Source organism: Actinoallomurus spadix (genome assembly GCF_024055725.1).
GTDB classification, from domain to species: domain Bacteria; phylum Actinomycetota; class Actinomycetes; order Streptosporangiales; family Streptosporangiaceae; genus Actinoallomurus; species Actinoallomurus spadix.
Genome location: NZ_JAMXMX010000007.1, coordinates 286,135 through 343,805, shown reverse-complemented (window position 1 = coordinate 343,805; position 57,671 = coordinate 286,135). Strand labels below are relative to the sequence as shown.

Sequence of the window (57,671 nt, the reverse complement as noted above, 5' to 3'; positions counted from 1 at the left end):
CGCGGCGGGCGGTGAGGGTGGCGAGGTAGAGGGCGATCAGGACGACCGCGCAGCCGCCGAGCTGCACCGGTGTCGGACGCTCACCGAGGATGATGGCGCCCAGGAGCACCGAGCCCACCGGCTGCAGCAGCAGGAGGGCCGCTCCGACCGAGGCGGGCAGGCGGGGCAGCGCGCTGGCGATGAGCAGGTAGCTCGCGACCTGCCCGGTCAGGGCGATGGCGGCCAGCCAGCCGAACGCGGCCCAGCCCGGCAGCAGGTCCAGCCCGTGCCAGAACGGGCCGACGACCAGCGCCACCACGCCCGAGGCGGCCGCGGACTCGGTGACGGGCACGACGACGTGGTCCTCGTCGCTCGCCTGACGCAGGAGGAAGAGGAAGCCCGCGTAGCAGAGCGCCGCGGCCGCGGCGAAGATCGCGCCCTGTGCCGGGTTCCTCCCGGAGCCGCCACCGACGACCCCGCCGGCGAGGGCGACCCCGGCGAGCATCACGGGCACCACGGCGACGAACGCGGCGCCCGGCCGCTCCCGGAGGAAGATCCATCCGAGGAGGGGCACCAGGACGACCTGGGCGTTCACGATGACGGTCGCGATTCCGGCGCCGCTGTCGGCGATCGCCTGGTTCCACAGCAGGATGTCGCCCGCGAGGAGCACACCCGCCACGTAGGCCGTCCACCGGGAGTGCGGCGGGCGGGCCGGCGTGGCCCGTGCCTCGGAGAGCGCCATCGGGATGAGGAACGGCATCGAGAGGAGGCTGCGGAATAAGGTCACCGTTCCGGTCGAGACGTGTGTGAGCGGGACGAAGACCGACGACAGGGCCACGCACACGGCGCCCGCCAGCATGACCGGCACCGGCATCCGCGCGGTGGCCCTGTTGAAGAGGCCGGAGATCGACGCTCGTGGGCTGTCGACGCGCTGCGGCGTTGTGATGTCATCGCGTCGGTCGAGCATGTCGGTGCTCCTCCCGTGCTCGGGTCCGTCCCTGCACGGGCTTGCCCTACCCCGGTCCGCACGGAGCTACCGAGCGCGCGACGTGTCGGCTGCACCGCTGCCTGGCCGCGTGCCGGCTTCGCCGACGGCCTACGGCCACGCCTCAGGGATCTGTGCCGAGACTTGTGTGGCCTGCTACATCGAGGATCCTCGGCGCCGATGGGCGCCGCCCGCCGCGACGGGGCGAGCCGGATCCGGGGATCGCTCGGGCCGCTCCCGTACCGCGGCCGGGGTACGCGTCAGACGCCGAGGCCGCGGCCGATGATCTCCTTCATGATCTCGGTCGTGCCGCCGAAGATCGTCTGGATGCGTGAGTCGAGGTAGGCCTTGGCGATCGGGTACTCGCTCATGTACCCATAGCCGCCGTGCAGCTGCAGGCAGCGGTCGACGACCCGGTTGCACAGCTCGGTGTTCCACCACTTGAGCATCGAGGCCTCCTCGGCGCCCAGGCGGTCGGCGGTGTGCTCGACGATGCACCGGTCGGTGAAGGCGCGGGCCACCGTCAGCTCGGTCTTCATCTCGGCCAGGGTGAACCGGTTGTGCTGGAACCGCCCGATCGGCCGGCCGAACGCCTCGCGGGTCTTGCAGTACTCCAGGGTCTGCTCGAAGGCGCGTTCCGCGCCCGCCAGCGCGCCGACGCCGATCGACACGCGCTCCCTCGAGAGGTTCTGCATGAGGTAGATGAAGCCCTGCCCCTCCTCGCCGAGGAGGTTCGCCCGCGGCACCCGGACGTCCTCGAAGTACAGCTCGGCCGTGTCCTGCGCGTGCATGCCGATCTTGTCGAGGTTGCGGCCGCGCTCGAACCCCCTCATGCCGCGCTCGACGACGAGGAGGCTGATGCCCTGGTGCCCGGCGTCCGGGTCGGTCCGCGCGACCACGATGACCAGGTCGGACAGGATGCCGTTGGAGATGAAGGTCTTCTGCCCGTTCAGGACGTAGTCGTCGCCGTCCCGTACGGCGGTGGTGCGGATGCCCTGCAGGTCGGAGCCGGCGGCGGGCTCGGTCATGGCGATCGCGGTGATGAGCTCACCGGAGCAGTAGCCGGGAAGCCACCGCTCCTTCTGCTCGTCGGTGGCCAGCCGCCGGAAGTACGCGCCGTTGATGTCGTTGTGCACCGAGAAGCCGGGGCCGTGGATCCCGGCGCGGGCCAGCTCCTCGTTGAGGACGACGTAGTAGCGGTAGTCCGGGTCGCCTCCGCCGCCGTACCGCTCGTCCATGTCGATGCCGAGCAGGCCCTGCCGCCCGGCGGCCAGCCACACGTCCCGGGAGACGACGCCGTCCTTCTCCCACTGCTCGTGGAACGGCTCGATCTCCTTGGCGATGAACGACCGGACCATCTCGCGGAAGGCCTCGTGCTCGTCGGTGAAGATCTCGCGCCGCATTGTCGGCCTCCCTCGGCTCGCATCACATCGACGGTAAGTAATTTATCACTTACCACGGGACGGACAGAATGTGATTCGGTCCACTGCCGCTCAGGCCGGGCCAGCCTCGTTCCGGCGGTCGAGCCAGAGCTGGAGGCCGTCGAGGAGGCGTTCGACCGCGAAGGCGAACCCCTCGTCCTGCAGGTTCTCCGGGTCCATCCCCCTGTTCTCCCGCCACCAGGCGCCGTAGTGCGGGTAACGGGAGGAGACCTCGTCGATGTACGGCCGCAGCTCGTCGACCGCCTCGCTCACACTCGTACCGGGGGTGATCGACCGCTTCCACGCCGCCTCCATCGTCGCCGAGCCGATCACATGGGACATCAGGAGCGAGCTGGCGTACGCGACGTCCATCCCGGAGAAGCCGGCGGCGGTCAGGACCCCCACCGTGCGATCACTCATGCGCATCGCGTTGGGACCCATCATCGGGCGGACGCCGAACAACCCGGTGACCCACGGGTGGCGCAGAATCATCGAGCGGAGACCGTGGGCGAGTGCGGTGGCCGCGGTCCGCCAGTCGGTCGCGCCGACCTCCGGGACCTCGATCTCTCCCATGACCTCGTCCAGGACCAGCTCGAGGAGCTCGTCCTTGGTCGCGACGTACCAGTACGCGGAGGTCGCCCCGGCCGCCAGCCGTTCGCCGAGGCGGCGCATGCTCAGGCCGTCGAGCCCCTTCTCATCGAGCAGCTCGATGGCGGTTCGCACGATCTGCGCGCGGCTCAGCGTCGGCTGGGCGCCCCGCGAGCGCGGCGGCCGCGTCCAGACGGATTGCCCGAGAGGGTCAGCGTTCGACGGCATGCAACGTCCTTCACCAGGGGTGACCTACCGCACCAGCCTACCGGCGCTCGTACGGCGTTCGAGGCAACTCGCACAGCGTACGAGTTTTGAGGTACGGTGTGCGACAAATCGCACACCGTACGAACGGACGATCATGTCGACCTCTCATCCGCGCCGCTGGTGGATCCTCGGCGTGCTGTGCCTGAGCCTGCTGGTCCTGGTCATCGACAACACGGTGCTCAACGTCGCCATCCCGTCGCTCATCCGCGACCTCCACGCGAGCAACTCCGACATCCAGTGGATCATCGACGCCTACATCCTGGTCTTCGCCGGGCTGCTGCTGACCGCCGGCAGCCTGTCCGACCGGCACGGCCGCCGTCGCGGACTGATCATCGGACTGATCCTGTTCGGCAGTGCCTCGCTGGCCGCGTCGTTCGCCGACAGCCCCGGCCAGCTGATCGCGACTCGCGCCGCCATGGGCGTGGGCGGCGCGTTCCTGATGCCCGGCACCCTGTCGATCCTGACGACGGTCTTCGACGACGCGGAGCGCAAGAAGGCCATCGCCATCTGGAGTTCGGTGCTCATGCTCGGCGCGGTCGGCGGTCCGACCCTCGGCGGCCTCCTGCTGCAGCACTTCTGGTGGGGCTCGGTGTTCCTGCTGAACGTGCCGGTCGCCGCGCTCGGCATCCTGGCCGCCCTGCTCATCATCCCCGAGTCACGCGGGCCGGCCGGCCGTCCGGACCTGGCCGGTGCGCTCCTGTCCATGGCCGGGGTGACCGCCCTCGTCTGGGGAGTGATCGCCTCCGCCAAGGACGGCTGGTCGGCGCCGCGGACGCTCGGCGGATTCGCCCTGGCCGTGGTGGCGCTCACCGCCTTCGCGCTGTGGGAGCGGCGCTGCCCGGAGCCGATGCTGCCGCTGGCCCTGTTCCGCGACCGCAACTTCAGCGGCGCCAGCCTGTCGATCGTGCTGCTGTCGTTCTCCGCGGGCGGCTGCCTGCTGGCACTCACCCAGTACCTGCAGTTCGTCCTCGGGTACGGTCCGATGAAGGCCGGCACCGCGCTCATCCCCATGGTCGCGGCCGCGATGGCCTTCAACGGCGTCGGCGTGGTGGTGGACAAGCGGTTCGGCGCAAGGGTGGCACTGGCCGCCGGGCTCATCCTGCTCACGGCGGGGTTCGCGGTGCTCGCCTCGGTCGGGCCCGGCGACGGCTACGTGAAGCTGGCCGTCTCCCTCGTGATCCTCGGCGCGGGCAGCGGAACGGCGGGGCCCGCCGCGTACGGGACGCTGCTGGCCGCCCTGCCGCCCGAGCGCGCAGGTGTCGGCTCCGCCGTCAACGACACCGTCCAGCAGGTCGGCCAGGCGCTGAGCGTCGCGGTCCTGGGCAGCGTGCTCACGGCCGCCTACACCGTCAAGATGCCGGCCGACGCCGCCGGGCCGGCGCGGCACTCGATCGGCGAGGCGCTGGCCATCGCCGCGGCCCGTGGCGACGCGACGCTGGCCCGCACCGCCAAGGACGCCTTCGTCCACGCCATGTCGACCACCTCGATCGTCGGCGTGGCAGGCGGGATCGCCGCCGCCGTCCTGGCGTTCTCGGTGCTGCGCCCTAAGCCGCGCGCCGTACCGGAACCGGCCCCCGAACCCGCTGCCGAGGCCGGCCACTGACCTCACCCCGCGGGCCGGACCGACGAATCCGGCCCGCGGCTCACGTCCGTGTGTCTCGGGTTCAGGTCGGCGGATCCGGCCGCCGTTCAGGCCCGCGGAGCCGAGCCGGGATTCAGGCCCGCGGATTCAGCCCCGTGCTCCAGGCGCGTGCGGAGCCGACTCGCTGTTGAGGCGCGGACCCGATGGTGCCGCGCCGCGCGGCACGGGTGCGCGGCGCGGTGTACGTACGCCGGTCAGGCGGTGAGGCGGGCGACGGCGGCGTCGATGCGCTCGTCGGTGGCGGTGAGGGCGACGCGGACGTGCCGGGTGCCCGCCGTGCCGTAGAAGTCGCCGGGCGCAACGAGGATGCCGAGCTCAGCGAGCGCCTTGACGGTGTCCCAGCACGGCTCGTCGCGGCTCGCCCAGAGGTAGAGCCCGGCCTCGGAGTGGTCGATGCGGAAGCCGTACGCCTCCAGGGCCCTGCGGAGGACGGTGCGCCGGCGGGCGTACCGCTCGCGCTGCTCCTGGACGTGCGCGTCGTCGCGGTAGGCGGCCGTCATGGCGGCCTGGACCGGCGCCGGGACGATCATGCCGGCGTGCTTGCGCACCTCGAGCAGCGCGGTGATCAGGGCGGGGTCCCCGGTGAGGAACCCGGCGCGGTATCCCGCGAGGTTGGAGCGCTTGGACAGCGAGTGCAGCGCGATCAGACCGCGGTGGTCTGCGCCGCACACGTCCGGGCGCAGCACCGACACCGGCTCGGCGTCCCAGCCCAGCTCGATGTAGCACTCGTCGCTGATGACGGTGGCGCCGCGCTCCCGCGCCCACGCGACGACCTTGCGCAGGTGCTCGGCCGGCAGCACCTTGCCGGTGGGGTTGGACGGCGAGTTGATCCAGACGATCTTCGGTGTCTCCGGCCCGAGGGAGAACAGCCCGTCGACGGCCCGCGGTGTCGCGCCGGCCAGCCGCGCGCCGACGTCGTAGGTCGGGTACGCCAGCTCGGGGAAGGCCACCGTGTCGCCCGGTCCCGCGCCCAGCAGCGTCGGCAGCCAGGCGACGGCCTCCTTGGTGCCGATCACGGGCAGGACCGCGGCCGGGTCGGCTTCGACGCCGAGTCTGCGGGTCAGCCAGTCCGCCACCGAGTCGCGCAGCTCGGGGGTGCCGTACGTGGCGGGATAGCCGGGAGCGTCGGCGGCGTCGACCAGCGCCCGCCGGACGATCTCCGGCGTCGGGTCGACGGGCGTGCCGACCGACAGGTCGACGATGCCACCGGCGTGCTGCCGGGCCTGCTCCTTGTACGGGGTGAGCAGGTCCCACGGGAAATCGGGCAGCGTCTTGATCAAATCAGTCCCCCAACGTCCGCGCGCCGCCTGCCGCTCACCGGCAGACGGCGCGCCACGGCCTGTGCTGAACTCTCGCGTCCGGGAACACCGGGTGGCGTGGGCTCAGGCCTCCTCGCCCTGCGGCGGCAGCGCCGCCACGATCGGGTGATCCTTGTCGATCTTGCCGACCTTGGAGGCACCTCCCGGCGAGCCCAGATCGTCGAAGAACTCCACGTTGGCCTTGTAGAAGTCCTTCCACTGATCCGGCGTGTCGTCTTCGTAGAAGATCGCCTCGACCGGGCACACCGGCTCGCAGGCGCCGCAGTCGACGCACTCGTCCGGGTGAATGTAGAGCATGCGCTTGCCCTCGTAGATGCAGTCGACGGGGCACTCCTCGATGCATGCCTTGTCGAGCACGTCCACGCAAGGCTGCGCGATGACGTAGGTCACGTGCTACTCCTCAACGTCTGTGGCCATCGCCACGCTCGCAGCGGTGTCATTGCCTAGTATTGCCGCTGTCAGCCAACGCTTTCACCATGGGGGGCGTCACATCGGCCCGCGATTCTCCGCCCGGTATGTCGTTTCGATAGCTCCGTCCGATATCGGACGTCGCGTCTCGCTGCGACGCCGTCTTCCCAGCGGAGCGTACAGCGACGTGGTCGGCGAGCTGCGCGGGTGGGCGGACGGCCTGCTCACCGTGCGCCGCCGCGACGGCACCGACGTCGAGGTGCCCGAGGCGGACCTGGTGGCGGGCAAGGTGGTCCCGCCCCCGCCGCCGCGCCGCGCGCCCCGCTCCTGACGACCGGCGCGGCCCCGGCGAGGTGTCCCTCCGTGCGGCCCGCACCCCCCAGCCCTCCGTGCGGCCCGCACCCGCCCAGCCCTCGGGTCAGGGCAGCGGCCAGTCGGGGACCTCCGCGGGCAGGTCCCGGCTGACCCGCATCGGGAACTCGGCCGGGCGCTTCTCCAGGAACGACGTCACGCCCTCGGCCGCGTCCGGGGCCGACCCCAGGGTGTACATCAGGCGCGAGTCGGCCCGGTGCGCGTCCCAGGGTGACGAGGCGCCCAGCCCGGACCACATCAGCCGCCGCACGGCCGCGACGGCCACCGCCGAGGTGTTCGCCGCGATCTCCCCGGCCAGTGCGTACGCCGCGTCGAGGAGCTCGCCGGCAGGGTGGACGTAGGACACCAGGCGGCCGCGCAGCGCCTCCTGGGCGTCGAAAACCCGGCCCGTGGCGGCCCACTCCATGGCCTGGGCGATGCCGACGATGCGGGGCAGGAACCAGCTGGACGCCGCCTCCGTGACGATGCCGCGCCGGGTGAAGACGAAGCCGAACCGCGCGCCCTCCGCCGCGAGCCGGATGTCCATCGGCAGGGTCATCGTGACGCCGACGCCGACCGCCGGCCCGTTGATCGCCCCGATCACCGGTTTGAGGGAGCGGGCGATCCGGAGGGCGACGGTGCCACCGCCGTCGCGCGGCGCGCCGTCCTCGAAGGTGTCCTCGCCGCCGAACATGTCCCGCGCGGCCTTGTAGTCGAACGTCGAGCCGCCGCGCTCCAGGTCGGCTCCGGCGCAGAAGGCCCGCCCCCGGCCGGTGACGACGACCACCCGGACGTCGTCGTCCGCGTCGGCGCGGTCGAAGGCGTCGATCAGCTCGCCGCGCATCACGAGGGTGAAGGCGTTGAGCCGGTCGGGGCGGTCGAGCGTGATGGTCGCGATCCCGTCGGCGACGGTGTAGTCGATCTCGGTGTACGTCACTGCTGCTCCTCGCGCCCGCGGACGGTTACAGACGGATACAGAACGGGATTCTAGAGGCGGGTCACGCCCCGCCCCCGGCGGACCGCGCGTGCGCCGTGTCCTCGTCGGCGGGGCAGCCGACGAGCGGCGGCAGGGCGGGGGCCAGCACCTCCCGGCTCCAGTCGGCCACCGTGCCGGCGTAGCCGTCGGGCGGCGCCACCTCCAGGGTCCCGGTGGAGGTGGCCGTCAGCCGGGTGACGACCGGGCCGCCGTCCAGGAACGGGGTGGCGCCCCAGAAGGCCCAGAAGTCGTCCGGCTCGATCCGCGGATGGTCGTCGACGCTGCGGGTGGGCCGGGCCGGGTGCTCCCGGCACCATCGCCACTGGTCGGTGAGCAGCCGGGACGCCACTGCGCGCAGAAGGTTGAGGGGGGGCAGGTCCTGCGCGCAGGCGACCCCGTCGATCGAGAGGTTCGGCAGGCCGAACCGCCGCAGCCCGAGCAGTGTGATGCGCAGGCACGCGCACCCGGCGGCGCCGGCCGCCCCGGCCGGACCGGGGCGGCGGGCCGCCTCGTCGACCTCGTAGCGGGTGCCGAACCACTGGTCGCCCATGCGGAACCAGCCCCGCTCGGCGCGCGCCAGCCCGTCGCGCAGCAGGACCTGCCGGGCCTGCGGGTCGATGAGCACGCCGTTCGTCGCGTCGGCCAGGGCACGGGCCACGGCGCGCGCGACCTGCTCGCGGTGCGGCTGCTCGACGGTCAGCGCCTGGTGCACGAGCAGGATCTGATGGGAGGACTCGCGGATGCGCCGCCGGTCCTCGTCGCAGGCCAGGACGTCGTCGAGGCGCCAGGTCGCCTCGTCGGCGTCGACGGTGAAGAGGCCGAGCCGCGGCGTCTTGAGCGCCTCGATGGCGGATTTCCGGAACGGCTCGGGCACGCGCCACGGCACGACCGCGTAGGGGTCGGCCGGCGGCTCGCTGGTCGCGATCACATAGTGCGACGTGACGACCTCGGGGACGGACAGCACGAACGGGGACATGACCGCTCCTTGACGCTCGGGGAAGGGTAGGGCGCGCCGGCTCAGGCGGCCGCGCGGCGCGGCGCCTCGGGGACGTAGGGCATGGCCAGGTCGACGACGTCGTTCCACCACAGGGCGGCGGGGGCGTCGAAGTCGGCGGGCGGCCCCGCGACGAGGTAGGGCAGGGCGTCGGCGCCCTCGGACGGGGCGGGGCTCAGGCGCACGCGCACGGGCGCGCCGGCGGTGCCGGTCGGCTCGGCCGCCCAGTAGCGCCACACGTCGGCGCCGTCCACCCGCGTCTCGGCCGGGACGCGGCGGAGTGGCGCGCCGGGGTTGCAGGCCAGCCAGGCCCAGTGCTCGTCGAGGAGAGCGACGGCCAGGCAGCGCAGCAGCGTGACCGCCGCGAACAGGTTGCCGCCCGGGACGGCGGCGGCCTCCAGCTCCGGGAACCCGAAGCGGTGCAGCCCGGCGGTCACCAGGTGCAGCTCGCCGTCCTCCTCGCCGGTGACGAAGGTCGCGAGCCAGTCGTCCGCCAGGCAGAACTCCGGGTGCTCGGCGCCCAGCCGGAAGGCGTGCGGCAGCACCTGGTGCGACCACGCGTCGTACACGACCCCGTCACAGGCCGCGGCCATCGCACGGGCGATCTCACGGGCCGCCTGCGCGTGCCCTGGCTGGGAGACCGGCGGGGCATGGCCTGTGATCATGATGTGGTGCCGCGCCTCGTCCAGGAGATGCGCCTCCTCCGGCCGCGTCCGGGCGGCCCCGCGGATGAGATCGGCGTATCCGGACTCGGCGACGGACCGGCCGCGGACGCGCAGCAAGGGCGAGCCGAGCAGCTCGGCCGCTAACGGAAGGCGCACCCGGCCGCGCGCCGCCTCCACCGGGGCGTCGAGGGGGCGGGCGGTGGCCACCACGAACGGGGCGGCGACGGACGCGGGAACGGTCAGGTCGATCATCGGAATGCCTCCGGGATTCGGTCTCCCGGGAAGCCTCGCGCGGCACGCTCCACCGCCGTAAGGCCCGCCTCCCGTTCTGTGGATAACCGCCCCGCGGGCCGACACCGTCTCTGACGGATCGTGACGCGTATCACCCGTGACGATCCAGGATGCGAGACGTTGGGGCAGTTGGCGGCTATGTCCTATATGTTGCGCACATGCAATGGGCCGTGGCGACGTACGACACCGCGTTCGGGTACGTCTCCGCGCACGGGGCGCCGCTGCTCGACCTGCTCGACCCTCAACCCGACGAGCGCGTCATCGACCTGGGCTGCGGAACGGGCGTGATGACCGCCGAGATCGCCGCGCGCGGCGCGGAGGTCATCGGGCTCGACGAGTCCCTCGAAATGGTGAACGCGGCGCGCTCGGAGCACCCGCACCTGTCGTTCGCCGTCGGCGACGCGCACGACTTCACGATCAGCGAGCCCTACGACGCCGTCTTCTCCAACTCGGCGTTGCACTGGATGGCCCGTGACCCCTCCGCGGTCATCTCGCGCGTGCACGCCGCGCTGCGTCCGGGCGGCCGCTTCGTGGCGGAGATGGGCGGCGCGGGCAACTGCGCAGAGCTGATCGCCGCCGTGCAGACGGCCTGGCGCGTCTTCGGCCTGCCCGAACCCGAACTGCCCTGGTACTTCCCCACCCCCGCCGAGTACGCGACCCGGCTGGAGGAGGGCGGCTTCGTCGTACGGCTCATGGAGTACTTCGACCGGCCGACGCGTCTCGCCGAGTGCCCCGACGGCGCCGCCGACTGGGTCCGGCTGTTCGCGCCGGAGCTGATCGCCGAGGTCCCCCCGGAGCTCGCCGGTCCGCTCCTCGACCGGGTGAACCAACTGGCCGCGCCCGCCCTCCGCCGTGAGTCCGGATGGATGGCCGACTACGTACGGCTCAGGTTCGCCGCCGTACGCAGGCCCGGCGGCGACGAACTCGTCCAGCCGCAGGCCCCGCAGGCTCCCGCGGCGCCGCACAGCGCGCCCGGGTCGCACCCCTCCCAGGCTCCGCAGCCGCCGTCGGCGTCCCAGGCTCCCCCGGCTCCGCACCCGCAGTCGGCGCCGCAGGCCTGAGTGTTCCGGACGCGGGCCCGTTCCGCGCGGTGGGTACGTCCGGCTTGTGGGTAGGGTCGTCCGCATGTTGCGCCTGTACGATCCCGGAACAGGGCGTCTCACGGAGATCGTCCCGGCTCGCCCCGGGGTCGTCCGGGTCGCCAGTACCGACGACCTGCGCGCCCAGGTGGTCGGCGACCTGATCCGCCGGCTCGCCTCGCGTCACCGGCTGCGCGCGCTGGGGATCTGGAACACCGTGCCGGGAGCGTCGGACCTGGGCGTGCGCCCGGCCGAGTTGACCTCCGGTCCCGCCGACGTGCACGTGGGCCCGACGGTCGGCCGCTGGGTCCCGGTGCCCTGGGACGGCCTCGATCCGCTCGCCGCGCGCCTGGCACTGCTGGAGACCCACTACCGGGCGGACCTGCCCCACACGCGTACGGACCTGGCCGCGGCGGACTCCTCGCTCACCGCGCTGCGCCGCCGCGTCGCCGGCTGGGCCGAGTCGCCGGGACGGCCTCCCGAGCGCGCGTACGTCGAGGAGGCCGTCGCGTACCTGGACGCCGACCTGGACACGCCCGCGGCGCTGTCCTGCCTGTCCCGGCTGGCGGAGGACGACTCCGTCCCGCCCGGCGCCAAGTTCGAGACGGCGGTCGAGCTGGACATGATTCTGGGCCTCGACCTGGTCCGGCTGGTCGGTCGTCTCTAAACCGGGATAAGGCCGCGACCGATCGGCCCTTTCTTGGGAACCTCTTTTCTTGCCTCTACCGTCTCAGTAAGCTCATGAGGTAATTTGCCCCGATGCCCGGGAATTGACGATGCGATTCCGCATGTGCGTCGGTCCGCTGGTCCTGGCGGGCCTGCTCACGGCCTGTGGCGGCCGTGACGCCGGCGGCTTCCATCCCAGCGGGCGGGCACAAGGGGACGATTCCCCCATGGCGTCGTCATCCTCATCCCCCGGCACGGCACCGCGATCGGACGCCTCGGCGGGCGCCGCGAGCGATCCGACGGGCGGCGGCGGCCCGCTTCCCCGCACTCCGCGGTCGGCCCTCGCCGCCTACCGCGAGTACCAGCGGATGTACGAGCAGGCGTACGAGAGCAATGACGCCGGCCGCCTCGACTCGGTGGCCATGGACCCGCTCCTGTCGATCATCGAGAGAGACATCGGGAAGATCAAGCGGCAGGGCGTGTTCTGGCGATTTCACAATGTCCTGAATCCGCGCGTTCAGGGCAGTTCCAAAGACGCTTCGACCGTCGTGATCCTCGACTGCGTGCGAACCCTCGGCTCGTACCGCTTCTCCGCCAGGACGGGGAGACGGCTCGCCGCCTGGCGCGACGGCAGCCACCTCTACCAGGCGGTCATGCGCTACACCGACGGCACCTACAAGATCTCCGATGCGACGGAGGGCAGGAAATGCTGACCAGACGATCCTCCATCGCCGTCCTGCTGGCCCTCCTTCCCGCCACCGCCGCCGGACTGGCGTCCGGCACGGCGGCCTCCGCCGCTCCGCTGTGCCTGCCGAACGCCTGCGCGCACACCCACATCACCCTCCCCGGCGGGGGCGGCGACTCCGGGGACGGGGGCGGCGGAGGCGACGGCGGCGGTGACGGCGGCGGTCCGGGCCTGGGCTGCCCGACCGTGAACGACCAGGTGGTCTGCCAGCCCGGCGGCGGCGCGCCCGCGCCCGCCCCGCACGTCCCCACCATCGACGTCGCCTACGACGCGCGGGACAACCTGGAGCTCCCCGTGCCGCGGATCGGCACGGCGCCGAGCGGGCGGTCGTACGTCCGGATCAAGACCGGCCTGTGGGTGGACGACGTGGCGAACAAGACGGCGGAGGCCGCGGTGCCGGGCCAGCACGTGGTCGTCACCGCGTCCCAGCCGGTCGTGACCTGGAACACCGGCGACGGGCGGACCATGACGTGCGACGCGGCGACGGCGGGCACGCCCGGCGACACGGACTGCGCCCACGTGTACGACAGGTCCTCGGCGAGCCGGCCGGGCGGCAAGTACACGATCACCGCAACCATCGCCTACAACGTCACCTGGGCCTGTGACGGCCCCGAGTGCGACACGGCCGGCGGCGTGTTCGGGCAGATGACCGGCCCACCCGGCGACCTCCTCCTCGCCGTCGGCGAGGTGCAGACCGAGTCCCGGCCCGGCTGATCCCGCGCCACGAAGAGGAGCGATCGGTGTACCGGACCCGCGCGTTGGTCCCGGCTCTGGTGGCCGTCGGCGTCGTCCTCGCCGGGTGCGGCGGTGGTGACGGCCACAAGACCGCCGGATCCGCGTCACCCACCGCGCGAAGGACGTCGGCGAGCCCGGCGCCGCCGCCGAGTTACGCGCCGGGCCGCGTCAAGACCGCCCTCCTGTCGGCCGGGGACATCGACCCGCACGTCGCGTCGGTGCCGCCGAGCACCCCGGCGCTGCAACGGCGCGCCGTCCCGTCGTGCTCCCTGTCGGCGATCAAGCCGTCGGGCCGGCCCGACGTGGTCGTACGCCAGTTCCGCGCGAGCAGGTACTCCGGCGCCAACTTCGGCCAGATCTCGCTGACCTATCCCGACGCGGCCGCCGCGTCCGCCATGTTCGCGACGATCCAGGCGAAGGTCAGGGCGTGCCCCGGCCGGAAGCACGTCCCGCAGAAGACCCTCCCCGGTGGAGCAATCGCCCTCACCCACGACGACACCTGGCAGACCTCGGATGAGACGACACCGGGGTGGGCGCACGTCCGCGGGACCGAGAAGACGACCATCTCCCCGTCGAGCAGCGTGATCAACGTCTTCTATCGCATCTACGACTACGTCAGCCGCGGCAACGTCGTCCTCGTCTCGATGTACTGGGAGCGCGTGGCACCGAAGGCGTCCGCCGACAAGGTCTCCCGGAAGGCCACGGCCCTGCTGACGAAGCAGCTCGCGCGGCTGCCCTGACCTGGCCGCCGCCGGCCTCGGGAGGGCGTCCGGCCAGGCGGTGGGGTCCTCGGGAGGGAACCCACCGGGCGGCGGCCGTCAGGCGCGGGTCATGCCAGGCGGCGGTCCGCGACGACGATGCCGTCCTCGTCGGCGTACACCCACGATCCCGGCCGGAACCCGGCGCCGCCGAACGCCACCGGCACGTCCACCTCGCCGACGCCCTCCTTCGCGCTCTTACGCGGATTCGAGCCCAGCGCCCGAATGCCCAGGTCGAGGTCGCGCAGCGCCGCGACGTCGCGGACGGCGCCGTTGATCACGACCCCGGTCCAGCCGTTCGCGACCGCCGATCCGGCGATCAGGTCGCCCATGAGCGCGGTGCGCAGCGAGCCGCCGCCGTCGACGACGAGCACGCGGCCCTCTCCCGGCGTGGCGAGCACCTTCTTGACCAGCGCGTTGTCCTCGTGGCAGCGGACGGTCGCCACCGGCCCCGCGAACCGCGCGCGTGCTCCGTACGAGCGGAACTGCGTCTCACAGCTCGCCAGCTCGTAGCCGTACTCATCGAACAGATCAGCCGTCGTGACGTTCACCTACCGAATGGTAACCAGAGGCGGATCAGGCGTCAGGGCCCCCGGTCGGACGGCCGAGCAACCGGGACAGGACGATGGAGGTCTTGGTCTGCACGATGTTCGGTTCGCCCCGCAGGCGTTCCAGGGCCTGTTCGAGGGCCTGGATGTCGTGGGCGCGCAGGTGGACCAGCGCGTTCGCCTCGCCGGTGATCGTGTAGGCCGCCACCACCTCGGGATGCCGGCGGATGCTGGCGGAGATCTCGTCCGGGGACGTACGGCCGGCGCAGAACAGCTCCACGAACGCCTCCGTCGTCCAGCCGAGTGCCGAAGGGTCGACGACCGCGGCATACCCAGTGATCACACCGTCGTGCCGGAGCCGGTCGACCCGGCGCTTGACCGCGGGCGCCGAAAGCCCGACCTCGTCGCCGATCTGCGCGAACGACGCGCGGGCGTTCTCCAGCAGGCACGCAACGATCCGCCGGTCGATGTCATCAAGACGCAATGATGGGACCCTCCGAAGCGCATCTCCGTTATTGGTGTTGCGGACACACCGACCTTACGCTGCGGGTGGTGCCTCACCAACCCACTGGGCGCGACCTCGGGCCCGCATTGCCAGGAGTACGACATCGATGACGATGCAGACCCTTGCCCGCGATGGCGCGGGCATCTCAGCGGGGCAGCCGGCACGGACCTACCTGATGTGCCCGCCGACCTACTTCGATGTCCACTACGCGATCAACGCGTGGATGGACCCGACCGCCCCGGTCGACCGTGACCGGGCCCGCCACGAGTGGGAACGCCTCCGGGCGACCTACGTCTCACTCGGGCACACCGTGCACGTGCTGCCGCCCGTCCCGGGCCTGCCGGACATGGTCTTCGCCGCGAACGGCGCGACCGTCGTCGGCGGCATGGTGCTGGGCGCGAAGTTCCGCCACCCCGAGCGCACGGCCGAGGCCGACGCGCACCGGATGTGGTTCGAGGAGCACGGCTACCGGCGCGTCCGCACGGCCGAGCACGTCAACGAGGGCGAGGGCGACTACGCCTTCGCCTACCGCGCGATCGTCGCGGGCCACGGCTTCCGTACGGACCCGGCCGCGCACAACGAACTGCACGACGCGTTCGGGCTGCCGGTCGTCAGCGTGCGGCTGGTCGACCCGCGCTTCTACCACCTCGACACCGCGCTGTGCGTGATCGACCCGTTCACGGCGGCGTACTATCCGGGCGCCTTCGACGAGGACGGCCTGATCAAGCTGAAGACGCTGTTCCCCGAGCTGATCGAGGCGACCGAGGAGGACGCCCTGGCGTTCGGGCTCAACGCGGTCAGCGACGGCCGGCACGTGATCGTTCCGGATGACGCCGTGACACTGATCGCACGGCTCACCGAGCGTGGCTACCACGTCCTCCCGATCGAGATGACGGAGCTGCGCAAGGCGGGGGGCGGCCCGAAGTGCTGCACCCTCGAACTCCGCCCGTAGCAGGGACAATAGGACTCGGGAGACCCCGCGGGTCCGAGAAGGAGCACCGTTGAACACGCAGGAGCTGCGGGCGCTGTCGGAGGAGCACAGCGCGCACAACTACCATCCGCTGCCGATCGTGATCGCCGAGGCCGAGGGCGCCTGGGTCACGGACGTCGAGGGCAAGCGGTACCTCGACATGCTGTCGGCGTACTCCGCGGTCAACTTCGGGCACCGCCACCCGCGCCTGGTCGAGGCCGCGCGGCGGCAGCTCGAACGCGTCACGCTGGTCAGCCGGGCGTTCGACCACGACCAGTTCGGGCCGTTCGCCGCCGAGCTGGCCGAGCTGGCCGGCAAGGAGATGGTCCTGCCGATGAACAGCGGCGCGGAGGCCGTCGAGACCGCGCTGAAGACCGCCCGCAAGTGGGGGTACGAGGTCAAGGGCGTCCCCGCGGACCAGGCGAACATCGTCACGTTCGAGGGCAACTTCCACGGCCGTACGACGACGATCGTCAGCTTCTCCACCGACCCGGACGCCCGTAACTCCTACGGCCCGTTCACGCCCGGCTTCCGCACCGTGCCGTACGGCGACGCCGAGGCACTGCGCGCCGCCGTCGACGAGAACACGGTCGGCGTGCTGATCGAGCCGATCCAGGGCGAGGCCGGCGTCAACGTCCCGCCGAGCGGCTTCCTGACGGCGGTGCGCGAGATCTGCACCGCCCGCGGCGCCCTGATGATCGCCGACGAGATCCAGTCGGGCCTGGGGCGTACCGGCACGACGTTCGCGGTCGAGCACGAGAACGTCGTCCCGGACGTCTACATCCTCGGCAAGGCGCTCGGCGGCGGCATCCTGCCGGTCTCCGCCGTCGTCGCCGACCACGACGTCCTCGGGGTGTTCAAGCCCGGTCAGCACGGCTCGACGTTCGGCGGTAACCCCCTGGCCTGCGCGGTGGGCCGCGAGGTCATCGCGATGCTGCGGACCGGGGAGTTCCAGGAGCGGTCGCGGACGCTGGGGGCGCACCTGCACGCCCGGCTCGGCGCGCTGCCGCCGGAGAAGGTCCGCGAGGTGCGGGGCCGCGGCCTGTGGGCCGGCGTGGAGCTGAACGGCAAGGCGCGCCCGGTCAGCGAGCGGCTGATGGAGCGCGGGGTGCTGGCGAAGGAGACCCACGAGACGACGCTGCGGCTCGCGCCGCCGCTGGTCGTGAGCCAGCAGGACCTGGACTGGGCGCTCGACCAGTTGGAGGCCGTGCTCACCGAGATGTGAGCGCCGTCTTTCACCGTCTGCGGAGGTCCGGGGCCCTGAGGGCCCCGGGCCTCCGCACATATCACCAGTTATCTACGTAAATACGTTTGCAGACGCTCGGACCAGAACCTTATAGTCCAAGTGGATTATTCGGTACGGACGAGAAAGACGGCCATGTCACGACCGCTCACGCCTCTCGGGCTGGCGGTGCTGAGACTGCTCCACGAGGAGCCCATGCACCCGTACGAGATGCAGCAGCGCATCCGGGACCACGCCATCGACCGGGTGGTCAAGGTGGCGCACGGATCGCTGTACCACACGGTCGAGCGGCTCGCCGGCCAAGGACTGATCGAGCCCGTGGAGACGACCCGGGAGGGACGGCGCCCCGAGCGCACGGTCTACGCGATCACCGAACAAGGACGCGACGAGGCGAATTCCCGGCTCCGCGAGTTCGTGCGCCATCCCGCGCGGGAGTACCCGGTGTTCGCCATGGCGGTCTCCCTCCTGACGATGCTGCCACCGGACGACGCCGCCCTCCTGCTCGACCGCCGCGCGGTCGCCCTGGAGGCCGACCTGGCCGCCCACGGCACCGTCGTGGACGGCCTGATCAAGCAGGGGCTGCACCGGATCCAGCTCATCGAGGTCGAGTACTGCAACGCCCAGCTGCGCTCCGAGCTCGAGTTCGTACGGGCCATCAGCGAGGACATCAAGAGCGGCCGGCTGACCTGGCGGCCTCCCGGCCGCCCCGACGGGGAGAACGAGAACGCATGAAAAAGTGGCACGGCAACCCCTGGGCGATCCTGTTGACGCTCAGTCTCGGGTTCTTCATGACACTGCTGGACCTGACGATCGTGAACATCGCGATGCCCAGCATGATCGACAAACTGCACGCATCACTGGACGAGGTCCTCTGGGTGGTCAACGCCTACGTCCTCGTCCTCGCGGTCCTGCTGATCACCGCCGGCCGCCTGGGCGACCTGCGCGGCCAGCGGAACCTGTTCATCGCGGGGGTGGCCGTCTTCACCCTTGCCAGCCTGGCCTGCGGAATCTCCCAGAACCCCGCCGAGCTGATCGCCGCCCGCGCGGTGCAGGGCCTGGGTTCCGCCCTGCTGATGCCGCAGACGATGGCGATCATCATCGCCACCTTCCCGGCCGAACGCCGGGGCGCCGCACTCGGCATCTGGGGCGCCGTGGCGGGCGTCGCGACGATCGCCGGGCCCACGCTCGGCGGCCTCCTGGTCACCGCCCTCGACTGGCGATGGATCTTCTTCGTCAACCTGCCCATCGGCGTGCTCGTCCTCGTGCTGGCGTTCGCCGTCATCCCCGGCGTCCGGATCGAGCGCACCCACCGTCTGGACCTCGTCGGCGTGCTGATCGCCACGGTCGCGCTGTTCTGCCTCGTCTTCGCCCTGACCGAGGGCCAGCGGTACCACTGGAACGGCGTGATCTGGGCGCTGTTCGCGGCGGCGGCCGTCATCTTCGCCGTCTTCCTCATCCAGCAGCGCGGCCAGCAGAGCCGCGACCCGCTGGTGCCCTTCGTCCTGTTCAAGGACCGCAACTTCACGGTCCTGAACTTCGTCGGCGCGGTCCTGTCCATCGGGATGATCGGCGTGTTCCTGCCGCTCACCATCTACCTGCAGTCCGTGCTGGGCTTCAGCGCCCTCAAGGCGGGCCTGGTCATGGCCCCGTCCTCCGTCATCTCGATGTTCCTCGCGCCGGTCGCCGGCCGGATGGCCGACCGGATCGGCGGCAAGTACATCCTCATGGCCGGGCTCACGCTGTACGCGGTCGGCATGGGCTGGATCGTGCTCATCGCCGGCGTCGACTCGAGCTGGCCGACCTTCCTGCCCGGACTGATCATCTCCGGCATCGGCATCGGCGGCGTCTTCGCGCCGATGGCCACCGAGGCGATGCGCGGCGTCGACCCCCGCATGGCCGGCGCGGCCTCAGGCGTCAACAACACGACCCGCCAGGTCGGCTCGGTCGTGGGCAGCGCAGCCGTGGGCGCCATCCTGCAGAACCAGCTCGCCTCCAACCTGCGGGACGAGGCGCAGAAGCGCGCCGGCGCGCTCCCGGCCGAGGCACGCGGCTCGTTCGTCCAAGGGTTCAAGGACGCCGCCAAGGGCGGCCTCGAGGTGGGCGCCGGCCAGACCGGGGCGGCCCAGCACCTGCCGAAGGGCCTCCCCCAGCAGGTCGTCGAGCAGATCACCCGTACGGCCGCGAGCGTGTTCGGTCACGGCTTCGTCGACGCCATGAAGCCGACGATGCTCCTGCCGATCGCCCTCGTCTTCGTCGGAGCGGCCTCCTGCTTCGCGGTGCGGGGCTACCGGCGCGCCGCGGCGGACCGGTCGCCGGAGAGCGTCGAGGCGACCACCGGCTGACATCCTCGACGGTTCCGGATGAACGGAGCGCGCACGTCCTCCGGGCGTGCGCGCTCGCTCGTTCCCTCCGGCGTGCGCGTCGCCGGTCGTCCGGCGTGCGCGTCGCCCGGTCGTCCGGCGTGCGCGTCGCCCGGTCGTCCGGCGTGCCGCGCCGAGCCGTCAGGCCAGGGCGATGTCGACGGCCCGGAGGCGGTCCGGATCCGCCACGATGTCGATGCCGCTGATCGCGCTGCCGGTGAAGGCGAACCGGATGACCAGCGAGAGCCGGCCGAGCGGGGCCATGATGAGGGCCGGGTCCCCGTCGACCAGGGCCGGCGCGGTGAAGCGGGCGCGAAGATCCGCGGCAAGGGCGCTTCTCGCCACGGCCAGGGCGCCCTGCAGGGTGAGGGGCCGGGTGGCGCCGGTGACCGCCGCGTCGGCGCGTAGCTCGACCTCGGGATCCAGCAGGGTCAGCAGCGCCTCGAAGTCCCCGGTCCGCGTCGCCGCCAGGTACGCCTCGACCGCGTGACGCCGGCGAACCGGATCCACGGACTGCGCGGCGGTGCCCCGGACCTTGGCACGGGCCCGGCCGGCCAGCTGCCGGACGGCGGCCGGACTGCGCTCCATCATGCGCGCGATGTCGTCGAAGGCCACCTGGAACATGTCGTGCAGGACGAACGCGACCCGCTCCGCCGGGCTCAGCCGGTCCAGCACGACCAGCATCGCCAGCCCGACCGAGTCGGCCAGCTCGGCCTCCTCGTGCGGAACCCGATCCTGGTCGGCCGCGCCGAGCCAGTCGGAGGTGAAGGTCTCCAGCGACTCCTCGCGTCGGGTCTGCCGTGCCCGGAGGAGGTTGAGACAGACGCGGCCGACCACGGTCGTCAGCCAGGCTGCCAGGTCGTTCACCTGCGACAGGTCGGCCCGGTCGAACCGCAGCCAGGCCTCCTGGACCGCGTCGTCGGCCTCTGCGGCGGAGCCGAGCATCCGGTAGGCCAGTGCACGCAGCCGGGGCCGCTCCGCCTCGAACCTGTCGAGCGCCGAAAAATCCTGGATCACCATGTCACATTCCTCAGCCCGGCCGGGTCATAGCCGTGTCACACCGCGAATCTACAAGAGGGAGATCAGCGAATGTCCTCCACGATTCTGGTCACCGGCGGCACCGGGCTCCTCGGCTCGCAGGTGGTCCCGCTCCTCCACCAGGCCGGGCACCGGGTCCGGGTACTGAGCCGGCACGACCGCGCGCCGGGCGACGGAGTGGAGTACGTGGCCGCCGACCTGATGAGCGACGACGACGGTGAACGACTCGACAAGGCGCTCACGGGAGTACGGACGGTGCTGCACCTCGCCGGAGGTCCCAAGGGCGACGACGTCGCCACCCGCAACCTGGTCGAGGCGGCCCGGCGCGCGGGCACGGTGGAACACCTGGTGTTCATCTCGGTCATCGCCGCGGACGCCGTGCCCCTCGGTTACTTCACCCGCAAGGCCGAGTCGGAGCGGATCGTGGCCGCCTCCGGCATCCCGTACACGATCCTGCGCGCCGCGCAGTTCCACGACCTGGCGCTGAAGACCGTACGCGCCATGGCCAAGGCGCCGGTCCTGCCGGCCCCCGGCGGGATCCGCTGGCAGCCGGTCGACTCCCGCACGGTGGCGGCCCGGCTGGCCGAGCTGACCCTGGGCGACCCGGCGGGCCGCGTCCCCGATCTCGCCGGACCTCGCGTCTACACTCTGGAGGAGCTCCAGCGGGGTTACCTCGCCGCCGTGGGCAAGCGCCGGATGCGGCTCCCGATCCGCGTACCGGGCAAGGTCGGCAAGATCTACCGGTCGGGGGCCAACCTCAACCTCGACGCGTCCACCGGCGGCGAGACCTGGGAGCGATTCCTCGCCGCCGAGACCAAGGGCTCCTGACGGCCCGGCCGGACCACGGCCTCGGAACTCAGTCGCGCGGCTCGGGCAGGGAGCCCGTGCCGCGCAGGATCCACGGCCGGGGCGATCGGGTGACCGCGACCGCGACGACGGCGGCGATCGAGCCGCCGAAGATGAAGACGTACCCCGCGGTCGTGCCGGTGACGACGAGGTCGCCCTCCGGGCGCCGGGTCGACAGCAGCACGACGACGATCAGCCACGGCACGGCCAGCGCGGCGACGCCGAGCTTGCTCTCCATCGCCCACCCGGCGAGCCGGAACGCGGCGAACTCGGCGACGGACAGGAGGACGGCGGCCACCGGGACGCTCCCGGCCGTCCAGGAGAACTGGAACGACGTGACCACGCCGAGGAACAGCCCGAGCACGACCAGCACGCCGTACGCCGCGCCCGTCACCAGGCCCGGCGCGGCCGGCGGCGGCTCCTGCGGGGCGTGCGGGCCCGTCCATTGCTCCACAGCGGCTCAGGCTACCGCGTACCCGAGACCGGTCTCGCGGCCGTCCGCGCCGGCCGGACCCGGCTCCCCGGCGAGCAGCGTGAAGTACTCGACGCCCGGAAGCGGCTGGCCGACGTCGTTGGACAGCGCGAAGTACGGCGGCTCGACGGTGATCTGCGTACGGTGCGCCCGCATCGCGGCGATCTTGGCCGGCAGGTGCTCGCGGGCGTCGACGCGCGTGGTCACCTGCTCGTCCGGGACACCGAAGCCGAAGTCCGCGACCGACGCGACCCGCTGGAACGGCCCCCGGCCCACCGACTCCTCGAGCACCGACAGGGGAACGGCCGTGGCGTAGAACCGCGACGGCCGCCACGGCTCGCCCGTGCCGAACGACGGGTCCGCCGCCCGCTCGAACGCCCGCCACGCCACCCGGTGCGCCTGGATGTGGTCCGGGTGGCCGTAGAAGCCGTCCGCGTCGTAGGTCACGAGGACCTGCGGGCGGACCTCCCGCACGACGGCGACGAGCTCCGCGGCGGCCTCGTCGACGTCCGCACGCCAGAAGGCCCGCGGGTGGTCGTTGGACGGGACGCCCATCATCCCGGAGTCGCGCCAGCGCCCCGGGCCACCGAGGAACCGGTGGTCCGTCACCCCGAGCGCGGCGCACGCCTTCGCCAGCTCGCCGACGCGGAACTCCCCCAGCGCGTCCCCGCTCAGGTGACGCAGCTCCTCGGGGATGACCTCGCCCTCCTCACCGCGGGTGCAGGTGACCAGGCAGACGTGGGCGCCCTCGGCGGCGTACTTGGCCATCGTCGCCCCGGTCTCGATGGACTCGTCGTCGGGGTGGGCGTGGACGAACAGGATGCGCAGGTCGGCCATGGCCCGCAACGTTAACCGGCGGGCTGGCTCGCCTTGTCACCGCCCGGCTGCTTGCCGCCGCCACCCTGCTCGCCGTCACCGCCCGTCGGGCCGCCCGTCGGCTGCTTCGGGCCGCCGGTCGGCTGGTCGGCGGTGGGCTGCGTGCTGGTCGGCCGGTCGCTGGAGGGCTCCGCCGACGCCGTCCGGCTGGGCACCGTCCGGTGGGTCGTCGGCGGCCGGCTGAAGGTCGGCTCGGAGTGCGAGGCGGTCGGCCCCGGCTGCTGCGGCTCCCCGCTGTCCTGAGGCTGCTCACTGGAGACCTGGGCGCTCGGCGCCGGGCCGGGCGCCGGCTTGTGCCCGTGGTGCCCGACCGCCCAGACGACCGCGGCGGCGAGCCCCACGGCCAGGACGAGACCGGCCACCGCCGCCAGGAGCAGTCGCGGCGACGTACCGCGACCTGCGGCACCGCCCGGATGCGTCGCCGTGGCGTAGTACTGCGGCGCCGTCGAGCCTCCGGCGCCCGCGCCCGCCGCGGCCATCGCCCCCAGGCCGCCCGCCGCGATCGTGGGCGCGGCCGGGGTGACCGGCGCGGTCGGCGGGACCCCGGTGTTCCTGGTCTCGGCGAACGCCGCGCCCTGGTCCAGGATCGCGGTCCGCGGGCCCGCGCCGGCCGCCGGAGCGGCCGGCGTGACGCCCTCCTCGCCGAGCAGCCGCATCAGCAGCTGCTGGGCGGTGGGCCGGGCCGCCGGGTCCTTGGCGAGGCAGTCGGCGACGATGGCACGCAACGGATCCTGCACGCCGCCGAGGTCCGGCGGCTCACTGAGGATGCGGTTGATCACCGCCATCACGGTGTCCTGCCCGAACGGCGCGATGCCGGTCGCGGCGTACACCATCGTCGAGCCCCAGGCGAAGATGTCGGCCGCCGGCGTGATCTCCTTGCCGGTGAGCTGCTCGGGCGCCATGTAGGCGGGGGTTCCGATGGCGGAGTTGGTCATCGTCGCGGCCGCGTCCAGGGCCTTGGCGATGCCGAAGTCGATGACCCGCGGCCCGTCGGGGCCGATCAGGACGTTCTGCGGCTTGAAATCGCGGTGGACGATGCCCGCCTGGTGGATGGCGACGAGCGCGGTGACGGTGCCGATGGCCAGCCGCTCCAGCTCCGCGCCCGACCGCGGCGACTCGCTCGTCACCAGCTGCTGCAGCGACGGGCCCGGGACGTACTCGCTGACGATGTACGGCCGGTCGCCGTCCACGTCGGCCTCCAGGACCTGCGCCGTGCAGAACCGGGCCACCCGCTTGACCGCGGACAGCTCGCGCAGGAACCGGCCCCGCGCGGTGTCGTCCTGGGCGAGGTCCCCGCGCAGGAGCTTGATGGCCACCGGGTCCCCCGCGGCGGAGCGGCCGAGGTAGACCGTGCCCTGGCCGCCCTCCCCGAGGCGGCCCGTCACTTCGTAAGACCCCAACCGGTCCGGATCACCGGGCTGCAGGGGACGGGCGTCGGGCATCAACACTCCTGGGGGAACGGCTCATGGACGGCAATAGTCTTCCGCATGACCGGCGGGCTTGCACGGAGCATTGACGGCCTCCTGGCAGGATCGGACCATGACGACGAGCTTCCCCCGGCAGAGCGCGCGTACACGGCGGTTCACCCTCGGAGCGCCGCGCGGTTTCCAGGTCTCCCCCGACGGTTCACGCGTCGTGTTCCTGCGCACGCGGGGCGGCACCGACCCGGTCACCTGCCTGTGGGCGCTCGACGTACCCGGCGACGGCGGTGAGGCGAAGGAGCGCCTGGTCGTCGACCCGCGCGCCCTCGACCTGCCCGGCGAGGAGGACCTGCCCGCCGAGGAGCGGGCCCGCCGGGAGCGCGCCCGTGAACAGGCGGGCGGGGTCGTCACCTACGCCACCGACGAGGACCTGACGCTCGCCGCGTTCGGGCTGTCCGGGCGGCTCTTCGTCACCGATCTCGGCGCGTCCGTCCGCCCCCTCGACGCCGCCGTCCCGGCCTTCGACCCGCGGCCGAATCCGGCCGGTACGCACGTCGCGTACGTCTCCGGCCGCGCCCTGCGCGTCATCGAGGTGGCGACCGGCGCGGACCGTGCGCTGGCCGAACCGGAGGGCGAGCAGGTCTCGTACGGCCTCGCCGAGTTCATCGCGGCCGAGGAGATGGGACGCATGCGCGGGTACTGGTGGGCGCCCGACGGCACGGCCCTCCTCGCCGCCCGCGTCGACGAGTCCCCGGTCCGCCGCTGGCACATCGCCGACCCCGCGAACCCGGAAACGCCGCCCCGCGAGGTCGCCTACCCGGCCGCGGGCACCCCCAACGCCGACGTCTCCCTCGTCGTCCTCGGGCTGGACGGCACGCGGCAGGCGGTCGAGTGGGACCGCGAGGCGTTCCCGTACCTCGTCACCGCGCGCTGGGACTCCCGCGGCGTCCTGATCGTCGTCCAGACCCGCGACCAGAAGGCGATCCGGATCCTGGAGGCCGACCCGTCGACCGGCCGGACCACGCTCGTCCGCGAGGACACCGACCCCGTCTGGCTGGACATCGTCCCCGGCGTGCCCGCCCGTACCCCGGCGGGTGACCTCGTCTGGGTCGCCGAGGACGGCCACGACGCACGCGGGCTCATCGTCGGCGGCGAGCGCGTCACGCCGGACGGCCTGCACGTGCGCTCCGTCCTCGACGTGGACGGCGACACCGTCCTGTTCACCGCCTCCGAGGAGCCCACCGAGATCCACGTCTGGGCGTACGGCCCCGGCGGCCTCGCCCGGCTGACCGACGGCGCGGGCGTCTTCGGCGGCCGCCGGCGCGGCGGCACGACCGTCCTCGCCGGCAGCCGCCTCGACCGGTTCGGCACCGAGACGACCGTGCTGCGCGACGGCGCCCCGGCCGGGCGGATCGTCTCCCACGCCGAGCAGCCGGCCCTGGACGTCGGCGTGACGCTCATCCGCGCCGGCGAGCGCGAACTCCGGACGGCGGTGCTGCTGCCGACCGGGTACACCGGGGACGAGCCGCTGCCGGTCCTCATGGACCCCTACGGCGGGCCCCACGCCCAGCGGGTCCTGGCCGCGCGCCGCGCCTTCGCCGAGCCGCAGTGGCTCGCCGACCAGGGCTTCGCGGTCGTCGTCGCCGACGGGCGCGGCAGCCCCGGCCGGGGACGCGAGTGGGAGCACGCGATCCACCGCGACCTCGCCGGGCCGGTCCTGGAGGACCAGATCGCCGCCCTGCGCGGGGCGGCCGAGCGGTTCCCCCTCGACCTGTCGCGGGTCGGCATCCGTGGCTGGTCGTTCGGCGGGTACCTCGCCGCGCTCGCGGTGCTGCGCCGCCCGGACGTCTTCCACGCCGCCATCGCGGGCGCCCCGGTCACCGACTGGACCCTGTACGACACGCACTACACGGAGCGTTACCTCGGCGACCCCGGCGCGGACCCGGAGCCGTACGAGCGGTCGAGCCTCTTCGACGCGGTGTCCGGCGGTGACGTGCCCGCGGACGTGACCCGGCCCCTCCTGCTCATCCACGGGCTGGCCGACGATAATGTCGTCGCCGCGCATACGCTGCGTCTATCCTCGGCATTGCTGGCCGCCGGCCGGCCGCACGCCGTCCTGCCGCTCTCGGGGGTGACCCACATGACGCCGCAGGAGGTCGTCGCCGAGAACCTCCTGCTCCTCCAGATCAGGTTCCTTAAGGAAGCGCTCGCGTGACCGTTGCCCCCGCGCCCAGTAAAGGGCACCATTCTTCAGACGGTGCGACCGGCACCCCGACCCCCGACGAGACGTGAGCGAGATAATCGAGCACTCGACCTCGGTCGTTCCCGGCGACGGCAAGCTGGAGATCCTCCTCATCGAGGACGACCCGGGCGACGCCTTTCTGTTCGAGGAGCTCCTCGACGAGGAGCTGCCCGACGCCCACATCCTCCAGGCGCGCACGCTCCGGGAGGCGCGTGAGCGCCTGCACCCCGGCGTCCACTGCGTCGTGGCCGACCTGTCACTGCCCGACGCCGAGGGCCTCGACCTGCTGCGCCAGGTGCTCGACATGGCACCGCGCTCGGCCGTCCTGGTCCTGACCGGCCGCAGCGACGCCGCCGTGGGCGTCGCCGCCGTCGCCTCGGGCGCCGAGGACTACCTGATCAAGCATGAGGTCGACGGGCCGCTGCTGGCCCGCGCCATCCGCTACGCCCTGGAGCGCAAGCGCGCCGAGGACTCCGAGCGCGAGCTCATGGAGGCACAGATCCGGAGCGAGGAGAACGCCCGGATCGAGCTCGGCCTGCTGCCGGTCCCGCTCATCAACGACCCGGACCTGCACCACCACACCCGCTACCGCCCGGGCCGGGAGCGCGCCCTCCTCGGCGGCGACTTCTACGACACCGTGCAGACCTCCGACGGGTCGGTCCACCTGGTCATCGGCGACGTCTGCGGGCATGGCCCGGACGAGGCGTCGCTCGGCGTCCGGCTGCGGATGGCCTGGCGCACCCTCGTCCTGGCCGGCCACACCGGGACGGACCTGCTGGGCACGCTGGACACCGTCCTGTGCCACGAACGCTGGTCCGAGGAGATCTTCACGACGCTCGCGATGATCACGGTCGCGCCGGACCGGCGGAGCGCGCGGTTCCACATGGCCGGTCATCCGGCGCCGCTGCTGTTCGGCGACGCGTCGGCCGAGGCCCTGCCCGACGACGCGTACGGCCCGGCGCTCGGCCTGTTCCCCGGGTCCGAGTGGCCCGCGGCGGAGCTCGAGCTGAGCGGCCACTGGTCGTTCATGCTCTACACCGACGGGCTGATCGAGGGCCGCATCGGCGGCGGGGCGGACCGGCTCGGCACCGAGGGGCTCGTCGAGCTCGCGGCCGGCGCCCGCGGCCGCGGCCTCACCGGCGACCTGCTCATCGATCATCTCGTCGCCGAGGTGGAGTCGCTCAACGGCGAGGCGCTCACCGACGACCTCGCCGTCGTCATGCTCTCCGGAAAGGCATCCCGGTGACCGCTCCCTCGACACGCCGCCCGCGCGAGGCGCCGGCGCTCCATGTCGACTCGGAGGGCGTGCCGAGGCTGGGCGTCGGCCACTGGTACAGCCTCGGTCTCGTCCTCCTGATGCTCGTCGTCGTCGCCGTCGGCACCGCCGTCGGGCTCGTGGTCCGGGACGGCAGCGCGGCGCGCACCGCGCTGCTCCGGCACGTCGACCCCGCCGTGCTGGAGTCCGGCCGGCTCAGCACCTCCGTCTCCGCGGAGGTCGGCGCGGTCCGGTCCTACAGCCTGACCGGGGACAAGACGGCGCCCGCCGCGTACCGCACGGCCGCGCGCGAGACGACGGCCTCCATCGCCGAGCTCACCCGGCTGCTGCGGGACACCCCCCACGCCGGTCCCGCCCGGGCCGCCGTCGCGGAGGTCGGCTCCCGTGCCGCCGCCTGGCGGCACGACTACGCCGACCCGGTGACCACCGGGTCCGGCAAGCCCTCCGCGACCTTCGGCGAGCAGCGGTTCACCACGGTGCGGGAGGCGGTGGCGACTGCCCGCGCCCGCCTCGCCGAGCTGCAGCGCCGGTCCGCGGACCGGTTGGACCGCGAGGTCGACCTGCTCTACGAGACGCTGGTCGGCGGGGCGATCGTGCTGGTCGCCGGCGCGTTCGGCCTCACGCTCCTGATCAGGCGTACCGTGCTGCGCCCGGTCGCCGCGCTCACCGGCCAGGTCCGCCGGGTCTCCCAGGGCGACCTGACGCACCCTCTGCAGGTCTCCGGGCCGGCCGAGCTCGCCGAGCTGGCGGCGCACGTCGACGCGATGCGCAACCACATCCTGGAGGAGTGGCGGGAGGCGGCCGACGCCCGCGCCAAGCTGGACGAGCAGACCAGGGAGCTGCGCCGGTCCAACGCCGAGTTGGAGCAGTTCGCCTACGTGGCCAGCCACGACCTTCAGGAGCCGCTGCGCAAGGTGGCGAGCTTCTGCCAGATGCTCGAACGCCGCTACTCCGACGTCCTGGACGACCGCGGCCGGCAGTACATCGACTTCGCGGTCGACGGCGCCAAGCGGATGCAGTCGCTCATCAACGACCTGCTGAACTTCTCCCGCGTCGGCCGGGTGAACCGCGACATGACGGTCGTCAACTGCGAGACCGTCCTCGCCGCCGCCCTGGACAACCTGGGCCTGGCCCGGTCCGAGTCGGACGCCGGAATCACCTGGGAACCGCTGCCGAAGGTCATGGGCGACGCGACGCTGCTCACCCAGCTCCTCCAGAACCTCATCGGCAACGCGATCAAGTTCCGCAGCGAGGAGCCGCCGCGGGTACGGATCTCGGCCGAGCGCAGCGGCGACTTCTGGGAGTTCGCCTGCAGCGACAACGGCATCGGCATCGACGCCGCGTACGCTGAGCGGATCTTCCTCATCTTCCAGCGCCTGCACCCGAAGGACGAGTACGCCGGAACCGGAATCGGTCTGGCGCTCTGCAAGAAAATCGTCGAATACCATGGCGGCCGGATCTGGCTGGACACGGCACCGGAGCAGAAGGGCACGACGATCCGGTGGACGCTGCCCGCCATCGAGGACACCGACGACAGCACGGAGGCCGCTGAGGCATGACCGACCTGACCGTACGTCCCATCGAAGTCCTGCTCGTCGAGGACGATCCCGGCGACGTCGTGCTGACCAAAGAGGCGTTCGAGGACAACAAGGTCAGCAACAAGCTGTCGGTCGTCAGCGACGGCGAGGAGGCCATGCGGTTCCTGCGGTGCGAGGGCGACTACGCCGACGCACCGCGCCCGGACCTCGTCCTCCTCGACCTGAACCTCCCCCGCATGGACGGCCGGCAGGTCCTGGAGGAGATCAAAGCCGACGAGACGCTGCGCACGATCCCGGTCGTCGTCCTCACCACCTCCGAGGCCGAGGAGGACATCCTCCGCAGCTACCGGCTGCACGCCAACGCCTACGTCACCAAGCCGGTCGACTTCGACCAGTTCATCAAGGTCGTCCGCCAGATCGACGACTTCTTCGTCAGCGTCGTCAAGCTCCCGCGCGCCTGACGCCATGCCGGCGCGGCCCGGTCAGCCCGAGCCGTGCCAGGACCTCCACAGCGCCGCGTAGGAGCCGTCCCGGGCGATCAGCTTCTCGTGGTCGCCCAGCTCCGTGATCCGGCCGTCCTCCACGACGGCGACCCGGTCCGCGTCGTGCGCCGTGTGCAGCCGGTGCGCGATCGCCACGACCGTACGGCCCTCGAGGACCGCCGACAGGCTGCGCTCCAGGTGCCGGGCGGCCCTCGGGTCCAGCAGCGACGTCGCCTCGTCCAGCACGAGCGTGTGCGGGTCGGCCAGGACGAGACGGGCCAGCGCGAGCTGCTGCGCCCGGGCGGGCGACAGCGCCGCGTGGCCCGCGCCGACCTCGGTGTCCAGCATCGCGTGGGCCCAGGACGCGTCCACCGCGTCGAGGGCGCGGGCCAGCTCCTCGTCGGTCGCGTCCGGCCGGGCCAGCAGCAGGTTGTCGCGGATCGTGCCCCGGAACACGTGGTGCTCCTGGGTGACCAGGGCGACGTTGCGGCGCAGTTCCTCCAGCGGCAGGTCGACCAGCGGCACCCCGCCGACGGTGACCGCTCCGGCGCGCGGCCGCAGCACGCCGACCAGCAGGCGGCCGAGCGTGGACTTGCCCGCGCCGCTCGGCCCCACCATCGCCAGCCGCTCCCCCGGGCGCAGGCGCAGGTCGATCCCGTGCAGGACGTCCTGGCCGTCCCGGTACGCGTACCGCACCCCGTCGGCGGACATCCGCTCGCCGTCGGGCCGCCGGCCGCCGGGCGTACGGTCCGCCGGCACCTCCGCGACGCCCAGCAGCCGGGCCAGCGACGCGCCGCCGACCTGCAGCTCGTCCACCCACGACAGGAACCGGTCGAGCGGGTCGATGAGCTGCTGGACGTACAGCGTGGCGGCGGTGACCTGGGCCAGCGACGCCATTCCGTGCAGGTAGAACAGGCCGCCGATCAGCAGCGTGGCCGCCACCGGCAGCACGTAGCCGATCTCGACGAGGGGGAACCACACGGTGCGCAGGTCCAGGGTGTACCGCTCGGCGGCCCACGCGACGGCGAGGTCGGCGTCGGTGCGCGCGACACGCCGGTCCTCCAGCCGCAGCGCCTCGACGGTGCGCGCGCCCTCGACCGTCTCACTGAGCCCCGCGGTGACGCCGCCCCACGCCTCGTTCTCCTGAAGGTAGCCGTCGCGGGCCCGCCGGAGGTACCAGCGGGTGCCGCACCACAGCAGAGGCACCCCGACCAGGCACGGCAGCGCCGTCAGCGGCCCGACGAGGATCAGCGCGCCGATCGCGAACGCTCCGGTGACCATCGCGATGAGCGTCTCGGGCACGGCGTGGCGTACGGTCCGCGCGAGGGCGTCCACGTCGCGGGAGGTGCGGGTGACCAGGTCACCGGTGCCCGCCCGCTCCACGGTCGACAGCGGCAGCTCCAGGACCCGGTCGACGAACTCCTCCCGCAGCCGGGCGAGGACCTTCTCGCCGAGCCGCGCGGACAGGTAGACGGCGTACCGCAGCAGGACGCCCTGGACGACGACGAAGCCCAGGATGGCGAGGGCGATCCGGTCGACGGTCACGTGGGAGGATCCGTCGCGCACGTCCTGGACCAGCTCGCCGAGGAGACGCGGGGCGACCAGCCCGGCGACGGCCGCGAGGCCGTGCACGGCCAGCACCGTCGCCAGCTCCCGCGGGTAGGCCAGCGTCAGCCGGCGCGCGTACGCGCGTACCTGCGCGGCCGAGGCGACCGGCAGGATCCCCGGAGCGGAGTCGCTCATGAGGTTCGCCCCTCACTGATCAGGTCCTCGCGGTTCACGGTGGCGGCGTAGGCGGGCTCGGCGCCGAGCAGCTCATGGTGCGGTCCGGTCGCGACCGCCCTGCCCTCGTCGACGAACACGACGTCGTCCGCGTGGGCGAGGACGAGCGGGCTGGTCGTGCAGACCACGGTGGTGCGCCCGCCGCGGAACTCCCGGAGGCGGGCGGCGATCCGGGCCTCGGTGTGGGCGTCGACCGCCGAGGTCGGCTCGACGAGGACCAGGACCTCCGGGTCCGCGGCGAGGGCGCGGGCGAGCCGCAGCCGCTGCTGCTGCCCGCCGGAGAACTCCCGGCCGCCCTCGGCGACCGTGGAGTGCAGCCCGCCCGGGAGCTCCTCGACGACGTCCTCGGCGCAGGCGGCGCGCAGGGCCGCCCGGACGCGCCGCGCGCCGTCGCCCGCGTTCCCTCCGAGCTCGTCGAGCAGCCGCCCGGAGAACAGCCGCGCCTCGTTGTCGGCGACCAGGACGGCCTCGCGCACGACCCGCAGGGGCAGGTCCCGCAGTGGGACGCCGCCCCAGGTGACCGCGCCGTCGGTGAAGCGGCCGAGCCGGTCCGCGATGGCCTGGGCGTCCTCCGGCGCGGTCGCGGCGACGGCGGTGAGCCGGCCGGGCCGTACGACGACACCGGACTCCTCGTCGACCAGATCGCCGCGGGACGGGGAGCGGGTCCCCTCGTCGGACGGCTCGGGCGTCATCCCGAGGATCCGGACAGCCCGCCGCGCGGCGACGTGCGCCTTGGTCATCTTGTCGGCGGCCTCGGTGAGGGTCCGCAGCGGGTCGACGAGGAACACGGCGTACCCGTAGAAGGAGACCAGCTGGCCCGTGGTGATCTCACCGTTCAGCGCGAACCGCGCCCCGGCCCAGGTGACCAGCGCGACCAGCAGCCCGGGTAGCAGCACCTGCGCGCCGTCCAGCAGCGACTCGGTACGCGCCACCCGGACGCCCGCCGCGCGGACGGCCTGGGACTCGGCGCGGTAGCGCGCGGCGACGAACCGCTCGCCGCCGATCCCGCGCAGCACCCGCAGCCCGGCCACGATGTCGCCCGCCCGGGTGGCCAGCTCGCCGTTCAGCTCGCGCTGCCGCTCCTGACGGCGGTGCAGCGGGCGCAGCAGCGGCCCGACCGCGAGGGCCAGCAGCGGCACCCCGGCCAGCACGATCAGGCCGAGCCGCCAGGAGGTCGTCAGGAGGATCACGCCCACGACGACGATCGAGACGACCGCCCCGCTGCCGCGCCCGACGATGTCCATCGCCCCGCCGATGTGCGACACGTCGGACATCCCGACGCTGACGACCTCGCCGCTCGCCAGCCGCTTCGGCAGCGTCGCGCCGAGCCGTACGACCTGCCGGGTGGTCACCTGGATGGTGCGGAAGGTCGCGCCCAGCCAGTTCGCGCTGGAGAGGCGGTGCCGCAGCACACCGGTCACCGCCTGGACGGCGCCGAGGGCCAGCAGGACACCGGACCAGACCACCAGCGCGTGAGCGTCGCGGGCGGTCAGGCCCGCGTCGATCGCCCGGCCGATCACGGCGGGCATTAACGCCTGGCTCACCATCCACAGGACGCCGGCTCCGGCGGCGCCGGCCATCGTGCCGGCCTGGGCGCGCGCCGCCCACAGGAGGTAACGCGCGGGCGACCGGTTGTCGGGCGTGCCGGGATCCGCCACGGGAAGCGAGCGCATGGGAGCCCCGTTCGAGAGACGGCAGATCCCTCGACGCTACCCAGAGCGCGAGATCAGCCGCGAACGATTTTCTCGTCGGCGAAGTGACACGCGCTCGGGTGCGGCGAGCCCGACGTCCCGCCGTCCTCGCCGTCCCCGGCGCCGCCCGGGGCCCGCACCTGCAAGAGCGGTTCGTCGGTGGCACAGACGTCCCGCGCCTTCCAGCAGCGCGTGCGGAACCGGCAGCCGGACGGCGGGTTCGTCGGGCTCGGGACGTCGCCCTCGAGCACGATCGGGGTCCCCTGCCGCGTCGGGTCCGGCACCGGCACGGCCGACAGAAGCGCCTGCGTGTACGGGTGCGTCGGGTGGTCGTAGATCTGCTCCTCGTCACCGAGCTCGACGATCTTTCCGAGGTACATCACCGCGACCCGGTCGGAGATGTGCCGGACGACGGCCAGGTCGTGCGCGATGAAGACGTACGACAGGCCGAACTCCTTCTGCAGGTCGGCCAGGAGGTTCATGACCTGCGCCTGCACCGAGACGTCCAGCGCGGAGACCGGCTCGTCGCAGATGATCACATCGGGCCGCAGCGCGAGCGCGCGGGCGATGCCGATCCGCTGCCGCTGCCCGCCGGAGAACTGGTGCGGGTAGCGGTTCACGTGGTCGGGGTCGAGGCCGACGACCTCCAGCAACTCCCGCACGCGCCGGCGCCGCCCGCCCTCGGGGTCTCCGTGGATCGCGAACGGCTCGCCGACGATGTCACCGACCGTCATGCGCGGGTTCAGCGAGGTGTAGGGGTCCTGCAGGACCATCTGCACCCGGCGCCGCAGCCGCCGCAGCTCCGCACGGGACAGCGCGAACACGTCCTGGTCCTCGAAGCGCACCGAGCCGGAGGTGGGGCGTTCGAGGGCCATGAGCAGCTTGGCGAGCGTGCTCTTGCCGCAGCCGGACTCCCCGACCAGGCCGAGCGTCTCGCCCTTGCGCAGCCCGAAAGAGACGCCGTCGACCGCCTTGACCTGGCCCACCTGGCGCTTGAACACGATCCCCTGGGTGAGCGGGAAGTGCTTGACCAGGTTCTCGACCTGCAGGATCTCGTCAGCCACCGAGCACCTCCTCCGCGTAGTGGCAGGCGCTCCCGTGCCCGGTGCCGGTCACGTCGCGCAGCGCGGGCACCTCGTCGGGGCAGCGCTCCTCCCGCGCCCTCGGGCAGCGCGGGTGGAACGGGCAGCCGGATGGGATCGCCGCGAGGTTCGGCGGCGACCCCTTGATCGGGGTCAGCGCCCGGTCCCGTACATCGACACGCGGCACGGACGCCAGCAGGCCCTCGGTGTACGGGTGCGCGGGCCGGGCGTACAGCTCCCTGACCTCGGCCTGCTCGACGACGCGCCCGGCGTACATCACGACGATGCGGTCGGCGACGTCGGCGACCACACCGAGGTCGTGGGTGATGAGGATCAGCCCCATCGCCATCTCGTCCTGCAGGTCACGCAGCAGCTTCATGATCTGCGCCTGGACGGTGACGTCGAGGGCCGTCGTGGGCTCGTCGGCGATGAGCACGTCCGGTTCCAGGGCCAGCGCCATCGCGATCATGACGCGCTGGCGCATGCCGCCGGAGAACTGGTGCGGGTAGTCGTTCGCGCGGGAGCCCGCCGAGGGGATCCGGACCCGCTCCATCAGCTCGATCGCTCGCTTGCGCGCGTCGCCGCGGGACATGCCCCGGTGCACGAGCAGCATCTCGGCGATCTGGTCGCCGACCCGGTGCACCGGGTTCAGCGCCGACAGGGCGTCCTGGAAGATCATCGCGATGTGCGCGCCGCGGTAGGTCCGGCGCTTCTTCTCCGGCAGGCCGAGCAGCTCGGTGCCCCGGAACCGCACGGCGCCGCCCGTGACGTACGCGGGCGGGGTGTCGAGGATGCCCATCACGGCCTGCGCGCTGACGCTCTTGCCGGACCCGGACTCCCCCAGGATCGCGAGGGTCTCCCCCTCGGCGAGCGTGTAGGAGAGCCCGTTGACGGCGTTCACCGTCGAGCCGCGCATGCGGAACTCGACGCGCAGGTCCTCGACCTGCAGCAGGGGTGTCCCCGGAGCGGGGTCGGTTGTGTTCGTCATCGGAGTTTCGGGTCCAGGGCGTCGCGCACGGCGTCGCCGAGCAGCAGGAAGCTCAGCACGGTCGCGGTCAGGAGCACCGCGGGATAGATCAGGAGGTACGGGTGGTCGGTGAAGACGTCCTGCGCCTGGCTGAGCTGCAGCCCCCAGGAGACCGTGGGGTACTGCAGGCCGACGCCGAGGTAGTCGAGCGTCGCCTCGTACCCGATCACCACGCCGACGTTCAGCATCGCATAGACGAAGACGGGCGCGACGGCGTTCGGCAGGATGTGCCGGACCATGATGCGCAGGTCACCGGCGCCGAGCATCCGGGCGGCCTGGACGTAGTCCGCGTCCCGGACCGACAGCACCTGACCGCGCATCAGCCGGGTCATCGTCGGCCACCACAGCACGCCCAGCACGAGCGACATCGTCCACACCCCGTGGTCGGGGAAGGCCGTGAGGATCACGAGCGCGCCGAGGACGAGCGGCAGGCCGAAGAAGATATCGGTGATCCGGGAGATCAGCGCGTCCAGCCAGCGGCCGAAGTAGCCCGACAGCGAGCCCAGCGTGATCGACAGGGTCAGCGCGATCCCGGTCACGACGAAGCCCACGATCATCGGGGCGCGGGCGCCGTGCACGATCTGCGCCCAGTAGTCGCAGCCGTGGGTGTCGAAGCCGAACGGGTGACCCCCGGCCCCGAACGGGTTCCACGAGGACGGCGTGTGCTTGGCGAACCGCACGTCGCACCGGTCGTTGACGCCGCGGTCGGTGAACAGCGAGGGGAACACCGCGAGCAGGCCCATGAAGAGGAGGATGGCCACCGAAAGCCAGAAGACCACCCGGCGGCGCAGGGCCCGCCACGCGTCACTCCACAGCGACGCGGACGCCCCGGAGACCTCCGACCCGGTCTGGGCGACGGCGAGGGTGTCCGTCGTGGTGATCGGCTCACTCATAGCGGATCCTCGGGTCCAGGGCGCCGTACAGGATGTCGACCACCAGGTTGGCCAGCAGGAAGATCAGCACCAGGAAGGTGGAGATGCCCACGACGGTCGGCCCGTCCTTGATCTGCACGGCCTGGAAGATCTGCTGGCCGATGCCGGGCAGGTTGAAGATGCCCTCGATGACGATCGCGCCGGCGAGCAGGTTCCCCAGGTCGACGCCCAGATAGGTGACGACCGGGATCAGCGAGTTGCGCAGCGTGTGCCGGAGGATGATCCGCCGCCGCGGCAGCCCCTTGGCCAGGGCGGTGCGCACGTAGTCGGCGCGCATGTTCTCCACCAGACTCGTCCGCGTCAGCCGGGCGATGTAGGCGAGGCTGAGCGAGCCGAGGATGACGCCCGGCAGCAGGTAGCTGTACGGCCAGCCGTCATCGGTCCCGGCCGTCGGGAACCAGCCGAGCTTCAGCCCGAAGATCAGCTGGGCCGAGTAGGCCAGCACGAAGGCCGGGATGGCGATGATGAAGGTCGTGCCGCTCAGCACCAGCGAGTCGATGATCCCGCCCTTGCGCAGACCGGCGAGCACGCCGAGCGCGATGCCGACGACCAACTCGAAGATCCACGCGGTGAGGGCCAGCTGGACCGTGACGGTCCAGCCCGTCGCCATCAGGCTCGCGACGGACTGGCCGTTCAGGGTCTCACCGAAGTCCCCGCGGGCGAGGCCGAGGAGGTACCGGCCGTACTGCGTGATCAGCGGCTCGTCGAGGTGGTAGTGGTGCCGGAGCGCCTCGTAGACCGACGGCGGCATCGGCTTGTCGCCGCCCAGGGCCCGGATCGGGTCCCCGGGCAACGCGAACACCGCCACGTAGATCAGGAAGGTGGTGCCGATGAGCACCGGCACCATCTGCAGCAGGCGCCGGAGGACGAAACGCCACACGCTACTTGACCGTCACCTGGTCAAGGTGGACCAGCGTCTGGACGTACGGGTCGACGTGCACGTCACCGATGTGACCGGAGTAGCCGGCCTGGTCCTGCCAGTTCCACAGCGGAGTGATCGGCATGTCCTTGAGCACGAGGTCCTCGGCCTGCTGGTAGTACTTCCGGCCCTCCTCCGGCGTGCTCGCCCCGTTGCCCTTCATGATCAGCGTCTCGCACGCGGCGCCGTCGTACCCGCTGCGGGTCGGCTTGGCACACCGGGGCGTGAGGTAGTCCTCCGGGCTCGGGTAGTCCATCGTCCAGTTGCTGCGGTACGGGCCGGTCGCCTTGTGGTCGACCAGCTTGGAGATGTAGTCCGACGCCTGGATCTTGTCGAAGGTGATGTCCGTGATGCCGAGGTTCTGCTTGAGCTGGTTGGCCACGTCGGTCATCCACTGCTCGTACGTCGGGTCGGCGTTGGAGAACATCAGGTGCAGCGTGCCCTTGAACCCGCCGGCCTTGTCGAACAGCTGCTTGGCCGCCGTCGGGTTGTAGGTGCAGGCCTGCCCGCACGCGTCGGCCCGGTAGCCCGGCACGATCGGCGCGAGCAGCGAGCCGGTCGGCTTGTAGGCGCCGTTGAAGACGGCGTTCACGATCGACTGCCGGTCGATCGCCATCGAGATCGCCTTGCGCAGGTCCGCGTTGGCGAACCGGTCGTCGTAGAGCGGGAACTCCAGGAAGTCCATCGTTCCGCTGGGCACGCTGAGGTATCGCTTCCCGAGCAGGCGCTTCGCCTGGGGCACCTGCGCCGCGGGGATCTGGGTGTCGAAGTCGACCCTGCCCGCCCGCAGGTCCGTGTAGGCGGCGTCACGGCTGGCGTACGTCTTGAAGACCACCCCGTCGGCCTTGGCCGGGCGCGGGCCCTTGTAGCCGGCGAACTTCTTCGTCTTGATCTGCCGATTGTGCTCCCACGCGCCGTCCATCATGAACGGACCGTTGCCGATCGGCTTCTCCTCGTACGCCTTCAGGTCGCCGAAGGCCGCCTTGGGCATCGGCGCGGTGCCGAGGAACGACAGGATGTACGGGAACTGGCTGAACGGCTGCGACAGCGTCACCTGCAGTGTCTGCGGGTCGACGACCTTGAGGCCCTTGAGCGTGTCGACCTTGGGCTTGCCCTTGTCCGGGTTGAGGTCGGCGTAGCCGTCGATGGCGGAGAAGTAGTAGTTGTTGCCCCAGCCGTTGGCGCCGTTCGCGGTGTGGTTCCAGGCGTCGGCGTAGCTCTGGGCGGTCACCGGCTCGCCGTTGTGGAACGTAAGACCCGGCTTGATCTTGATCGTCCAGACCTTCTGGTCTGACGAGTCGACCGACGCCGCCTCCTGCGGCACCGGCTTGCCGTTCGCGTCGAGCGTCATCAACGTGTCGAACAGGGCGCTGTCCACGTTGAGGCCGTACGAGTCGTTGGTGTTGCCGGGGATCAGGTGCTCGGGCTCGGTGTTGGCGAAGGTGAAGACCTTCGACTTGCTCCCGCCACCGCCGCCGCCACCGCAGGCGGAGGCGGCGAGCGCCACCGCGGTCAAGGAGATGAGCCAGCGGCTCTTTTTCACGGTCATCGGGCCGTCCACCTCCGGGATCGTACGGGGATCGGCCCTAGCTTGGCGTAATGCGGCCACGTCTTGGTAGATCTTTACGTCGACCGTTTCGGTATTGAAATATACCTACCAACATGGCCCCTGACATGCTCACGGCCCGGACGGAAGGGGGGACGTACCTTCCATCCGGGCCGTGAAGTCCGGTCACGCGCGGCGTGCGGGGTTCAGCCTCGGGAGGCCTTGAGCAGGTCGGCGTTGAGGCGGGAGATGGTCTCGAACGGGATGCCCTTCGGGCACACCGCGGTGCACTCACCGGTGTTCGTGCAGCCGCCGAAGCCCTCGGCGTCCATCTGGTCCACCATCTTGACCACCCGGTCGTACCGCTCGGGCTGGCCCTGCGGCAGCAGGCCGAGATGGGTGATCTTCGCGGCGGTGAACAGCATCGCGGAGGCGTTCGGGCAGGCCGCGACGCAGGCCCCGCAGCCGATGCAGGTCGCCGCGTCGAACGCCTTGTTCGCGTCCTCCTTCGGCACCGGGATGGCCGCCGCCTCGGGCGCCGAGCCGGTCGGCGCGCTGACGTAGCCGCCCGCCTGGATGATCCGGTCGAACGCCGACCGGTCCACCACGAGGTCCTTGACGACGGGGAACGCCCGCGCCCGCCACGGCTCGATCGTGATGACGTCGCCGTCCTTGAACTTGCGCATGTGGAGCTGGCAGGTGGTCGTGGCCTTCTCCGGCCCGTGCGGCGTGCCGTCGATGACCAGCGAGCACATGCCGCAGATGCCCTCACGGCAGTCGTGGTCGAACGCGACCGGGTCCTCGCCATCAAGGATCAGCCGCTCGTTGAGGACGTCGAGCATCTCCAGGAACGACATGTCCGGCGAGACGTCGTCGATCTCGTACGAGACCATGCGGCCCTCGTCGGCGGCGTTCTTCTGCCGCCAGATCTTCAGCGTGAGCTTCATTACTTGTACGACCTCTGGGTCATCTTGACGTACTCGTACTCGAGGGCCTCCTTGTGGAGGACGGGAGCGCCGCCGGTGTACTCCCACGCCGCCACGTACGCGAACCTCTCGTCGTCGCGCAGCGCCTCGCCGTCGGGGGTCTGCGACTCGGCGCGGAAGTGGCCGCCGCAGGACTCCTCACGGTGCAGGGCGTCGATGCACATCAGCTCGGCCAGCTCGAAGAAGTCGGCGATGCGGCCTGCCTTCTCCAGGTTCTGGTTGAGCTCCTCGTTCTCGCCGGGGACCTTGACGCGGGTCCAGAACTCCTCGCGCAGCTCACGGATCCGGTCGATCGCCTTGCGCAGACCCGCGTCCGTGCGCTCCATCCCGCAGTACTCCCACATCAGCGCGCCGAGCTCGCGGTGGAAGGAGTCGGGCGTACGGTCGCCGTCGATCGACAGCAGTTTCTCGATGCGGCCCTTCACCGCCTCGCGGGCCTCGACGACGGCCTCGTGGTCCTCGTCGATCTTCTCGAACGGGCCCTTGGCGAGGTAGTCGCTGATGGTGTTCGGCAGCACGAAGTAGCCGTCGGCCAGGCCCTGCATCAGCGCGGACGCGCCGAGGCGGTTGGCGCCGTGGTCGGAGAAATTCGCCTCACCGATCACGAACAGGCCCGGGATCGTGGACTGCAGGTCGTAGTCGACCCACAGGCCGCCCATCGTGTAGTGCACCGCCGGGTAGATGCGCATCGGCACCTCGAACGGGTCCTCGCCGGTGATGCGCTCGTACATCTCGAAGAGGTTGCCGTACTTGGCGGCGACCGCGTCCCGGCCCAGCCGCTGGATCGCGTCCGCGAAGTCCAGGTAGACGCCCAGGCCGCCGGGGCCGACGCCGCGGCCCTCGTCGCAGACGTTCTTGGCGGCGCGGGAGGCGATGTCACGCGGGACCAGGTTGCCGAAGGACGGGTAGATGCGCTCCAGGTAGTAGTCGCGCTCGTCCTCGGGGATGTCGGCCGGCTTACGGGTGTCGCCCTTCTTCACCGGCACCCAGACCCGGCCGTCGTTGCGCAGCGACTCCGACATCAGGGTCAGCTTGGACTGGTGCTCGCCGCTCTGCGGGATGCAGGTCGGGTGGATCTGCGTGTAGCAGGGGTTGGCGAACAGCGCGCCCTTGCGGTGCGCCCGCCAGGTCGCCGTGACGTTGCAGCCCTTGGCGTTGGTCGACAGGAAGAAGACGTTGCCGTATCCGCCGGAGGCCAGCACGACCGCGTCGGCGAGGTGCGTCTCGATCTCGCCGGTGATCATGTCGCGGGCGACGATGCCGCGCGCCACGCCGTCGACGACGATCAGCTCGAGCATCTCGTGCCGGGAGAACATCTCCACCGTGCCGGCCGCGATCTGCCGCTCGAGGGCCTGGTACGCGCCGAGCAGCAACTGCTGGCCCGTCTGACCGCGGGCGTAGAAGGTCCGGGAGACCTGGACGCCGCCGAACGACCGGGTGTCGAGGAGGCCGCCGTAGTCACGGGCGAACGGCACGCCCTGCGCCACACACTGGTCGATGATCTCGACGCTGACCTGGGCGAGGCGGTAGACGTTCGACTCGCGGGAGCGGTAGTCGCCGCCCTTGACCGTGTCGTAGAACAGGCGCTGGATGCTGTCGCCGTCGTTGCGGTAGTTCTTCGCGGCGTTGATGCCGCCCTGCGCCGCGATGCTGTGCGCGCGCCGCGGGCTGTCCTGGTAGCAGAAGGACTTGACCTGGTAGCCCAGCTCGCCCAGCGTCGCAGCGGCCGAGCCGCCGGCCAGGCCGGTGCCGACGACGATGACCGACAGTTTGCGCCGGTTGGCGGGGTTGACCAGCTTGCCGCCGAAGCGGCGCTTGTCCCAGCGCTCGTTGATCGGTCCGTCCGGCGCCTTGGTGTCCTCGACCGGGGCGCCCTCGGTGAACAGTTCGGTCATGACTAGTTCAGCACTCCGATCGTGACCATGACGGGGACGGACACGAAGCCGATGACCAGCAGCGCCGCGACGACGTCGGCGGCCAGCCGCACGGCGGGGTACCGGCGCTGCCGGCCCCAGCCCAGCGTCTGGACGGCACTGAACAGGCCGTGCCGCAGGTGCAGGCCCACGAGGATGACGGCGACGACGTAGAAGAGCGTGATGTACCAGCGGGACGGGTCGAAGTCCGCGATGACCTTGTCGTACGGCTGGGCGTCCCCGCCCTTCGGGTTGACCGCGCCGAAGGTCAGGTCCAGCAGGTGCCAGATGACGAACAGCAGGACGACGATCCCGCCGTACCGCATGACGTGCGTGGCGTACCGGTTCTCATGCGCCTTCGGCCGCGCGGCGTACCGGACCGGGCGGGCCTGCCGCGCCTGGCGCGCGAGAGAGATCGCCGCCCAGATGTGCAGGAGCACGGCGACGGTGAGGACGACCTCCATGGCGGTCAGGAACGTGCGATGCGGGATCGCGGGCTCACCGACCGACCGCAGCCAGTGCGAGTAGTGGTCGAAGTCCTCCCGGCCCAGGAAGACCTTGAGGTTTCCGATCGCGTGGGCGATGAGGAACAGGACGAGGATGGCGCCGGTCACGGCCATGACGGCCTTCTTGCCGACGGAGGAGCGGTACCGCTTCAGCGGACCGGCCGCCGGCGAGGGCGTCTTGGGGCGAGGGCGGGTGGCCACCGGCGTGGAACGAGACACGGACGACACATGGCGGAAGTTATGTCCGTTTCCACGGTTACGTCCAAGACATGATGACGCTCGTTTCCATAGCCTTAGGCTATAGAGGTGCAGTTGCAGCAGCTTTCGTACTTCGTCGCCGTGGCCGAGGTGAGGCACTTCACACAAGCGGCGGAGACCCTGCGCGTCGCCCAGCCCTCCCTGTCCAAGCAGATCAGGACGCTGGAGGCGGAGCTGGGCGCCCCGTTGTTCAGCCGCGCGCGGGGCAACATCACGCTGACGCCCGCCGGCGAGGCGCTGCTGCCCCTCGCGCGGCGCATCCTCGCCGACGTCGATACCGCCCGGCGGGAGATTCAGGACCTGACCGGCCTGCGGCGCGGGCGCGTACGGCTCGGCGCGACCCCGTCACTGTTCGCCGGGCTGCTGGCCGACGCGCTGATGCGCTTCCGCACGCGCTACCCCGGCATCGAGCTGCGCGTCGAGGAGGGCGGCTCCCGCGACCTCGTCCGCGACCTCGCCCGCGGCCAGCTCGACCTGGCCCTCATCATCCTGCCGCTGCAGAGCACCGACCCGGCTCTGGAGACGACGCCGATCCTGCGAGAGGACCTCGTCGTCGTCTCCTCGCACGCGGACGCGCCGGAGCGTTCCACACTGCGGATCGAGGACCTGCGCTCGCGGCCCCTGGTGATGTTCCGCCGGGGCTACGACCTGCGGGAGGCGACCCAGGCGGCGTGCCGGCAGGCGGGGTTCGAGCCGCGGTTCGCGGTCGAGGGCGGGGAGATGGACGCCGTCCTGCGGTTCGTCGAGGCCGGGATGGGCTCGGCCGTCGTGCCGTCGATGGTGCTCGCCGGGCGGCCCGGACTGGTGGGCACCCCCCTGGCCCCGCCCGGCCTGCAGCGCACGATCGCGCTGGCCCACCGCAAGGACGTCGATCCGACGCACGCCGCGCGGGCGTTCCGGGAGACCCTGCTCGGTTTCCTGCGCGACGCCGAGGCCGGCGCCGCCCTCCCGCCGGGCGTCACGCGACTCGACTGAACGCCGGCCCCAGAAGGCGAATCCGCCCGGGGCGGGGCCGGTAGGCGAATCCGCCCGGGGCGGGGCCGGAAACGCCCGCCTCAGCGGATCACTTCGACGTGCGGGGCGAACTCGCGCAGTGCCCTGAGCAGGCGGCGCCGGCCGATCCGCCAGCCGCCGAGGCGCGTGGAGACCAGGCGCGGCCGCTCCTCATCCGGCGGGGCGTACCCGCGCAGGGCGACGGCCCCGTGACCGGTCGAGCCGCCCTCGGCCGCGTGGAACTCGATCGCCGCGACATCGTCCCAGGAGAACCACTCCCCCTTGACGCCCGAAGGGCACCAGTAGACGCCCTTGCGCGCGACCGCGAACGCCACCCGTCCCCGTACGACGCGGCTCAGGTAGACGACCGCGAGGACGAACAGCCCGAGCCCGGCGAGGGGCATCAGGCAGCGGGCGCCGAAGTTGACCCAGTCGTCGATCCCCGGGTGCGCGGCGGGCCGCCAGCGTGCGTTCGCCGGGCGGCGCAGCTCCCCGATGACGAACCCGGCGACGAGCACCGCGCCGACGATGGTCGGCACGAGCGGGCTCCACCAGGCGTACCGCACGACGTACGCACCCGGGCCGAAGCTCGACCGTGACCGCTGTCCCATCTCCTCACTCCCGTCCGCCGAGTCCCAGGAGTCGCAATCTTAGGCGGTCTCAGAAGAAAGCAATCGGACACTAGCGGACCAAGCGCTCATTAGGTAACATAGTTAGCAAATGCCGATTTCTGCCACAATTACCGCAAAAATAGCGTGGTTACTCGTCAGTAAGTGGCCTTTTTCACATGCGGCGACCGCGCCTCGTATCTTGCTCGTGACAACTCCCTAATAACGTGGAGCGCCCCGCAGAGGAGGCTGGAGTATAGGCGGCCTCCCAGGCGATGTGCCTTCGATGGAGACTCCGGATGACGCAGACGACGGTGGACGCGCCGGCCAAGGATCGGGCCCGGATCCCGGCGCGCACCCTACGAACGGACCGCTGGTGGAGCTACCCCCTGACCACGTTCATCGTGTTCACGGCCTGGGTGATCTACGCGACCGTGCGCTCGATGATGGGCAGCAGTTTCTGGGTCGAGAAATATCACTACCTGACGCCGTTCTACTCCCCGTGCGTCAGCAAGGCGTGCCCCGCCGACGCCGCGGACTTCGGCAGGTTCGTCCCCGACCATCTGCCGTTCTTCATCCCGTACGCCCTCATCTCACTGCCGTTCCTGCTCGGGTTTCGGCTGACCTGCTATTACTACCGCAAGGCGTACTACCGGTCGTTCTGGCTCACCCCGTCGGCGTGCGCGGTGCCCGACAAGAGCCCCGTCCGCAAGACCCCTGGCCGCTACTCCGGAGAGACGCGATTCCCGCTCATCCTGCAGAACGCCCACCGCTACTTCTGGGTGATCGCGGCGCTCATCTCCATCGTCAACACCTGGGACGCCATCAACGCCTTCCACGGCGAGGACGGCGGCTTCGGCATCGGGCTCGGCACCATCATCCTGTGGGTCAACGTGATCCTGCTGTGGGGCTACACCCTGTCCTGCCACTCGTGCCGGCACGTCATGGGCGGGCGCCTGAAGAGCTTCTCCAAACACCCCGTCCGCTACTGGCTCTGGACGCAGATCAGCAGGCTGAACACCCGGCACGGGCAGTTCGCCCTGATCACCCTCGGCACGCTCGCGCTGACCGACGCGTACGTCGCGCTCGTCGCGCACGGCTCATTCTCCGACCTGCGGCTCTTCAACTAAGGACGACCACAAGTGACTGACATCGAGAGGCTGCGGTACGACGTCGTCGTCATCGGCGCCGGCGGCGCCGGACTGCGCGCCGCGATCGAGGCGCGGCTGCAGGGCAAGAAGACCGCGATCATCTCCAAGTCGCTGTTCGGCAAGGCCCACACGGTCATGGCCGAGGGCGGCGCGGCGGCGGCCATGGGCAACGCCAATCCCAACGACAACTGGCAGGTCCACTTCCGCGACACCATGCGCGGCGGGAAGTTCCTCAACAGCTGGCGGATGGCCGAGCTGCACGCCAAGGAGGCCCCCGACCGCATCTGGGAGCTGGAGGCCTGGGGCGCGCTGTTCGACCGCACCAAGGACGGCAAGATCAGCCAGCGCAACTTCGGCGGCCACGAGTACCCCCGCCTCGCGCACGTCGGCGACCGTACCGGCCTCGAGCTGATCCGTACCTGCCAGCAGAAGATCGTCGCGCTCCAGCAGGAGGACCACGCCGAATTCGGCGACTACGACGCCCGGCTGAAGGTCTTCGCCGAGACGACGATCACCCGGCTCCTCAAGGACGAGCAGGGCCGCATCTGCGGCGCCTTCGGCTACATCCGCGAGACCGGCAAGTTCGTCGTCTTCGAAGCGCCCGCCGTCGTGCTGGCCACCGGCGGCATCGGCAAGTCCTTCAAGGTGACCTCCAACTCCTGGGAGTACACCGGCGACGGCCACGCGCTCGCCCTGCTCGCCGGCGCGTCGCTGATCAACATGGAGTTCGTGCAGTTCCACCCGACCGGCATGGTCTGGCCGCCGTCGGTCAAGGGCATCCTCGTCACCGAGTCCGTACGCGGCGACGGCGGTGTGCTGAAGAACTCCGACGGCAAGCGCTTCATGTTCGACTACATCCCGGACGTCTTCAAGGACAAGTACGCCACGTCCGAGGAAGAGGCCGACCGCTGGTACGACGACCCGGACAACAACCGGCGCCCGCCCGAACTGCTGCCCCGTGACGAGGTCGCCCGCGCGATCAACTCCGAGGTCAAGGCCGGCCGCGGATCCCCCCACGGCGGCGTCTTCCTCGACATCGCCTCACGGCTCAAGCCGGAACAGATCATCAAGCGGCTGCCGTCGATGCACCACCAGTTCAAGGAGCTCGCCGACGTCGACATCACGGCCGAGCCGATGGAGGTCGGCCCGACCTGCCACTACGTCATGGGCGGCGTCGAGGTCGACCCCGACACCGCGGCCGCGTCGGTGCCCGGCCTGTTCGCGGCCGGCGAGGTGTCCGGCGGCATGCACGGTTCCAACCGCCTCGGCGGCAACTCCCTGTCCGACCTCCTGGTCTTCGGCCGCCGCGCCGGGCTGGGCGCCGCCGAGTACGCCTCCGCGACCACCGTGTCGGTGCCGGACGCCGAGGTCGAGGCCGCGGTGGCCGAGGCCATGGAGCCGTACCAGCGGGACACCGGGGAGAACCCCTACGCGGTCCACCAGGAGCTCCAGCAGACCATGAACGACCTCGTCGGCATCATCCGCCGCGAGGACGAGCTGGAGCAGGCCATCGAGGCCCTCGGCAAGCTCCGCGACCGGGTCGGGAACGTCGCCGTCGCCCCCTCGGCCGGCGCGACGGTCACGGAGGACCGCGGCCCCGCCTACCACCCCGGCTGGCACCTCGCGCTCGACCTGCGCAACATGATGATCGTCTCTGAGTGCGTCGCGCGCGCCGCCCTCGAACGCCAGGAGAGCCGTGGCGGCCACACCCGTGACGACTACCCGAAGATGTCCGCCGACTGGCGCAAAATCAACCTGGTCTGCTCCCTCCGCGACGGCGTCGTCGAGCTGAAACGCCAGGAGATGTCGCCGATGCGCGAGGACCTCCTCTCGCTCTTCGAACTCGACGAGCTGAAGAAGTACCTGACCGAGGGCGAGCTCCCCGCTGAGGAGAAGAACTGAGATGGGCTACAAGGCGAAGTTCCGGGTCTGGCGCGGCGACGCGGGCGAGGGCGAGCTCAAGGACTACACGGTCGAGGTCAACGAGGGCGAGGTCGTCCTCGACGTCATCCACCGGCTGCAGGCCACCGAGGCGCCCGACCTGGCCGTCCGGTGGAACTGCAAGGCCGGCAAGTGCGGCTCCTGCTCCGCTGAGATCAACGGCCGGCCACGGCTGATGTGCATGACGCGGATGTCGACGTTCGCCGAGGACGAGACCGTGACGGTGACGCCGATGCGGACCTTCCCCGTCATCCGCGACCTCGTCACCGACGTCTCCTACAACTACGAGAAGGCCCGTGAGATCCCGGCCTTCGACGGCGGGGACGTCAAGCCCGGCGAGTTCCGGATGCAGCAGGTCGACGTCGAACGCTCGCAGGAGTTCCGCAAGTGCATCGAATGCTTCCTGTGCAACAACACCTGCCACGTCATCCGTGACCACGAGGAGAACAAGGAGCACTTCTCCGGCCCCCGCTTCCTCATGCGGGTGGCGGAGCTGGAGATGCACCCGGCCGACGTTCAGGACCGCCGGCAGATCGCCCAGGACGACTTCGGGCTCGGCTACTGCAACATCACCAAGTGCTGCACCGAGGTCTGCCCCGAGCACATCAAGATCACCGACAACGCGCTGATCCCGATGAAGGAACGCGTCGTCGGCCGCCGGTACGACCCGCTGGTCTGGCTCGGCTCCAAGATCGGCGTCGTCAAGCGGGGCAAGAGCACCCCGAAGGCCTGACCGGTCCCGCCCGCACGGCGCCCCGGCCCGCCGGCCGGGGCGCAGCCGTGTCCCGGTCTCGCGCGGGCCGTGTCCCCGCCACCGACCGATGGCCGACGATCCGAACGAACAAGACAAACGGGATCAGCACGGCCTGGTCATGTGAACTGAGCCCCCCGGCGCTCTAGCCTTTGACCCGTGGATGCCGAGGAGACAGAGATGTCCAACGCCGCCGACGATCCCGGGCACCGTCCCCCACCCCCCCGCCAGGGCGACCCCCACCCGTACCAGGGCGACCCACAGCCGCACCTTGGCGACCCACAGCCGCACCCGGGCGGGCCACCGTACGGCGGCTACGCTCCACCACCCCCGAACCAGCCACCACCCCCAGCCGCTTGGCAGGGCCCTCCTCCGGGCTACGGTCCTCCGGCTCCCTACCCAGGTCCGCCGGCCCGTCCCGCCCGCCCGGCCGGCAAGGGCTTCCTGGGCGCTCTCTTCGACATGAGCTTCGACCACATGGTCACCATCAAGGTCGTTCGAGCGGCGTACGCCCTCTCGATCGCGGCCTACACCGGGATTGCCCTTCTCATGCTGTACGAAGCCTGGGGCTTCTCCGTGTGGAACAAGTTCCTTGAATGGATCACCATCCTGGCGACGCCGGTCGTATGGCTGACCGGCATCCTCACGACCCGCCTGGCACTGGAATTCGTGATCAATCAGTTCAAGATTTCAGAGCACTTGAAGGTGATACGCGACCAGAACGAACCACGCTGACCCGGCTTGGACCCTGAATGATCAAGGCTCGGAGACGAGTGAGATGACCCGAAGGACGGACAGTGACGGACACTGAACGGCCGGGCGAGACGCGACGTGACGAATTCACGACTCGACGCGATACCTCCGTATCAGCCGAAGGAGGGATCGACCACACGCGACGGGACGGTCGTGAGGCCGGCTCCTCCCTGGTCCGTCTTCCGGCCGACCTGGCCGACCGGTTCGCTGTCGTCGGCGAAATTCCGGCGCAAGGTGCCGAGTCCGACCTGCTGCACGTTCGTGACCTCGAGGGCACGGACCTCGTCGTCAAGATCTTCCGTCGTGGCTTCACCGCCGACCGCTCGGTCTGGCGCAAACTCCCGACGTTGGGTTCGGCGCACGTCGTACGCATCCCGGAGACCGGGCACGCGGAGGGGCGTGACTATGAGGTCATCGAATATGTCGCCGAAGGCAACCTGCGGGCGCTCAGCGCGCCTCTGTCTCCGGCCGTGGTCACGGAGGTCGTGGCCCAACTCGCCGACGGGCTGACCCGGTTGCACGAAGCCGGCATCGTGCACCGCGACCTGAAGCCGGAGAACGTCCTGGTACGCAGCACGGCGCCGCTCGACCTGGCCATCGCCGACTTCGGCTTGAGTCGGGTGATCGAACAGAGTGTCGTGTTCGCGTCATCTTCCCGGACACTCGCATACGCCGCGCCGGAGTCACTGTCCGGTCAGGTCTCCCCCGCACGGGACTGGTGGTCTCTCGGCATCATGGTGCGGGAACTGCTCACCGGCCGGATGCCCTTCGCGGGGATGAGCGAGACGGTGGTGGTCGACCACCTTGCCACCCGCACCATCGGTTGCGATGACGTGATCGATCCGCGGATGCGGCTGCTCTGCCGTGGGCTGCTCACCCGAGACCCTCGGCGACGATGGGGCGGTGACGAGGTGGCCCGGTGGCTCGCTGGAGAGAGCCCGGCTGTGGCCGAGGAGACCTCAGGCGGTGTTCACCTACCCACGGCCCGCGGCCCGCACGGTGCTCTGGCCTTCAGCGGCGAGGTCTTCACCGATCGGCGTGAGCTCGCACGGGCACTGGTCGCCGACTGGGACACGGCCGCCCGGTACTTCTTCGGCACGATGTTCACTCCGGTCGGTCCCAGTGAGGCATGGCAGGCGCTGCGAGACTGGCTGAGTGGTTTCGACGACGCGGAAGGACGTATCCGGCTGGTCGACGAACGCCTGACGGGCAACGATCCACCCGACGTCAAAGTGTTCTGGCTCGTGCGCTGGCTGGACCCGACGCTGGGCCCGGTGTTCCTCGGGTTGCGGTTGGTCTCTGAGGACCTTGCCGTTCTCGCCGCTCTCGTCGATGACCCCGAGCACGCCGAGCACGGCATCGCCGCCCGCACCGTGCGGCGGCTGTGGGAGCACCGGCTTCTCCCTCTGCTTGACGGCCTTCCCGAGGGTACGGATCTGTCGGCTATCGACGCTCGCTGGCGCGGACTCGTGACCGGCTGGAACAGATACGCGCAGTGGCTACGGGGCCAGTTGCCGAGCACGGTATCCCGGCTTCCCGATGCGGGATTCCCAGGCCGCGATGAGCCGCCCAAGGTGCTGGCCACCATGCTCGCCCTCGCCGCACGACCGGAGGAGACCCGGCGTTCTCTCAGCACGGCGGCCGATCGGGCCCGCGCATCCGTACACGTGCCGGTGTCCTGGTTCTCGTGGCTGTCCGAGCAGGCAGGTGACGACCCGCTGCGCCTGCTGGCGGTGGTGCTGGCGGCCCCTGACGCGGTGCTGGAGGCAGAGGCCGAAGTACGACGGCGCCGGGAGGCGGAACATCGATCCGCCGAGAGACGCAGGCGTTGGGAGGAGCGCGAACGCCGGCGCCTGGACGGACGCCGCGCCGCCATCCGCCGTGCCGCCCTCTGGACGCTCCCACTCGCAGTCCTCTGGTTTTCCGGCAGCTGGCTGGCCCCCCAGATACTGCAGTCCGCCGCTGTACGGTCGATGGCCGGAACCACCGGCAACTCGTCGGATCCGACGCCACTGCTCCTCACCGCGGCCGGAGCGACGTGGATCGTCGAATTGGGCTGCGAAGTGCTGCTCGCAGCGCGTCAGGGCGCCGAGTATCTACCGCTGGGTCCCTGGTCGTGGCTGGCCAAGGTCCTGCGCGTAGTCAGACGAGGGCTGTCGGGTGCGTCGAGCCGAATGTCCGGTACGGCGCGTCGATCGGGACCACGGGGTTGCGGCACCGCGCTTCTCGTCGCGGTGGTGCCGCTCTTCATCATCTTCCTTCTCATCGCAACCCTCCTCTCGATCGCCTGGCTGCTCTGGATGACCATCCTCATCGCGGTGGCGATCGCGCATGTCGTGGTAACGGGAATTCGCATGCAACGCTGGCAGCAAGAGCACCGGGGCGCCCGGGAGAAAGCCGTCGGAGGACGAGAGTGAGCAGTGGCGTCGAAGCCGATATCGCCCTGGACGCAGCGGTCATCGCGAGCCTCGGGCTGGTGCGGGTCATGGGTGGTACCGCCGGTCTCGCCGCGTCAGGAGCGGGAGCACTCGCCGCTCTCGCCGAAGGACGTGCCGAGGCGGCAGCGCAGAGAATCGAAGAACTGAGGCGCGTAGAGGAAGCGGTCGGCGAGGTGTTGGACCGCAACGCGCGGATCGCCGCACTCGCCGAATCGGCGCGACGTCACGGCGTGGCGATCGAGTTGCCTCCCCCCTTGGATGTCACCAGCGCCTCGATCGGAGATATGACGGCGTGGGCGGCCAAAACCGACATCGACCTCGTGGCCGCCGAGGGCACCGTCGCCGCGTCCATGGCTTCGGCGATGACCGGTCGCATCTTCGACACCGCCACGAAGTCACTGCGGATCGCGTCCCCGTCCGTGGACTCGGGCTCGGGCTCGGAACCGCGCCCGGCGATCGAGGCAGATTTGAAGCGGGTTCTCGCCAGGCTGCTGCCGGATGCCGCCGAGGCCGATCGCGCCTCAGTGACCCAGGCGGCGGAGGTCGTCATGGCCGCGGCTACGCCGACCGAGGCCGACGGGCTGCTCTCCGAGGTCCGATTGCGGATTCAAAAGGCCAACGAACGAACCCGCGAGCGCCGCAACGACCGCGCGGCGGCGGCGCGGTTCATCCTTGAGCTCGCCGACCATCCCTCGAACCTTACGGTCATCGATGCCCTGCGTGCGGTCACCGAGGGGACCCGGCCCTTCGATGATGCTCTGCGAGCGGAAGCCGCACGGCTGCTGGTGGAAGCGCAGGAAGGCAGCGAGCGCGAATACATCGCGGCAGCACTTCGAGAGGCGTTCGGGGGCCTCGGTTACGAGATCGACGAGGGCTTCGAGACCTTGACGGCCCGAAACGGCGAAGCGGTGATCACCCGGGGAGACTGGCCTCAGCACGAGGTCAAAGTCCGCATCGACGGTGGACGGCAGGTACGCATGGCGTTGTTGCGCACCGAACCGGCGGAAGGCGACGAGCAACGACGCCTCGACGTCGAGCGGGAGGAGCAGTGGTGCGCGTCCTTCGAGGTCGCGCGAGAACGGTTGGCCACCGCGGGAGTCAAAGCCGACGTACGGTGGCGGATCGAGCCGGGACAACAGCGACTGCCGGTGACGCGACAGCGCCGGTCGACGCAGTTGAACCGCGAACGTCGCCGCGAGCGAGATCGGTAGCCCACCGCACATCAGATCTTTGCTCGGTGTAACGGTATTCGCAAGGATCCGTATATTCCCACGTTGGTCAAAGCTGATTCCAGAGTCATGGCATCATCTTCAGGGGGCGCGAGAGCTGCATGATCTGTGAAGGCTGCGGCACGCCCAGGATGCCTAACCACAGCGTTTGCACTGGTTGTGGAGTGGCTTATCCGGGAACCGGCCAGGTGCCTCGCCCGATCTCACCTCCTCCAGGCTTCGGTCCTCCGGTGAGTGACCCGGCAGCACGGTGGGCGACGTCACCCGAGGTGACGCCGAGCACTCAGCGACCGCAAAGACCTTCATACGGACGCATCGGTCTCAGCGGACATCGGCCGCTCCGATTCCCCACCACCGCCAACTGGATCATCGCCGGAGCGACGCGAAATCCCCGTGGCGCCATTGCCGCTCTCATCGGCGCCTGGTCGAATCTCCCGATCGCGATCGCGCTGGGAGCGTCCGGCGCGGTGGCGGGTGGCATCGCGGGTGCCATCGGAGGATCGATCGAAGCAACCGACATCCCACTGTTCGGGGACGTCGTCCCGACCGGGATGCTTCAGGTCGGCGGCATCCTCGGCGCGTTGCTCGGCGTGGTCGGAGGCGCCATCCTCGGTTTCTACAAGGGCCTGACCTGGCCGTGGACCCTGGTCGCCCATGAGTCGCCGAGGCAGGCCCTCAGTATTGCGATCGGGCAGGTGATCGCCGGCGTCTTCCTCGGTATCGCCTACACGTTGCTGACCACCGCGTTCGAGGCGGCAACGCTGCGAATCGGTGGCGCAAGACGCCTGAGTCGTCGCGAAGCCGAGCTCATCATACCCATCGTCCGCGAATGCGCCTCTCGCATGGGGATCAGAGGGCTACCGTACGTCTTGATCCACGATGACCGCGATGTCAACGCCTATGCACTGACACGGCATCTTGTGATCAACCAAGGGCTGCTCGACGAATTCAATTACGACCCTGAGGTCCTCGGTGGCGTGATCGGCCATGAGCTGACACATTGGAACAACGCCGACCCTGTCGCGGCCGCGTTCGTACGCGGCATGGCGCTGCCGCTTTATGTTCTCTACTCAGCAGCGACCAAGCTGCTCGACCACATCAATCAGCCCCTCACAAGGATCGTCCTGTGGGCCTTCATGTGGCCGGCCGCCGTCACGATTCGCTTCTTCGTCATGCCCCTGCAGGCACGCGACCTCCGGGAGGCCGAGTACCGCTCTGACCGCGGCGCCGTCCTCGCCGGTCACAGGGAAGGAATCCGCCGTGCGCTCGCCCGGCTGCGACGGACCCTGGACGGCGGTCGATCCGGGTGGGATGTGTCCGCCTGTGCGACCCATCCGCCCTATGAACTTCGTCTCGAAGCGCTGGAAGAGCCAGGGAGGACGTATCCGCTGCCCGACACGGACGCACCATCCCCTCCCCGCGCCACCGTACCGACGAGTTCCCTCGAAAGAGACTGACGGATGACGGATGAATGGCCGCCGCTTCCACCATTCCGGATACAGCCTCGGCAACAGGTCTTCCTGGGCTGGGATCCGGCCGACGCTTACCGCAAGTGCTGGAGTGGCCGATCGGACTCCATCGGCATCGTCGGACCGCCGAGGTACGGCAAGACCTCCGGGCTGATCATTCCTTCCGTGCTGTGGTGGGATGGTCCGCTCGTCTGCACCTCGACCCGCGGTGACATCCTCAGCTTCACGGGCGACTGGCGCAGTCGGATCGCCCAGCACTACGGCGGAACGGTTCACGTGTACGACCCGTTCGGGAGCGAGTACCCCGAACGCTCCCTACATTGGTCCCCTCTCGCGAATTGCGCCGATCCGGCCGTCTGTTACCGCAGGGTGGCCGCCATGACCGCCGTGGCCGGCCAAGGCGTCGACGATGGCGATCACTGGCGAGCCGGCGCAGCCTCCGTCCTGCGCGCCTACTTCCACGCGGCGGCTCTGGAGGGTCTACCGCTGTCGACGGTCCGCCAGTGGCTCGCCCGGCAGGAGATCCGGGATCCGGTCGCGATCCTGGGATTGTCCGACAGCCCAGGGAAGATGTGGGCCGACGACCTGGAAGCGATCAAGCTTCTCGGCGACCGTGAACGCGGAAGCTTCTTCTCGGTCGCCCGCAACACGATCGAGGCGACGGCCGAGCCGACGGTTCTTCAGTCCTGCTCCAGAACCGATCTCGATATCGACAAGTTCCTGAGGACGCGCTCCTCGCTCTTCATCATCGGCCCGTCCCACCATCAGCAGGCCATCGCACCGCTCATGGTCGGCCTCGTGGACAGCATCGCCCAGCGCGCGTCGGAACTCGCGGCCCGGCAAGGCGGGCGGCTGGACCCTCCTTTGCTCCTGGCCTTGGACGAGATCGCCAACATCGCGCCGATCCAGAGTCTTCCCTCGCTCGTCAGCGAAGGCGGCGGCCGCGGCATCATCACCCTCTGGGCCGCGCAGAGCCTCGCCCAGCTGCGGGTCCGCTACGGCACCGAGCAGCAGTCGGCCATCCTCGCCGCGACGACCGCGAAGGTCATCTATGGCGGCATGTCCAACGGGCAGGACTTGGCGGACATATCCTCGTGGGCCGGCGAGGAACGCCAATCATCGGTGACCTACCAACCGGGCCTGACCGCCGAAGTGTCGGGGCCGATGCGACCAGGCAAGGTTGGGATCAGCGGGCACGCCCAGACCGGCATACAGCACACGGTCAGCAGTTTCTACTACCCCGCCCTACCGGCAAGCGCCATACAAATGATGCCTCCGTTCAACGCCTGGCTGTTCTACCGCAGCGACGCCCCCCTACACGTTGAGACACGCCCGGCAGGCGTTATCCAGGAGTACGAGATGCTCCAGGGATACCACTAGAAAGGAATTTATCTTGACCGATGACTACGAGTTTTTTGTGGAGATCGATCAGCGCGATGAAAGCGGTAGACCTCAAAGCCTATGGCGCCGATCAGACATGGAATGGGAATATCTGTCTTTGATAGATTGGAGATGGCATAAGACCTCCGATCGAGTTCCACACCCACCAGAACTTACATACTTGTCACCCATTCCCGAAAATGTAGCAGATGAACTCTCAAAGAACCGGCAGTACTGGGTGGCCTACTGGGCGGCATATGAATCTCCGACTCCCGACGATAAGGATGCACCATACACTGTACTAAGACGCCGAACGAGCCCCGAGCTGGTCCTAGACGAGGCATTCGGGCGATCCAATACCTGGATCCGAACTTCGACCATCGTAGAATACGAATCCCAGCGAACCAGTAACCCGCCGAACCTAGTACGCATTGACGCGAGCACCGCAGACAAGATTCTGCGTGATACTCGCGGAGCAACGAATGCCACCCAACTGTGAGCACTGACAATATCGGCTGGCGCGGCAAGGGTCACGAGGAGCATCTCGTCCTGACCCCAGAGGAGGACGCCAAAGTTCGAGCAGCACATGAACGGGCCGCCTCCGCACAAACCTCTCTAGATCGAAAAATGACCGCCCTTAGGGGAATGACCTCCCAACACGGATCGAACCTGGAGGGAATCAGCAATTCACTGAAGGGTCTGGATTCTTTCCGTAGGAAAGTTGCCAAAAAAGTTGCAGAAGGACGTGCGGCGGATGCAGTGATCACCGACACTAGGGACCTGAACCGATATACCATCTGCTTCTCAAGCGACTCCTACAGTCGCGGAGCAAAAGACGCCTTCGAACACCTTAACCAACTCGGCCTTGAGCCCCTGAATCCAGAGGACACCCATAGGAACACCTGGAATGATCCTACTTACAAAGGAATCAACACAACGTGGCGCGATCTAGATACGGGCCAACCTGTCGAAATACAGTTTCACACACCTGAGAGTTTTCGAGCCAAAGAAGATAATCATGCCTTCTACGAACTTAAGAGGGCCGGCTCACTAACTAAAGATGAGCAATCTGCAGCCGATTGGTTGCAGGCGGAACGGTACAAGGATGTGACAGTCCCCGAAGGACACGAGTCGATAGTTCAACCGAGGCCGGAACGAGCATTGAGTCAACCATCCGCTGATGCTGTTGACCGGGTTCGCGCGATGGAACAAGCACTCAAAATCCAACATGATCCGAATCTACCGAACAGTTCCTCGGGCCAGGCGGAGCCGGCTCCCAACGCTGAACTGATGAATGAAGCTGACCCCACGTCCCAAGAAGGGCCTGAGGGTGCGAGCGCAGCCAGCGTTGACGATGTCGGCGGTGAGGAACCCACCGGAGGCGCGAGAGAGGATACCGAGCCCGGGAATGCGGAGCAGCCGGCGACCAATTCCCCCGAGGAGGAGATCACACGGGGCTCGGCATCTGCAGAATCTGACGGCGAGCGACAACCTCCGCTGCAAAGCTCTGAAGAGAAGTCGACTGCAGATGGACACGACTCGGCCGGCGAACCACAGAGCGATGGTGACTCTCCCGAACAGGACGACGCCGAGACCACCAAGCCGGACGCCGAGGGCGCGGAAGCGGGCGAAGCGGATCGCTCGTCCTATGAGGCTCATGACGAAGATGAGATGGATCGAATCTCCGAAGCTCAGGACGGCGGTTCGGAGGCGGACGACCACGGCTACGGCGAGGGGGAACGAGAGGATGCCTACTCCGTTCCCGAGAGCCGCGAACGAGGGGGTATCTGATTGATGGCGGAGGAGAAGCCTAAGCCGCCACCGTGGGTGTGGGACCACCTATCAGATGAAATGTTCAACGAATCCTGGCGGCGGTTCGCGGCTTGGGTCTCCTGGCTGGAGGAGGCCTATGCGCCCTGGGTCGTACTCCCCGACTGTTGGCCTGCGCATGAGGGTCTTCGCTCAGAGCTCATCGTCTTCTGGTACTGGCACCGCTGGCTGATGAGCCGAGCGGTCAATCCCGTCGATGGGGTGCGCTGGCATGCGGATCTCAGACGCGCCGCGAATGACTGGCGAGAACTCGCCGGCTGCACACACCAGCCACCCGTACGCCACCATGAGCAGCTTGCTGATCACCGGCGTGCGAGAACCCAACACTTCGTCACCGCGATGCTACGCGGAAAGATCGCGGAATCGGATCGACGATGACTGCAGAGAGCCCGCTCGCGGCCTGTCCGGCCTGCGGCACGAGTCGATCGCCTGGCCCTGCCCCCTGCCCCGGTTGCGGCGCCTCCGTGTCCGGAAGCCGCCACGAGCAGTCTGGGTATTCCGAGGTCACGCCGGAGTCGGTCTGGGTCGAGCGGAAGCCGCTCTCTCCGCGGACGCGCCTGGTGGCGCTCGCCATCGTCGGCGTGCTTCTGGCCTTCCTCATCGTGCCTCCGATTCTCGACCGAACGTTCTTCACACCGAAGGCGGCCATCCGCGGCTTCTTCGACGCTCTTGCTCGCCGAGACGCGCCAGCGGCGCTGCACGCGCTGCCCAAGGGGGTAGGAGAGGACGAACCACTGCTGACGTCGGCCGTCCTGAGAAGCCGTGATTACGTGCCTCCAAGACACGTCCGGATCCTTCGG

At 70.4% G+C, this 57,671-nt stretch carries 52 protein-coding genes (2 of these 52 only partly in view); 27 read left to right on the top strand and 25 right to left on the bottom strand.

The window, feature by feature from the left end; all coding sequences use genetic code 11:
* The 3 genes from NE235_RS13200 to NE235_RS13190 form a co-directional block, all read right to left on the bottom strand.
* Window positions 1-946: the 5' portion of a DMT family transporter gene (locus NE235_RS13200; RefSeq protein WP_252802363.1), read on the bottom strand. It extends 35 nt beyond the left edge of the window; only the first 946 of its 981 coding nucleotides appear in the window; its start codon is at window positions 944-946; the stop codon falls past the left edge of the window.
* Window positions 947-1,224: 278 nt separating this feature from the next.
* Window positions 1,225-2,367, bottom strand: a complete 1,143-nt coding sequence (locus NE235_RS13195) for an acyl-CoA dehydrogenase family protein (protein WP_252802361.1) — start codon at window positions 2,365-2,367, stop codon at window positions 1,225-1,227.
* Window positions 2,368-2,457: 90 nt separating this feature from the next.
* A complete protein-coding gene (locus tag NE235_RS13190) occupies window positions 2,458-3,201 on the bottom strand; it encodes a TetR/AcrR family transcriptional regulator (RefSeq protein WP_252802359.1) in 744 nt (247 codons plus the stop codon).
* Window positions 3,202-3,334: 133 nt separating this feature from the next.
* Between NE235_RS13190 and NE235_RS13185 the strand changes: the two genes are divergently transcribed.
* Complete coding sequence (locus tag NE235_RS13185; protein ID WP_252802357.1) at window positions 3,335-4,843, top strand: MFS transporter; 1,509 nt, start codon at window positions 3,335-3,337, stop codon at window positions 4,841-4,843.
* Between the two features lie 233 nt (window positions 4,844-5,076).
* Here NE235_RS13185 and dapC read toward each other — a convergent pair whose 3' ends face one another.
* Together dapC and fdxA are read right to left on the bottom strand one after the other, a co-directional pair.
* Window positions 5,077-6,159 carry a succinyldiaminopimelate transaminase gene (dapC, locus tag NE235_RS13180; protein WP_252802436.1) on the bottom strand — a complete coding sequence of 361 codons (1,083 nt, stop codon included), beginning with the start codon at window positions 6,157-6,159 and terminating at the stop codon, window positions 5,077-5,079.
* Between the two features lie 105 nt (window positions 6,160-6,264).
* A complete protein-coding gene (gene fdxA / locus NE235_RS13175; protein WP_252777550.1) occupies window positions 6,265-6,591 on the bottom strand; it encodes a ferredoxin in 327 nt (108 codons plus the stop codon).
* Window positions 6,592-6,610: 19 nt separating this feature from the next.
* On the opposite strand from fdxA, the gene NE235_RS38850 reads away from it, so the two are divergent.
* Complete coding sequence (locus NE235_RS38850) at window positions 6,611-6,940, top strand: putative acetyltransferase (protein ID WP_425542443.1); 330 nt, start codon at window positions 6,611-6,613, stop codon at window positions 6,938-6,940.
* An 87-nt stretch (window positions 6,941-7,027) separates the two neighbouring features.
* Here the strand turns inward: NE235_RS38850 and NE235_RS13165 are convergent, their stop codons facing one another.
* From NE235_RS13165 to NE235_RS13155, 3 genes are all read right to left on the bottom strand, one after another.
* On the bottom strand, window positions 7,028-7,897 hold the full coding sequence (locus tag NE235_RS13165; protein ID WP_252802355.1) for an enoyl-CoA hydratase-related protein: 870 nt from the start codon (window positions 7,895-7,897) through the stop codon (window positions 7,028-7,030).
* A 61-nt stretch (window positions 7,898-7,958) separates the two neighbouring features.
* Window positions 7,959-8,912 carry a hypothetical protein gene (locus NE235_RS13160; RefSeq protein WP_252802353.1) on the bottom strand — a complete coding sequence of 318 codons (954 nt, stop codon included), beginning with the start codon at window positions 8,910-8,912 and terminating at the stop codon, window positions 7,959-7,961.
* A gap of 41 nt (window positions 8,913-8,953) precedes the next feature.
* The gene (locus NE235_RS13155) at window positions 8,954-9,847 is read right to left on the bottom strand and encodes a hypothetical protein (RefSeq protein WP_252802351.1); all 894 of its coding nucleotides are present in this window, start codon (window positions 9,845-9,847) and stop codon (window positions 8,954-8,956) included.
* A gap of 197 nt (window positions 9,848-10,044) precedes the next feature.
* Here NE235_RS13155 and NE235_RS13150 point away from each other — a divergent pair, with 197 nt between their 5' ends.
* The 5 genes from NE235_RS13150 (at window position 10,045) to NE235_RS13130 (ending at window position 13,851) form a co-directional block, all read left to right on the top strand.
* The gene (locus NE235_RS13150; RefSeq protein WP_252802349.1) at window positions 10,045-10,947 is read left to right on the top strand and encodes a methyltransferase domain-containing protein; all 903 of its coding nucleotides are present in this window, start codon (window positions 10,045-10,047) and stop codon (window positions 10,945-10,947) included.
* A 64-nt stretch (window positions 10,948-11,011) separates the two neighbouring features.
* Window positions 11,012-11,632, top strand: a complete 621-nt coding sequence (locus NE235_RS13145; RefSeq protein ID WP_252802347.1) for a hypothetical protein — start codon at window positions 11,012-11,014, stop codon at window positions 11,630-11,632.
* Window positions 11,633-11,741: 109 nt separating this feature from the next.
* A complete protein-coding gene (locus NE235_RS13140) occupies window positions 11,742-12,344 on the top strand; it encodes a hypothetical protein (protein ID WP_252802345.1) in 603 nt (200 codons plus the stop codon).
* Window positions 12,338-13,090: a hypothetical protein gene (locus NE235_RS13135; RefSeq protein ID WP_252802344.1), complete on the top strand. Its 753-nt coding sequence runs from the start codon at window positions 12,338-12,340 to the stop codon at window positions 13,088-13,090. Before NE235_RS13140 ends, NE235_RS13135 begins: the two co-directional genes overlap by 7 nt.
* Window positions 13,091-13,116: 26 nt before the next feature.
* Window positions 13,117-13,851 (top strand): hypothetical protein, encoded by a 735-nt coding sequence (locus NE235_RS13130; RefSeq protein WP_252802342.1) that lies wholly within the window; start codon window positions 13,117-13,119, stop codon window positions 13,849-13,851.
* A gap of 89 nt (window positions 13,852-13,940) precedes the next feature.
* Here the strand turns inward: NE235_RS13130 and rraA are convergent, their stop codons facing one another.
* Together rraA and NE235_RS13120 are read right to left on the bottom strand one after the other, a co-directional pair.
* A complete protein-coding gene (gene rraA, locus NE235_RS13125) occupies window positions 13,941-14,420 on the bottom strand; it encodes a ribonuclease E activity regulator RraA (protein ID WP_252802340.1) in 480 nt (159 codons plus the stop codon).
* 25 nt (window positions 14,421-14,445) lie between these two features.
* On the bottom strand, window positions 14,446-14,901 hold the full coding sequence (locus tag NE235_RS13120) for an Lrp/AsnC family transcriptional regulator (RefSeq protein ID WP_252802338.1): 456 nt from the start codon (window positions 14,899-14,901) through the stop codon (window positions 14,446-14,448).
* A 127-nt stretch (window positions 14,902-15,028) separates the two neighbouring features.
* On the opposite strand from NE235_RS13120, the gene ddaH reads away from it, so the two are divergent.
* The 4 genes from ddaH to NE235_RS13100 all read left to right on the top strand — a co-directional run bounded on the left by ddaH (window position 15,029) and on the right by NE235_RS13100 (window position 19,477).
* The gene (gene ddaH, locus NE235_RS13115; protein WP_252802336.1) at window positions 15,029-15,874 is read left to right on the top strand and encodes a dimethylargininase; all 846 of its coding nucleotides are present in this window, start codon (window positions 15,029-15,031) and stop codon (window positions 15,872-15,874) included.
* Window positions 15,875-15,923: 49 nt separating this feature from the next.
* On the top strand, window positions 15,924-17,117 hold the full coding sequence (gene rocD / locus NE235_RS13110) for an ornithine--oxo-acid transaminase (RefSeq protein ID WP_252802334.1): 1,194 nt from the start codon (window positions 15,924-15,926) through the stop codon (window positions 17,115-17,117).
* Between the two features lie 153 nt (window positions 17,118-17,270).
* A complete protein-coding gene (locus tag NE235_RS13105; RefSeq protein ID WP_252802333.1) occupies window positions 17,271-17,867 on the top strand; it encodes a PadR family transcriptional regulator in 597 nt (198 codons plus the stop codon).
* A complete protein-coding gene (locus tag NE235_RS13100; protein ID WP_252802331.1) occupies window positions 17,864-19,477 on the top strand; it encodes an MFS transporter in 1,614 nt (537 codons plus the stop codon). The genes NE235_RS13105 and NE235_RS13100 overlap by 4 nt, the downstream gene beginning before the upstream one ends.
* A 159-nt stretch (window positions 19,478-19,636) precedes the next feature.
* Here the strand turns inward: NE235_RS13100 and NE235_RS13095 are convergent, their stop codons facing one another.
* Window positions 19,637-20,515: a sigma-70 family RNA polymerase sigma factor gene (locus NE235_RS13095; RefSeq protein WP_252802329.1), complete on the bottom strand. Its 879-nt coding sequence runs from the start codon at window positions 20,513-20,515 to the stop codon at window positions 19,637-19,639.
* Between the two features lie 69 nt (window positions 20,516-20,584).
* Between NE235_RS13095 and NE235_RS13090 the strand changes: the two genes are divergently transcribed.
* Window positions 20,585-21,361 carry an SDR family oxidoreductase gene (locus NE235_RS13090; protein ID WP_252802327.1) on the top strand — a complete coding sequence of 259 codons (777 nt, stop codon included), beginning with the start codon at window positions 20,585-20,587 and terminating at the stop codon, window positions 21,359-21,361.
* Window positions 21,362-21,389: 28 nt separating this feature from the next.
* On the opposite strand, the gene NE235_RS13085 is transcribed toward NE235_RS13090, so the two are convergent.
* From NE235_RS13085 to NE235_RS13075, 3 genes are read right to left on the bottom strand one after another with little or no spacing between them, the layout of a single operon-like run.
* Window positions 21,390-21,833, bottom strand: coding sequence for a DUF6113 family protein (locus tag NE235_RS13085; RefSeq protein ID WP_252802325.1), 444 nt, complete (start codon window positions 21,831-21,833; stop codon window positions 21,390-21,392).
* Window positions 21,834-21,839: 6 nt separating this feature from the next.
* Entirely contained in the window at window positions 21,840-22,688 is an 849-nt protein-coding gene (mshB, locus tag NE235_RS13080) for an N-acetyl-1-D-myo-inositol-2-amino-2-deoxy-alpha-D-glucopyranoside deacetylase (protein ID WP_252802324.1), read from the bottom strand.
* Window positions 22,689-22,699: 11 nt separating this feature from the next.
* Entirely contained in the window at window positions 22,700-24,169 is a 1,470-nt protein-coding gene (locus NE235_RS13075) for a serine/threonine-protein kinase (RefSeq protein WP_252802322.1), read from the bottom strand.
* 97 nt (window positions 24,170-24,266) lie between these two features.
* On the opposite strand from NE235_RS13075, the gene NE235_RS13070 reads away from it, so the two are divergent.
* The 4 genes from NE235_RS13070 to NE235_RS13055 all read left to right on the top strand — a co-directional run bounded on the left by NE235_RS13070 (window position 24,267) and on the right by NE235_RS13055 (window position 29,665).
* Complete coding sequence (locus NE235_RS13070) at window positions 24,267-26,363, top strand: S9 family peptidase (RefSeq protein WP_252802320.1); 2,097 nt, start codon at window positions 24,267-24,269, stop codon at window positions 26,361-26,363.
* Between the two features lie 73 nt (window positions 26,364-26,436).
* Entirely contained in the window at window positions 26,437-27,636 is a 1,200-nt protein-coding gene (locus NE235_RS13065) for a PP2C family protein-serine/threonine phosphatase (protein ID WP_252802318.1), read from the top strand.
* On the top strand, window positions 27,633-29,225 hold the full coding sequence (locus NE235_RS13060; protein WP_252802317.1) for a sensor histidine kinase: 1,593 nt from the start codon (window positions 27,633-27,635) through the stop codon (window positions 29,223-29,225). The genes NE235_RS13065 and NE235_RS13060 overlap by 4 nt, the downstream gene beginning before the upstream one ends.
* A complete protein-coding gene (locus NE235_RS13055; RefSeq protein ID WP_252802315.1) occupies window positions 29,222-29,665 on the top strand; it encodes a response regulator in 444 nt (147 codons plus the stop codon). Before NE235_RS13060 ends, NE235_RS13055 begins: the two co-directional genes overlap by 4 nt.
* 21 nt (window positions 29,666-29,686) lie before the next feature.
* Here NE235_RS13055 and NE235_RS13050 read toward each other — a convergent pair whose 3' ends face one another.
* The 10 genes from NE235_RS13050 to NE235_RS13005 form a co-directional block, all read right to left on the bottom strand.
* The gene (locus NE235_RS13050) at window positions 29,687-31,429 is read right to left on the bottom strand and encodes an ABC transporter ATP-binding protein (protein WP_252802313.1); all 1,743 of its coding nucleotides are present in this window, start codon (window positions 31,427-31,429) and stop codon (window positions 29,687-29,689) included.
* Entirely contained in the window at window positions 31,426-33,141 is a 1,716-nt protein-coding gene (locus NE235_RS13045; protein ID WP_252802311.1) for an ABC transporter transmembrane domain-containing protein, read from the bottom strand. The genes NE235_RS13050 and NE235_RS13045 overlap by 4 nt, the downstream gene beginning before the upstream one ends.
* 53 nt (window positions 33,142-33,194) lie before the next feature.
* Window positions 33,195-34,223 (bottom strand): ABC transporter ATP-binding protein, encoded by a 1,029-nt coding sequence (locus tag NE235_RS13040; RefSeq protein WP_308206066.1) that lies wholly within the window; start codon window positions 34,221-34,223, stop codon window positions 33,195-33,197.
* Complete coding sequence (locus NE235_RS13035) at window positions 34,216-35,229, bottom strand: ABC transporter ATP-binding protein (RefSeq protein ID WP_252802309.1); 1,014 nt, start codon at window positions 35,227-35,229, stop codon at window positions 34,216-34,218. The genes NE235_RS13040 and NE235_RS13035 overlap by 8 nt, the downstream gene beginning before the upstream one ends.
* Window positions 35,226-36,161, bottom strand: a complete 936-nt coding sequence (locus tag NE235_RS13030; protein WP_252802307.1) for an ABC transporter permease — start codon at window positions 36,159-36,161, stop codon at window positions 35,226-35,228. Before NE235_RS13030 ends, NE235_RS13035 begins: the two co-directional genes overlap by 4 nt.
* Complete coding sequence (locus tag NE235_RS13025) at window positions 36,154-37,080, bottom strand: ABC transporter permease (RefSeq protein ID WP_252802305.1); 927 nt, start codon at window positions 37,078-37,080, stop codon at window positions 36,154-36,156. Before NE235_RS13025 ends, NE235_RS13030 begins: the two co-directional genes overlap by 8 nt.
* 1 nt (window position 37,081) lies before the next feature.
* Entirely contained in the window at window positions 37,082-38,668 is a 1,587-nt protein-coding gene (locus NE235_RS13020; protein WP_252802303.1) for a peptide ABC transporter substrate-binding protein, read from the bottom strand.
* Between the two features lie 203 nt (window positions 38,669-38,871).
* Window positions 38,872-39,612 carry a succinate dehydrogenase/fumarate reductase iron-sulfur subunit gene (locus tag NE235_RS13015; protein WP_252802301.1) on the bottom strand — a complete coding sequence of 247 codons (741 nt, stop codon included), beginning with the start codon at window positions 39,610-39,612 and terminating at the stop codon, window positions 38,872-38,874.
* Window positions 39,612-41,546, bottom strand: a complete 1,935-nt coding sequence (locus NE235_RS13010; RefSeq protein ID WP_252802299.1) for a fumarate reductase/succinate dehydrogenase flavoprotein subunit — start codon at window positions 41,544-41,546, stop codon at window positions 39,612-39,614. Before NE235_RS13010 ends, NE235_RS13015 begins: the two co-directional genes overlap by 1 nt.
* Window positions 41,547-41,548: 2 nt before the next feature.
* Window positions 41,549-42,289 (bottom strand): succinate dehydrogenase cytochrome b subunit, encoded by a 741-nt coding sequence (locus tag NE235_RS13005; protein WP_252802297.1) that lies wholly within the window; start codon window positions 42,287-42,289, stop codon window positions 41,549-41,551.
* Between the two features lie 87 nt (window positions 42,290-42,376).
* Here NE235_RS13005 and NE235_RS13000 point away from each other — a divergent pair, with 87 nt between their 5' ends.
* Window positions 42,377-43,303 (top strand): LysR substrate-binding domain-containing protein, encoded by a 927-nt coding sequence (locus tag NE235_RS13000; RefSeq protein WP_252802295.1) that lies wholly within the window; start codon window positions 42,377-42,379, stop codon window positions 43,301-43,303.
* An 80-nt stretch (window positions 43,304-43,383) separates the two neighbouring features.
* On the opposite strand, the gene NE235_RS12995 is transcribed toward NE235_RS13000, so the two are convergent.
* On the bottom strand, window positions 43,384-43,932 hold the full coding sequence (locus NE235_RS12995) for a hypothetical protein (RefSeq protein WP_252802293.1): 549 nt from the start codon (window positions 43,930-43,932) through the stop codon (window positions 43,384-43,386).
* A 296-nt stretch (window positions 43,933-44,228) separates the two neighbouring features.
* Between NE235_RS12995 and NE235_RS12990 the strand changes: the two genes are divergently transcribed.
* The 10 genes from NE235_RS12990 to NE235_RS12945 all read left to right on the top strand — a co-directional run.
* Window positions 44,229-45,059, top strand: coding sequence for a hypothetical protein (locus NE235_RS12990; protein ID WP_252802291.1), 831 nt, complete (start codon window positions 44,229-44,231; stop codon window positions 45,057-45,059).
* Between the two features lie 12 nt (window positions 45,060-45,071).
* The gene (locus NE235_RS12985; RefSeq protein WP_252802283.1) at window positions 45,072-46,982 is read left to right on the top strand and encodes a fumarate reductase/succinate dehydrogenase flavoprotein subunit; all 1,911 of its coding nucleotides are present in this window, start codon (window positions 45,072-45,074) and stop codon (window positions 46,980-46,982) included.
* 1 nt (window position 46,983) lies between these two features.
* Window positions 46,984-47,754, top strand: a complete 771-nt coding sequence (locus tag NE235_RS12980; protein WP_252802281.1) for a succinate dehydrogenase/fumarate reductase iron-sulfur subunit — start codon at window positions 46,984-46,986, stop codon at window positions 47,752-47,754.
* A 198-nt stretch (window positions 47,755-47,952) separates the two neighbouring features.
* Window positions 47,953-48,507 (top strand): DUF4282 domain-containing protein, encoded by a 555-nt coding sequence (locus NE235_RS38145; protein WP_308206068.1) that lies wholly within the window; start codon window positions 47,953-47,955, stop codon window positions 48,505-48,507.
* Window positions 48,508-48,569: 62 nt separating this feature from the next.
* On the top strand, window positions 48,570-50,942 hold the full coding sequence (locus NE235_RS12970; RefSeq protein ID WP_252802277.1) for a serine/threonine-protein kinase: 2,373 nt from the start codon (window positions 48,570-48,572) through the stop codon (window positions 50,940-50,942).
* Window positions 50,939-52,174 carry a response regulator receiver protein gene (locus NE235_RS12965; protein WP_252802275.1) on the top strand — a complete coding sequence of 412 codons (1,236 nt, stop codon included), beginning with the start codon at window positions 50,939-50,941 and terminating at the stop codon, window positions 52,172-52,174. Before NE235_RS12970 ends, NE235_RS12965 begins: the two co-directional genes overlap by 4 nt.
* Before the next feature lie 248 nt (window positions 52,175-52,422).
* A complete protein-coding gene (locus NE235_RS12960; RefSeq protein WP_252802274.1) occupies window positions 52,423-53,649 on the top strand; it encodes a M48 family metalloprotease in 1,227 nt (408 codons plus the stop codon).
* Between the two features lie 3 nt (window positions 53,650-53,652).
* Window positions 53,653-55,041 (top strand): type IV secretory system conjugative DNA transfer family protein, encoded by a 1,389-nt coding sequence (locus tag NE235_RS12955; RefSeq protein WP_252802272.1) that lies wholly within the window; start codon window positions 53,653-53,655, stop codon window positions 55,039-55,041.
* A gap of 495 nt (window positions 55,042-55,536) precedes the next feature.
* The gene (locus NE235_RS12950; RefSeq protein ID WP_252802270.1) at window positions 55,537-56,832 is read left to right on the top strand and encodes a hypothetical protein; all 1,296 of its coding nucleotides are present in this window, start codon (window positions 55,537-55,539) and stop codon (window positions 56,830-56,832) included.
* A gap of 599 nt (window positions 56,833-57,431) precedes the next feature.
* Window positions 57,432-57,671, top strand: partial view of a hypothetical protein gene (locus tag NE235_RS12945; protein WP_252802268.1) — the start only. 684 nt of this gene lie beyond the right edge of the window; only the first 240 of its 924 coding nucleotides appear in the window; the start codon lies at window positions 57,432-57,434; its stop codon lies off the right edge, out of view.

Coding starts and splice junctions, on each gene's coding strand:
- NE235_RS12955 (WP_252802272.1), top strand. CDS start 53,653: ATGACGGATGAATGGCCGCCGCTTCCACCATTCCGGATACAGCCTCGG.
- NE235_RS12995 (WP_252802293.1), bottom strand. CDS start 43,932: ATGGGACAGCGGTCACGGTCGAGCTTCGGCCCGGGTGCGTACGTCGTG.
- NE235_RS13190 (WP_252802359.1), bottom strand. CDS start 3,201: ATGCCGTCGAACGCTGACCCTCTCGGGCAATCCGTCTGGACGCGGCCG.
- NE235_RS13090 (WP_252802327.1), top strand. CDS start 20,585: ATGTCCTCCACGATTCTGGTCACCGGCGGCACCGGGCTCCTCGGCTCG.
- NE235_RS13150 (WP_252802349.1), top strand. CDS start 10,045: ATGCAATGGGCCGTGGCGACGTACGACACCGCGTTCGGGTACGTCTCC.
- NE235_RS13020 (WP_252802303.1), bottom strand. CDS start 38,668: ATGACCGTGAAAAAGAGCCGCTGGCTCATCTCCTTGACCGCGGTGGCG.
- NE235_RS13160 (WP_252802353.1), bottom strand. CDS start 8,912: ATGTCCCCGTTCGTGCTGTCCGTCCCCGAGGTCGTCACGTCGCACTAT.
- NE235_RS13195 (WP_252802361.1), bottom strand. CDS start 2,367: ATGCGGCGCGAGATCTTCACCGACGAGCACGAGGCCTTCCGCGAGATG.
- NE235_RS13155 (WP_252802351.1), bottom strand. CDS start 9,847: ATGATCGACCTGACCGTTCCCGCGTCCGTCGCCGCCCCGTTCGTGGTG.
- NE235_RS13100 (WP_252802331.1), top strand. CDS start 17,864: ATGAAAAAGTGGCACGGCAACCCCTGGGCGATCCTGTTGACGCTCAGT.
- NE235_RS13140 (WP_252802345.1), top strand. CDS start 11,742: ATGCGATTCCGCATGTGCGTCGGTCCGCTGGTCCTGGCGGGCCTGCTC.
- mshB (WP_252802324.1), bottom strand. CDS start 22,688: ATGGCCGACCTGCGCATCCTGTTCGTCCACGCCCACCCCGACGACGAG.
- NE235_RS13185 (WP_252802357.1), top strand. CDS start 3,335: ATGTCGACCTCTCATCCGCGCCGCTGGTGGATCCTCGGCGTGCTGTGC.
- NE235_RS13105 (WP_252802333.1), top strand. CDS start 17,271: ATGTCACGACCGCTCACGCCTCTCGGGCTGGCGGTGCTGAGACTGCTC.
- NE235_RS13135 (WP_252802344.1), top strand. CDS start 12,338: ATGCTGACCAGACGATCCTCCATCGCCGTCCTGCTGGCCCTCCTTCCC.
- NE235_RS13015 (WP_252802301.1), bottom strand. CDS start 39,612: ATGAAGCTCACGCTGAAGATCTGGCGGCAGAAGAACGCCGCCGACGAG.
- NE235_RS13045 (WP_252802311.1), bottom strand. CDS start 33,141: ATGCGCTCGCTTCCCGTGGCGGATCCCGGCACGCCCGACAACCGGTCG.
- NE235_RS12980 (WP_252802281.1), top strand. CDS start 46,984: ATGGGCTACAAGGCGAAGTTCCGGGTCTGGCGCGGCGACGCGGGCGAG.
- NE235_RS13145 (WP_252802347.1), top strand. CDS start 11,012: ATGTTGCGCCTGTACGATCCCGGAACAGGGCGTCTCACGGAGATCGTC.
- ddaH (WP_252802336.1), top strand. CDS start 15,029: ATGACGATGCAGACCCTTGCCCGCGATGGCGCGGGCATCTCAGCGGGG.
- NE235_RS13010 (WP_252802299.1), bottom strand. CDS start 41,546: ATGACCGAACTGTTCACCGAGGGCGCCCCGGTCGAGGACACCAAGGCG.
- NE235_RS13055 (WP_252802315.1), top strand. CDS start 29,222: ATGACCGACCTGACCGTACGTCCCATCGAAGTCCTGCTCGTCGAGGAC.
- NE235_RS13035 (WP_252802309.1), bottom strand. CDS start 35,229: ATGACGAACACAACCGACCCCGCTCCGGGGACACCCCTGCTGCAGGTC.
- NE235_RS13095 (WP_252802329.1), bottom strand. CDS start 20,515: ATGGTGATCCAGGATTTTTCGGCGCTCGACAGGTTCGAGGCGGAGCGG.
- NE235_RS13075 (WP_252802322.1), bottom strand. CDS start 24,169: ATGCCCGACGCCCGTCCCCTGCAGCCCGGTGATCCGGACCGGTTGGGG.
- NE235_RS13030 (WP_252802307.1), bottom strand. CDS start 36,161: ATGAGTGAGCCGATCACCACGACGGACACCCTCGCCGTCGCCCAGACC.
- NE235_RS13050 (WP_252802313.1), bottom strand. CDS start 31,429: ATGAGCGACTCCGCTCCGGGGATCCTGCCGGTCGCCTCGGCCGCGCAG.
- NE235_RS13070 (WP_252802320.1), top strand. CDS start 24,267: ATGACGACGAGCTTCCCCCGGCAGAGCGCGCGTACACGGCGGTTCACC.
- NE235_RS12990 (WP_252802291.1), top strand. CDS start 44,229: ATGACGCAGACGACGGTGGACGCGCCGGCCAAGGATCGGGCCCGGATC.
- NE235_RS38145 (WP_308206068.1), top strand. CDS start 47,953: ATGTCCAACGCCGCCGACGATCCCGGGCACCGTCCCCCACCCCCCCGC.